At 60.9% G+C, this 55956-nt stretch carries 57 protein-coding genes (2 of these 57 running past the window's edge); 22 read left to right on the top strand and 35 right to left on the bottom strand.

Features of this window, described 5'->3' with window-relative positions; genetic code table 11:
- Positions 1-120 carry the 5' portion of a DUF1328 domain-containing protein gene (locus HX792_RS02720; protein WP_003170804.1) on the bottom strand. It extends 45 nt beyond the left edge of the window, so only the first 120 of its 165 coding nucleotides appear in the window; it begins with the start codon at positions 118-120; its stop codon lies beyond the left edge, outside the window.
- Positions 121-195: 75 nt separating this feature from the next.
- Positions 196-480: a hypothetical protein gene (locus HX792_RS02715; protein WP_176994648.1), complete on the bottom strand. Its 285-nt coding sequence runs from the start codon at positions 478-480 to the stop codon at positions 196-198.
- Between the two features lie 391 nt (positions 481-871).
- Here HX792_RS02715 and algB point away from each other — a divergent pair, with 391 nt between their 5' ends.
- Entirely contained in the window at positions 872-2218 is a 1347-nt protein-coding gene (gene algB / locus HX792_RS02710; RefSeq protein WP_078740007.1) for a sigma-54-dependent response regulator transcription factor AlgB, read from the top strand.
- 10 nt (positions 2219-2228) lie between these two features.
- Positions 2229-4016: a KinB sensor domain-containing domain gene (locus tag HX792_RS02705; RefSeq protein WP_176994647.1), complete on the top strand. Its 1788-nt coding sequence runs from the start codon at positions 2229-2231 to the stop codon at positions 4014-4016.
- Between the two features lie 63 nt (positions 4017-4079).
- On the opposite strand, the gene HX792_RS02700 is transcribed toward HX792_RS02705, so the two are convergent.
- From HX792_RS02700 to HX792_RS02675, 6 genes are all read right to left on the bottom strand, one after another.
- Positions 4080-4856: an N-acetylmuramoyl-L-alanine amidase gene (locus tag HX792_RS02700; RefSeq protein WP_176994646.1), complete on the bottom strand. Its 777-nt coding sequence runs from the start codon at positions 4854-4856 to the stop codon at positions 4080-4082.
- Positions 4857-4944: 88 nt separating this feature from the next.
- On the bottom strand, positions 4945-7023 hold the full coding sequence (locus HX792_RS02695; protein WP_176994645.1) for a diguanylate cyclase: 2079 nt from the start codon (positions 7021-7023) through the stop codon (positions 4945-4947).
- Positions 7020-7901 carry an endonuclease/exonuclease/phosphatase family protein gene (locus HX792_RS02690; protein ID WP_176994677.1) on the bottom strand — a complete coding sequence of 294 codons (882 nt, stop codon included), beginning with the start codon at positions 7899-7901 and terminating at the stop codon, positions 7020-7022. Before HX792_RS02690 ends, HX792_RS02695 begins: the two co-directional genes overlap by 4 nt.
- Positions 7902-7908: 7 nt before the next feature.
- Positions 7909-8544 carry a thiol:disulfide interchange protein DsbA gene (gene dsbA, locus HX792_RS02685; RefSeq protein WP_176994644.1) on the bottom strand — a complete coding sequence of 212 codons (636 nt, stop codon included), beginning with the start codon at positions 8542-8544 and terminating at the stop codon, positions 7909-7911.
- Between the two features lie 168 nt (positions 8545-8712).
- Entirely contained in the window at positions 8713-9318 is a 606-nt protein-coding gene (locus HX792_RS02680; protein WP_176994643.1) for a cytochrome c4, read from the bottom strand.
- Between the two features lie 35 nt (positions 9319-9353).
- Positions 9354-9656: a cytochrome c5 family protein gene (locus tag HX792_RS02675; RefSeq protein WP_176994642.1), complete on the bottom strand. Its 303-nt coding sequence runs from the start codon at positions 9654-9656 to the stop codon at positions 9354-9356.
- 192 nt (positions 9657-9848) lie between these two features.
- On the opposite strand from HX792_RS02675, the gene yihA reads away from it, so the two are divergent.
- A complete protein-coding gene (gene yihA, locus HX792_RS02670; RefSeq protein WP_028618652.1) occupies positions 9849-10490 on the top strand; it encodes a ribosome biogenesis GTP-binding protein YihA/YsxC in 642 nt (213 codons plus the stop codon).
- A 269-nt stretch (positions 10491-10759) separates the two neighbouring features.
- On the opposite strand, the gene polA is transcribed toward yihA, so the two are convergent.
- Complete coding sequence (gene polA / locus HX792_RS02665; protein ID WP_176994641.1) at positions 10760-13543, bottom strand: DNA polymerase I; 2784 nt, start codon at positions 13541-13543, stop codon at positions 10760-10762.
- Positions 13544-13617: 74 nt separating this feature from the next.
- Here polA and HX792_RS02660 point away from each other — a divergent pair, with 74 nt between their 5' ends.
- Both HX792_RS02660 and HX792_RS02655 read left to right on the top strand, forming a co-directional pair.
- On the top strand, positions 13618-13908 hold the full coding sequence (locus tag HX792_RS02660; protein WP_016969541.1) for a DUF2782 domain-containing protein: 291 nt from the start codon (positions 13618-13620) through the stop codon (positions 13906-13908).
- A gap of 56 nt (positions 13909-13964) precedes the next feature.
- The gene (locus HX792_RS02655; RefSeq protein ID WP_176994640.1) at positions 13965-14918 is read left to right on the top strand and encodes a homoserine kinase; all 954 of its coding nucleotides are present in this window, start codon (positions 13965-13967) and stop codon (positions 14916-14918) included.
- Between the two features lie 110 nt (positions 14919-15028).
- Here the strand turns inward: HX792_RS02655 and HX792_RS02650 are convergent, their stop codons facing one another.
- Complete coding sequence (locus HX792_RS02650; protein WP_176994639.1) at positions 15029-15958, bottom strand: metal ABC transporter solute-binding protein, Zn/Mn family; 930 nt, start codon at positions 15956-15958, stop codon at positions 15029-15031.
- Positions 15959-16016: 58 nt separating this feature from the next.
- On the opposite strand from HX792_RS02650, the gene HX792_RS02645 reads away from it, so the two are divergent.
- Genes HX792_RS02645 through HX792_RS02630 form a run of 4 tightly spaced genes read left to right on the top strand, consistent with a single transcriptional unit; the run spans position 16017 to position 18822 of the window.
- Positions 16017-16499, top strand: coding sequence for a Fur family transcriptional regulator (locus tag HX792_RS02645; RefSeq protein WP_371319321.1), 483 nt, complete (start codon positions 16017-16019; stop codon positions 16497-16499).
- On the top strand, positions 16499-17284 hold the full coding sequence (znuC, locus tag HX792_RS02640; RefSeq protein ID WP_176994638.1) for a zinc ABC transporter ATP-binding protein ZnuC: 786 nt from the start codon (positions 16499-16501) through the stop codon (positions 17282-17284). The genes HX792_RS02645 and znuC overlap by 1 nt, the downstream gene beginning before the upstream one ends.
- Complete coding sequence (gene znuB / locus HX792_RS02635) at positions 17277-18065, top strand: zinc ABC transporter permease subunit ZnuB (RefSeq protein ID WP_176994637.1); 789 nt, start codon at positions 17277-17279, stop codon at positions 18063-18065. The genes znuC and znuB overlap by 8 nt, the downstream gene beginning before the upstream one ends.
- Positions 18066-18102: 37 nt before the next feature.
- Entirely contained in the window at positions 18103-18822 is a 720-nt protein-coding gene (locus tag HX792_RS02630) for a PA5502 family lipoprotein (protein WP_176994636.1), read from the top strand.
- Between the two features lie 106 nt (positions 18823-18928).
- Here the strand turns inward: HX792_RS02630 and katE are convergent, their stop codons facing one another.
- Positions 18929-21058 (bottom strand): catalase HPII, encoded by a 2130-nt coding sequence (gene katE / locus HX792_RS02625; protein ID WP_176994635.1) that lies wholly within the window; start codon positions 21056-21058, stop codon positions 18929-18931.
- A 229-nt stretch (positions 21059-21287) separates the two neighbouring features.
- Here katE and HX792_RS02620 point away from each other — a divergent pair, with 229 nt between their 5' ends.
- Genes HX792_RS02620 through HX792_RS02610 form a run of 3 tightly spaced genes read left to right on the top strand, consistent with a single transcriptional unit; the run spans position 21288 to position 23791 of the window.
- A complete protein-coding gene (locus HX792_RS02620) occupies positions 21288-22295 on the top strand; it encodes a methionine ABC transporter ATP-binding protein (protein WP_176994634.1) in 1008 nt (335 codons plus the stop codon).
- The gene (locus HX792_RS02615; protein ID WP_078739990.1) at positions 22295-22969 is read left to right on the top strand and encodes a methionine ABC transporter permease; all 675 of its coding nucleotides are present in this window, start codon (positions 22295-22297) and stop codon (positions 22967-22969) included. Before HX792_RS02620 ends, HX792_RS02615 begins: the two co-directional genes overlap by 1 nt.
- Positions 22970-23020: 51 nt before the next feature.
- On the top strand, positions 23021-23791 hold the full coding sequence (locus HX792_RS02610) for a MetQ/NlpA family ABC transporter substrate-binding protein (protein ID WP_176994633.1): 771 nt from the start codon (positions 23021-23023) through the stop codon (positions 23789-23791).
- 288 nt (positions 23792-24079) lie between these two features.
- On the opposite strand, the gene HX792_RS02605 is transcribed toward HX792_RS02610, so the two are convergent.
- Genes HX792_RS02605 through HX792_RS02585 form a run of 5 tightly spaced genes read right to left on the bottom strand, consistent with a single transcriptional unit; the run spans position 24080 to position 28012 of the window.
- Positions 24080-24715 carry an SCO family protein gene (locus HX792_RS02605; RefSeq protein ID WP_176994632.1) on the bottom strand — a complete coding sequence of 212 codons (636 nt, stop codon included), beginning with the start codon at positions 24713-24715 and terminating at the stop codon, positions 24080-24082.
- Complete coding sequence (gene cyoE, locus HX792_RS02600) at positions 24712-25611, bottom strand: heme o synthase (protein ID WP_176994631.1); 900 nt, start codon at positions 25609-25611, stop codon at positions 24712-24714. The genes HX792_RS02605 and cyoE overlap by 4 nt, the downstream gene beginning before the upstream one ends.
- Positions 25599-26678 (bottom strand): heme A synthase, encoded by a 1080-nt coding sequence (locus HX792_RS02595; protein ID WP_176994630.1) that lies wholly within the window; start codon positions 26676-26678, stop codon positions 25599-25601. Before HX792_RS02595 ends, cyoE begins: the two co-directional genes overlap by 13 nt.
- Positions 26679-26688: 10 nt before the next feature.
- Positions 26689-27282, bottom strand: a complete 594-nt coding sequence (locus HX792_RS02590) for a hypothetical protein (RefSeq protein WP_176994629.1) — start codon at positions 27280-27282, stop codon at positions 26689-26691.
- Entirely contained in the window at positions 27248-28012 is a 765-nt protein-coding gene (locus HX792_RS02585; protein WP_176994628.1) for an SURF1 family protein, read from the bottom strand. Before HX792_RS02585 ends, HX792_RS02590 begins: the two co-directional genes overlap by 35 nt.
- Positions 28013-28056: 44 nt before the next feature.
- On the opposite strand from HX792_RS02585, the gene HX792_RS02580 reads away from it, so the two are divergent.
- Positions 28057-28260 (top strand): twin transmembrane helix small protein, encoded by a 204-nt coding sequence (locus HX792_RS02580; protein WP_176994627.1) that lies wholly within the window; start codon positions 28057-28059, stop codon positions 28258-28260.
- Between the two features lie 6 nt (positions 28261-28266).
- Here HX792_RS02580 and HX792_RS02575 read toward each other — a convergent pair whose 3' ends face one another.
- From HX792_RS02575 to coxB, 4 genes are all read right to left on the bottom strand, one after another.
- Positions 28267-29154 carry a cytochrome c oxidase subunit 3 gene (locus tag HX792_RS02575; protein ID WP_176994626.1) on the bottom strand — a complete coding sequence of 296 codons (888 nt, stop codon included), beginning with the start codon at positions 29152-29154 and terminating at the stop codon, positions 28267-28269.
- 35 nt (positions 29155-29189) lie between these two features.
- Positions 29190-29741, bottom strand: a complete 552-nt coding sequence (locus HX792_RS02570) for a cytochrome c oxidase assembly protein (RefSeq protein WP_176994625.1) — start codon at positions 29739-29741, stop codon at positions 29190-29192.
- A gap of 145 nt (positions 29742-29886) precedes the next feature.
- Positions 29887-31470, bottom strand: a complete 1584-nt coding sequence (ctaD, locus tag HX792_RS02565; RefSeq protein WP_017137901.1) for a cytochrome c oxidase subunit I — start codon at positions 31468-31470, stop codon at positions 29887-29889.
- Positions 31471-31528: 58 nt separating this feature from the next.
- Entirely contained in the window at positions 31529-32656 is a 1128-nt protein-coding gene (gene coxB, locus HX792_RS02560) for a cytochrome c oxidase subunit II (RefSeq protein ID WP_176994624.1), read from the bottom strand.
- Between the two features lie 369 nt (positions 32657-33025).
- On the opposite strand from coxB, the gene HX792_RS02555 reads away from it, so the two are divergent.
- Positions 33026-33673, top strand: a complete 648-nt coding sequence (locus HX792_RS02555) for a hypothetical protein (RefSeq protein ID WP_176994623.1) — start codon at positions 33026-33028, stop codon at positions 33671-33673.
- A gap of 107 nt (positions 33674-33780) precedes the next feature.
- Here HX792_RS02555 and HX792_RS02550 read toward each other — a convergent pair whose 3' ends face one another.
- The 6 genes from HX792_RS02550 to HX792_RS02525 form a co-directional block, all read right to left on the bottom strand.
- Positions 33781-35322 carry a SulP family inorganic anion transporter gene (locus tag HX792_RS02550; protein WP_176994622.1) on the bottom strand — a complete coding sequence of 514 codons (1542 nt, stop codon included), beginning with the start codon at positions 35320-35322 and terminating at the stop codon, positions 33781-33783.
- Positions 35323-35407: 85 nt separating this feature from the next.
- Positions 35408-36139: a carbonic anhydrase gene (locus tag HX792_RS02545; RefSeq protein ID WP_176994621.1), complete on the bottom strand. Its 732-nt coding sequence runs from the start codon at positions 36137-36139 to the stop codon at positions 35408-35410.
- A 233-nt stretch (positions 36140-36372) separates the two neighbouring features.
- A complete protein-coding gene (locus HX792_RS02540) occupies positions 36373-37431 on the bottom strand; it encodes a PA0069 family radical SAM protein (RefSeq protein ID WP_176994620.1) in 1059 nt (352 codons plus the stop codon).
- An 81-nt stretch (positions 37432-37512) separates the two neighbouring features.
- Positions 37513-38811 carry a cytochrome c gene (locus HX792_RS02535; RefSeq protein ID WP_176994619.1) on the bottom strand — a complete coding sequence of 433 codons (1299 nt, stop codon included), beginning with the start codon at positions 38809-38811 and terminating at the stop codon, positions 37513-37515.
- 12 nt (positions 38812-38823) lie between these two features.
- Positions 38824-40608 carry a GMC family oxidoreductase gene (locus HX792_RS02530; protein WP_176994618.1) on the bottom strand — a complete coding sequence of 595 codons (1785 nt, stop codon included), beginning with the start codon at positions 40606-40608 and terminating at the stop codon, positions 38824-38826.
- Positions 40609-40610: 2 nt separating this feature from the next.
- Positions 40611-41363: a gluconate 2-dehydrogenase subunit 3 family protein gene (locus HX792_RS02525; RefSeq protein WP_176994617.1), complete on the bottom strand. Its 753-nt coding sequence runs from the start codon at positions 41361-41363 to the stop codon at positions 40611-40613.
- A 274-nt stretch (positions 41364-41637) separates the two neighbouring features.
- Here HX792_RS02525 and HX792_RS02520 point away from each other — a divergent pair, with 274 nt between their 5' ends.
- Positions 41638-42285, top strand: a complete 648-nt coding sequence (locus HX792_RS02520; RefSeq protein WP_176994616.1) for a dual specificity protein phosphatase family protein — start codon at positions 41638-41640, stop codon at positions 42283-42285.
- Positions 42286-42287: 2 nt separating this feature from the next.
- Here HX792_RS02520 and HX792_RS02515 read toward each other — a convergent pair whose 3' ends face one another.
- The 3 genes from HX792_RS02515 to prlC all read right to left on the bottom strand — a co-directional run bounded on the left by HX792_RS02515 (position 42288) and on the right by prlC (position 46789).
- Positions 42288-44291, bottom strand: coding sequence for a M3 family metallopeptidase (locus HX792_RS02515; protein ID WP_176994615.1), 2004 nt, complete (start codon positions 44289-44291; stop codon positions 42288-42290).
- Positions 44292-44417: 126 nt separating this feature from the next.
- A complete protein-coding gene (locus HX792_RS02510; protein WP_176994614.1) occupies positions 44418-44693 on the bottom strand; it encodes a YheV family putative zinc ribbon protein in 276 nt (91 codons plus the stop codon).
- The gene (gene prlC, locus HX792_RS02505) at positions 44690-46789 is read right to left on the bottom strand and encodes an oligopeptidase A (RefSeq protein ID WP_176994613.1); all 2100 of its coding nucleotides are present in this window, start codon (positions 46787-46789) and stop codon (positions 44690-44692) included. The genes HX792_RS02510 and prlC overlap by 4 nt, the downstream gene beginning before the upstream one ends.
- Before the next feature lie 54 nt (positions 46790-46843).
- Here prlC and HX792_RS02500 point away from each other — a divergent pair, with 54 nt between their 5' ends.
- Together HX792_RS02500 and HX792_RS02495 are read left to right on the top strand one after the other, a co-directional pair.
- Positions 46844-47386, top strand: a complete 543-nt coding sequence (locus HX792_RS02500) for a gamma carbonic anhydrase family protein (RefSeq protein ID WP_065937880.1) — start codon at positions 46844-46846, stop codon at positions 47384-47386.
- Complete coding sequence (locus HX792_RS02495) at positions 47383-48033, top strand: HAD family hydrolase (RefSeq protein ID WP_176994612.1); 651 nt, start codon at positions 47383-47385, stop codon at positions 48031-48033. Before HX792_RS02500 ends, HX792_RS02495 begins: the two co-directional genes overlap by 4 nt.
- 104 nt (positions 48034-48137) lie before the next feature.
- On the opposite strand, the gene HX792_RS02490 is transcribed toward HX792_RS02495, so the two are convergent.
- Positions 48138-49181, bottom strand: coding sequence for an aminopeptidase (locus HX792_RS02490; RefSeq protein WP_176994611.1), 1044 nt, complete (start codon positions 49179-49181; stop codon positions 48138-48140).
- A 142-nt stretch (positions 49182-49323) separates the two neighbouring features.
- Here HX792_RS02490 and HX792_RS02485 point away from each other — a divergent pair, with 142 nt between their 5' ends.
- Entirely contained in the window at positions 49324-49746 is a 423-nt protein-coding gene (locus HX792_RS02485) for a hypothetical protein (RefSeq protein WP_176994610.1), read from the top strand.
- Here HX792_RS02485 and HX792_RS02480 read toward each other — a convergent pair whose 3' ends face one another.
- Together HX792_RS02480 and HX792_RS02475 are read right to left on the bottom strand one after the other, a co-directional pair.
- The gene (locus HX792_RS02480; protein WP_176994609.1) at positions 49747-49986 is read right to left on the bottom strand and encodes a DUF1161 domain-containing protein; all 240 of its coding nucleotides are present in this window, start codon (positions 49984-49986) and stop codon (positions 49747-49749) included.
- A 208-nt stretch (positions 49987-50194) separates the two neighbouring features.
- Positions 50195-50626: an OsmC family protein gene (locus tag HX792_RS02475; protein WP_017253980.1), complete on the bottom strand. Its 432-nt coding sequence runs from the start codon at positions 50624-50626 to the stop codon at positions 50195-50197.
- Positions 50627-50843: 217 nt separating this feature from the next.
- Here HX792_RS02475 and HX792_RS02470 point away from each other — a divergent pair, with 217 nt between their 5' ends.
- Positions 50844-51845 (top strand): LLM class flavin-dependent oxidoreductase, encoded by a 1002-nt coding sequence (locus HX792_RS02470; RefSeq protein ID WP_021491416.1) that lies wholly within the window; start codon positions 50844-50846, stop codon positions 51843-51845.
- A 61-nt stretch (positions 51846-51906) separates the two neighbouring features.
- Here HX792_RS02470 and HX792_RS02465 read toward each other — a convergent pair whose 3' ends face one another.
- Positions 51907-52134 (bottom strand): DUF1161 domain-containing protein, encoded by a 228-nt coding sequence (locus HX792_RS02465; RefSeq protein WP_176994608.1) that lies wholly within the window; start codon positions 52132-52134, stop codon positions 51907-51909.
- Positions 52135-52250: 116 nt separating this feature from the next.
- Positions 52251-52466 (bottom strand): dodecin, encoded by a 216-nt coding sequence (locus HX792_RS02460; RefSeq protein WP_007953919.1) that lies wholly within the window; start codon positions 52464-52466, stop codon positions 52251-52253.
- 156 nt (positions 52467-52622) lie between these two features.
- Here HX792_RS02460 and HX792_RS02455 point away from each other — a divergent pair, with 156 nt between their 5' ends.
- Complete coding sequence (locus HX792_RS02455; RefSeq protein WP_003170746.1) at positions 52623-52949, top strand: YqjD family protein; 327 nt, start codon at positions 52623-52625, stop codon at positions 52947-52949.
- Here HX792_RS02455 and HX792_RS02450 read toward each other — a convergent pair.
- On the bottom strand, positions 52946-53842 hold the full coding sequence (locus HX792_RS02450; RefSeq protein ID WP_176994607.1) for a LysR family transcriptional regulator: 897 nt from the start codon (positions 53840-53842) through the stop codon (positions 52946-52948). The two genes, HX792_RS02455 and HX792_RS02450, sit on opposite strands and share 4 nt — an antisense overlap.
- A gap of 110 nt (positions 53843-53952) precedes the next feature.
- On the opposite strand from HX792_RS02450, the gene trpB reads away from it, so the two are divergent.
- Complete coding sequence (gene trpB / locus HX792_RS02445) at positions 53953-55179, top strand: tryptophan synthase subunit beta (protein ID WP_016978751.1); 1227 nt, start codon at positions 53953-53955, stop codon at positions 55177-55179.
- Positions 55179-55956, top strand: partial view of a tryptophan synthase subunit alpha gene (gene trpA, locus HX792_RS02440; protein WP_176994606.1) — the 5' portion only. 32 nt of this gene lie beyond the right edge of the window; 778 of the gene's 810 nt are visible here — the first part of the coding sequence; its start codon is at positions 55179-55181; its stop codon lies off the right edge, out of view. The genes trpB and trpA overlap by 1 nt, the downstream gene beginning before the upstream one ends.

Raw genomic sequence — 55956 nt, 5'->3', positions numbered from 1 at the left:
CACCAGGAAGACGACAAACAGGATCTTGGCGATACCCGTGGCGGTGCCCGCGATACCACCGAAGCCCAGGACAGCGGCCACAATGGCGATGATCAGAAATGTGATAGCCCAGCTCAACATGGTGATTCTCCTTACGCTTTTATAGGGGTAACAGCGGTGTTGCCGTGCAGCCGCTCAACAGCGACTTTGTCTTGCCTAGAAAACCCAGCGCTCTTGGGTTGGCAGATCGCCAGGGGTGGAATCCTGGTCTGCCACTCTCAGTTGCGGGGCGGCTACATCGGCAGTAACGCTGCCAACGGAACGGAAATGGGTTTGTGTCATCACCGGGCGTTCAAATTGCGGGGCGTGTGGCTGACTCTGCTGCCCGTGCTGCATCTGTTGCCCAATGACCAGGGTGACCATCAGGGCCAGGCTGGCGAACAGGCCTTGCTGCAAGCGCAGCGGCGATACAGACAATTGGCTGAGGCTTTGGCGAGTCATGCTGTGTTTCTCCCGCATTCTGATTATTCGTTCATGACACTGTTGGGAGAGGTATTGCAGAGCGCATGCCAGGTTTTTTACAAAATAAAACTCAATAAAATCAATATCTTACAAATACATGCAAAAGATGGAGGCCAGCATCCTGCACGATGGCCCTGTGCGGGCCGTGCGAAATGCACGATGGTCAGTGGTCGGGTCGAGGGATCGAAAGCGCTCGGCGAGTTGCCGAAGTGGCAAGAAGGCATGAAAACGCCATCAATTGGCGTGTTTGTAGGAGACGGAGCAGATAGCTGCGCGAAGATGCCGTTTATCAATCAGAATAAACCATGCAACTTGCCCGATTATTCCGGGACTAAACACCATCATTCATAGTTTAAGGAGCGCGGGACAGATGGAATCAGCCAAGGAACTTCAAGGCCGCATTCTTTTAGTGGATGACGAATCCGCGATCCTTCGCACCTTCCGTTACTGCCTGGAAGATGAAGGCTACACCGTAGCCACTGCTAACAGCGCCGCCCAGGCGGACGCCCTGATGCAACGCCAGGTGTTCGACCTGTGCTTCCTCGACCTGCGCCTGGGCGAAGACAATGGCCTGGATGTGCTGGCCCAGATGCGCATCCAGGCACCGTGGATGCGCGTGGTGATCGTCACCGCTCACTCGGCGGTCGATACGGCAGTGGACGCCATCCAGGCGGGCGCCGCCGACTACCTGGTAAAACCTTGCAGCCCCGACCAATTGCGCCTGGCCACCGCCAAGCAACTGGAGGTGCGCCAACTGTCCGCACGCCTTGAAGCGCTGGAAGGCGAAGTGCGCCAGCCCAAGGACGGCCTCGACTCCCACAGCCCGGCCATGATGGTGGTGCTGGAGACCGCACGCCAAGTGGCGGGCACTGACGCCAACATCTTGATCCTCGGCGAGTCCGGCACAGGTAAAGGTGAGCTGGCCCGAGCGATTCACGGCTGGAGCAAGCGCTCGAAAAAGTCCTGCGTGACCATCAACTGCCCGTCGCTGACGGCGGAATTGATGGAAAGCGAGCTGTTCGGCCATAGCCGCGGCGCCTTTACCGGGGCCAGCGAGAGCACCTTGGGCCGGGTCAACCAGGCGGACGGCGGCACGCTGTTTCTCGACGAAATCGGCGACTTTCCGCTCACTTTGCAGCCAAAACTGCTGCGTTTCATTCAGGATAAGGAATATGAGCGTGTGGGCGACCCGGTCACCCGTCGCGCCGACGTGCGCATTCTCGCCGCCACCAACCTGAACCTGGAAGACATGGTCCGCGATGGCCGCTTCCGTGAGGATTTGCTCTACCGCCTCAACGTCATCACCTTGCACCTGCCCCCGCTGCGCGAACGCAGTGAAGACATCCTGACCCTCGCCGACCGCTTCCTGGCACGCTTCGTCAAGGAATATGCACGGCCGGCGCGTGGCTTCAGCGATGAAGCACGCGAGGCGCTGCTCAACTATCGCTGGCCGGGCAATATCCGCGAACTGCGTAACGTGGTGGAGCGCGCCAGCATCATCTGCCCACAGGAAAAGGTGGAGATCAGCCACCTCGGCATGGCCGAGCAACCTACCAACAATGCGCCCAGGATTGGCGCCGCGTTGAGCCTGGATGAGTTGGAGAAGGCCCATATCGGCGCCGTGCTCGCCACCAGCGACACCCTGGACCAGGCAGCTCGCACCCTGGGCATCGACGCGTCGACCCTGTACCGCAAACGCAAACAGTACAACCTGTGAGCAACACCCTATGAAGCTTGCGATGAAACTGCGCACTCGGCTGTTCCTGAGTATCTCCGCGCTGATCACCGTCGCCCTGCTGGGATTGATCCTGGGCCTGGTCAGCGTGATGCAGATGGCCAAGACCCAGGAATCGTTGATACGCAGCAACTTCGTGACCCTGGACCTGGGGCTCAAGCTGCGCCAGAGCCTGGGCGACCAGCTGATCATGATGCTGGAAAAGCGCCCCGACCCCGAGGCGCTGCAAGGCTCCAAGCAGCGTTACTTCGAGCTGCTGGACCAAGGCATCGCCCACGAGCAGCGAGATGCCAGTGGCAGCGGCTTCAGCCAGGCCCGCACCGACTACCAGAATTTGCTGGAGGCGTTTGACGAGTCCCAGCAAGCCTCACCGCCCCCCGGCAGCAAGGAAAAACTGACCGAGACCTTCAATGTGCTGCGTAACGGCCTGATCGCCGAACACAAGCGCGCACTGGAAAACATCAGTACCAGCGAGCACAAGTCTCGCGAACGCGCCTTGCTGATTGCCGGATTGCTGGGGCTGGTAGGGCTTGCGGTGCTGATCATCGGGTTTGTGACCGCACACGGCATCGCCCGGCGTTTTGGCGGGCCGATCGAGGCCCTGGCCAAGGCGGCCGACAAAATCGGGCAGGGGGATTTTGAAGTCACGCTGCCCATCTCTTCGGCAGCCGAGATGAACCAGCTGACCCGACGCTTCGGCATCATGGCCGAAGCGCTGCGCCAACATCAGGCAACTAATGTCGATGAACTGCTGGCCGGCCAGCAACGCTTGCAGGCGGTGCTCGACAGCATCGACGATGGCCTGCTGATGATCGACCGCCAAGGCCGCCTGGAGCACCTCAACCCGGTGGCGCAGCGCCAATTAGGCTGGGACGAGGACCGTCTCGGCCAGGGGCTGGGCGAAGCCTTGGTGCGACCGGAACTGGACGAACAACTTCAACTGGTGCTGCGCGGCGGCAACCTGGAACGGGCACCGGAGGATCTGGAAGTGGAGGTCGAGGGCGAACTGCGTCTGCTGACCTACAGCCTCACCCCCGTCAGCCACACCCAAGGGCACATTCTCGGGGCCGTGATGGTGCTGCATGACGTTACCGAACAGCGTGCCTTTGAACGGGTACGCAGCGAGTTCGTGCTACGCGCCTCCCATGAACTGCGCACGCCCGTGACCGGCATGCACATGGCGTTCGGGTTGTTTCGTGAGCGGGCGAAGTTTCCTGCGGAGTCGCGCGAAGCGGACTTGCTGGATACGGTCAATGAAGAAATGCAGCGTCTGATGCAGCTGATCAACGACCTGCTCAACTTCTCGCGCTACCAGAACGGCCTGCAAAAACTCACCCTGGGGCCGTGCGACGTGACCGACCTGCTGGATCACGCTCGCGCCCGCTTCGCCGAACCGGCCAATGCCCAGCGCATCGAGCTGCTGGTGGAGGCCCAATCCGACTTGCCTCGCCTGTATGCGGACCGCGCGCAATTGGAACGGGTGCTGGATAACTTGCTTGGCAACGCCCTGCGCCACACCGCCGAAGGCGGCCAGATTCGCCTGCAGGCGCGCCGCCATGGCGAACGGGTAATCATCAGTGTCGAGGACAACGGCGAGGGCATCGCCTACGGCCAGCAAGGGCGGATCTTCGAACCCTTCGTGCAGGTGGGCCGCAAGAAAGGCGGCGCAGGCCTGGGGTTGGCGCTGTGCAAGGAAATCGTGCAGTTGCACGGTGGCCGCATGGGTGTGTATTCACGGCCAGGGCAGGGTACGCAGTTTTATATGGCGTTGCCGTTGTAGGGGCCAGGCTAGCGGGTGATGGGACCTCAAGATCGCTATCGCCGGCAAGCCGGGCTCCTACAGTCAGTTGCGGTTGAGCGCTCGCAGGATCGCGGCGCTTTCCGCATCGGGGGTGCCGTCAAACAACGAAGGGCGGAAGTGCATCTGAAAGGCCGCGATCACATGACGCGTGGCCACATCCAGTTCCCCCGTCTGCGGCGTCTGGTAGCCCAATCGCGCCAGCTCTTCCTGGAACCACGTGATGCTCGGCAGGTCAGCGGCGTATTGCACCTGGAAACGGGCGACTGCCTGAGCGTCGGGCCAAACCCCCAGGCCTTCAGCCGCCAGGCGCTTCCAGGGAAACAGCGGGCCGGGGTCAAGCTTGCGAAGTGGCGCGATGTCGCTATGGCCGATGATGTTCTTGGGGTCGATGCCGTTGCGCTTGCTGATGTCCTTGAGCAACACCACCAGGGACTTGTACTGCGCCTCGGAGTAGGGGAACCACACGCGGCCGCTCGGGGTATCCTGATACCCGGGATTGACGATCTCGATGCCGATGGAGCTGGAGTTTAGCCAGGTGCGGCCCATCCACTCGCTTTCTCCGGCGTGCCAGGCGCGCTGGCTCTCATCCACCAGCTTGTAGAGGGTGCCCGACGCATCGTCGCCGATCAGGTAATGGCTGCTGACCTGGCCGTGCGTCAGCAGGGCCAGGGAACGCTCAAGATTGGTCGAGGTGTAGTGAACAACGACGAACTGCACACGATTGTCGTGGTTCATCGAGGGGTGGCTGGTATCCAGGCGCGGGCCGCTGGCGCAGCCGGCGAGCAGTAGGAACACAAAGGCAAAGCAAAAGGATTTCATGGCAGAAGACATTACACTGAAGGCGATAATGCAACAGTGTAACGTACCGTTTGTGGCCGGGCGGTCAAATTACAAAATGGAACATCTTTTAGGCCGCCTGCACCTGATTGCGCCCTGCCGCCTTGGCTCGGTACAACGCCTCATCGGCACGCTTGAGCGCCAGGTCGCTGCGCTCACCCGGCTGGAACTGCGCCACGCCCATCGACACCGTGATCGTCACCGGCTCACCCTTGAAGTGGAAAGGGCACGCTTCGATGGCCTGGCGCAACATCTCGCCGGCCGCCAGCGCATCGGCCAGGGACGAGTTGGGCATCAGCAACACGAACTCTTCACCGCCGAAGCGTGCAATGAAATCGGTGGGGCGCAGGCGTTTGCGCAGCACACTGGCAATGATCTTGAGCACTTTGTCGCCCGCCAGGTGGCCGTAGCCATCGTTGATACGCTTGAAGTGGTCCAGGTCGAGCATGGCCAGCGACAGGCTGTTGCCACGCTGGTGCCAGGCGTTGACCTCTTGGTCGAGACGCTCGCTCCAGGCCGCACGGTTGGGCAGGCCGGTCAGCGGGTCGATCAAGGCCTTCTGGCGCTGCACCTCCAGGTGCTCGCGATAGCCCTGGGCCTCCTGCTCCATATTCGCCACGCGCTCAGCCAGGCCTTTCAAGCGCGCCGCCACTTCCTGCTCACGCTGGTCGCGCTGCTGTTGGTGTTCATCCATGGTGCCGAGCAAGCCTTCAAGGTGGCTCTCCAGTACCTGCTTGAGGCTGTCCAGGTCGGCCGCGTCCTGCACGCTGCTTTGCAGGCCATCGACCTGCTCACGAATCTGCGTGTCCAGCTCCCGCGCAGCCGAGCGGCTGTCGGCGTGACCGTCGCTGGCGACCTGCAGATGGCCCTGGAAGGCTTCCAGTCGTTCGTTGAGCTGCTTGAGATAGGCTTCGAACTCATGCTGGCCACTGTCGGTGATTGCCAGCATCAACACTGCCAGGTCATCGAGGATCGGCAGCAGTTCATACCAGTTCAAGCCATGGGCCAGGCGCTCGCGCATCGCTTCGGCCTGGGGCCGGTGACGCTCGGGCAGCGAGAGGTCTTCCAGCAGGCCTAGCAACGTATCTTCGATATGCTTGGCCACCGAGCTGTAGGACGGCTCGGGAGAGTCGGGCAAGGCGTACACACAGTCCGACTGCAACGCGTCCGGGTCAGACTCGACGCTTTCCAGCACGGGCGGAAGCGACAGGCTGCCGATTGAGGTTTCATCCGGCGCATCGTCCTGAATCGGCGGTGGTTCGATAAACGCCGCGAGCGCACTTTCAGAGGCAGGCTCTTCTACCGCAGGTTCAATCACCTCGGGCTCAGGTGCCTCGACAGGCGCGGCCTTGGGGGTCGTTTGCGCGGGGGCCTCGAAGACCAATGCTTCAGTGTCAGCCTCTACCACCTTGGCGGGCGCAGCCACACTGACAGGCGCAGACGGCTCAGGCGGCACGACGACGGCTGCCTGCGGCAAGGGCGCAAAGGCACGCAACGCTTGGGTCAACTCTTCGGATTGTTCAGGTGCTTGAGGTTCAGGCTCCGAGGACTGCCTGGAAGACGCGGGCTTCGGCGCAGAAGCTGGTGCTGGCTCGACCGCAGGGGTTTCGTTCGCAACTTCTTTTGCACCAAACAACCGCTGCAACAAACCAGGCCCCGAGCGTGGGATTTCACCGTCTGGCTCCAGGTTATTCAGTGCTTGCCCTTGCAGGTTGCTCAGCTCACTGAGCAGCAGCGGTATTTCCCGCGCCTGGCCGACACGACCGTCCAATTGTTTGGCGAAGGTTTTCAGCGGCCGGGCCACTTCACGCGGCAGTGGCAGCTTCTGCAACTGTGCAACCAGTGAAGTGAGTGCGGTGCTGATCTGGTCAACCCGGGTTTCGCGTCGCTGCTCAGAGTCGAGCACAGCTTTTTCCAAGCGTGGTAGCAAGGCGGCAAGGGCGGCGTCCATGTCGTCGGTGCGGACAACATCACGCATCTCCTTCATGCACTGATCAACGGCGCGGTCGGTACCTTCAGCGGCGAGGGTGCTGCGTACCAGGCCTCGGCGCAGCAGGTCGAGGCGGGCAGCCCAGCGACGTTCGAGCTTGTCTTGCTGCTCGATACTCTTGAGGTATTTTTCTTTCCAGCGCTGGGCGTCGTCGCTCATGCAAGGGGTCCGCGAGGGCCTGGGCTCAACGCGGGCAATGCATCAGCCGTGAGCGAACCCGGCAGACGAATCTCTACCGCGACCGGCAGGTGATCGGAGATGGGCTGCGCCAGGACCTGTACGCTCTCGAGCGTGAGGGTCGGACTGAGCAGGATATGGTCAAGGCAGCGCTGCGGGCGCCAGCTGGGGAAGGTGGCTTCGACTTGCGGCGCCAGCAACCCGAGGTCTCGCAGCGGGGAATTCTGTAGCAGGTCGCTGGCATGGGTGTTCATGTCCCCCATCAGCACCTGGTGTTTGTAATTGCCGATCAGCTCTCGGATGTAGGCCAGTTGCATCGTGCGGGTGCGCGCCCCGAGCGCCAGATGCATCATCACCACGACCAAGGCTTCCGGGCCCTCGCCAAAGCGCACGAGGATCGCGCCCCGGCCCTTGGGGCCCGGCAGCGGGTGGTCTTCGATAGCCCACGGCTTCAAGCGGCTGAGCACGCCATTGCTGTGCTGTGCCAGGCGCCCGAGGTTGCGATTGAGTTGCTGGTACCAGTAAGGGAATGCGCCGAGCTGGGCCAGGTGTTCCACCTGGTTGATGTAGCCCGAGCGGATGCTGCCGCCATCGGCTTCCTGCAAGGCGACCAGGTCGAAGTCGTTGAGCAGGTTGCCGATCTTTTGCAGGTTGCCGGCCCGGCCGTTGTGGGGCAGCAGGTGCTGCCAGCCACGGGTGAGGTAGTGCCGGTACTTCTCGGTACTGATACCCACCTGGATGTTGAAACTGAGCAGGCGCAAGCGGCTGTCTGCCGGCAGGCCCGTGGATTCCAGGTGGTGCTCGTTGACCTGCGGGTCATGCAGGCCGACGACGCGTTCAGTCCCCCAGCGGCGCATGATGGCCCCCTTACTTGGCTGCGCGCTCTTTGGCGATCAGCTGGTCGGCAACGTTCAGGGTCGCTTCAGGACCACCGGTGGTGCCCAGGTCGAAACGGTATTTGCCGTTGACGATCATGGTCGGTACGCCTTGCACGCCGTACTTCTGCGCCAGTTCCTTGGCCTGCTTGATCTGGCCCTGGATAGCGAAGGAGTTGAAGGTGGCGAGGAACTTGTCCTTGTCGACACCTTGGGTAGCGACGAAGTCAGCCATTTCTTCCGGCTTGGTCAGGCGCTTGCCTTGTTTCTGGATGGCGTCGAATACGGCGTTGTGGACCTTGTGCTCAACACCCATGGCTTCCAGGGTCAGGAACAGTTGGCCGTGGGCATCCCATGGGCCGCCGAACATGGCCGGGATGCGCTTGAAGTTGACGTCGGACGGGAGTTTTTCGACCCAAGGGTTGATGGTCGGCTCAAAGGCGTAGCAATGCGGGCAGCCGTACCAGAACAGCTCCACCACTTCGATCTTGCCAGGCACCGAGACCGGCACCGGGTTGGCCAATTCAACGTAGGTTTTACCGGCTTCAAGCGGCACGTCGGCAGCTTGTGCGGTCATGCCGAAGAGGCTGGCAGTGACGAGAGCGGCGCTGAGGATCAGATTACGCATGCTTTACTCCTGGACAAATAAAGTCGCCTCACGCGACCTTTGTTGTGACAGGTCTACGCGGGCATGAGTTCGTTAGTGTAACGGCACCGGCCACAAAAAAGGGCGGCCTAAGCCACCCTTTTTATGCTTGCATCGACGGATTAATCGAGCGTTAACGTCGTATTTGTATCAGTGCAGACCCTGGATGTACTGGGAAACCGCCTCAATGTCCTTGTTGCTCATTTTATTGGAGATGGTTTGCATGATTTTGGCATCGCCGTCGTTGGTGCGATTGCCTTCACGGAAGTCCGTCAGTTGCTTGGCGATGTACTGCGCATGCTGGCCGCTCAAGTGCGGGAAGCCAGCAGCGGCAAGGCCTGCGCCGTTAGGCGAGTGGCAGCCGATGCACGAAGGCATGCCTTTTTCCAGGTTGCCGCCACGGAACAGTTCTTCACCGTGGGCCACGACTTTTGGATCGGCAGCTCCCACACTGCCTTTCTGGCTGGCAAAATACGCTGCGATATCTGCCAGGTCCTGATCGCTGAGGTTGGTCAGCAAGCCGGTCATTTCCAGTACCGTGCGCTTGCCGTCCTTGATGTCGTGCATCTGCTTGGTCAGGTATCGCTCGCCCTGGCCGGCCAGTTTGGGAAAGTTCGGCGCCGGGCTGTTGCCATCCGGTCCATGGCAAGCACCACATACGGCGGCTTTCGCCTGGCCCGCTGTAGCGTCGCCTGCAGCATGGGCAACACCGGTGATGCCCAGGGTCAACAGCAGACTCACGATCAGTTTGTTCATCAGCTAATCCAACTACGGCTAAGGGGTTTATAGAGTTATCTACCGGGTTTACTCACCATCATTTCAATGATGGCCTGGTAATCCTCAGTACTGCAGTCCATGCACAAACCACGCGGCGGCATTGCCTTGAAACCCTGGGTCACGTGTTGCACCAGCGTGTCCATGCCCTGCGCCAATCGTGGCGCCCACGCTGCCTGGTCACCCCGTTTAGGGGCATTGGGCAACTGGCCGGCATGGCAAGCCACGCAAACTCGGTTGTACACCGCTTCGGGATCCTGTGTAGCCTGAGCTCCGTAAAGCGGAATCAGGACACCGATAGCCAGCAACCACTTGGTCATACGTCGACCATTTCAGGGTTTGAGAGCGTTTTGCGTTCTAATGCGCAATAAAGGTCTATCGCTCCCGTGAACTTCATCCTTCGCTGGGACAAAGCACACACAAAATCTGCGGCATTATATACTGGCGCTACTGAAACGGAAACGACACCGCTTGCCGCACCCTTTCTCGGCACCGCCCACATCGGAAATCTCATGCAACTCAAGAATCCCATCCTCGGCCTGTGCCAACAGTCCACGTTCATGCTCAGCGCCGCCAAAGTTGACCAATGCCCCGATGACGAAGGCTTTGAAGTCGCCTTTGCCGGTCGTTCCAACGCTGGCAAATCCAGCGCGCTGAACACCCTGACCCACGCCAGCCTGGCCCGTACCTCGAAAACCCCGGGCCGCACGCAACTCCTCAATTTCTTCAAGCTAGACGATGATCGGCGTCTGGTCGACCTGCCGGGCTACGGATACGCAAAAGTACCTATCCCGCTGAAGCTGCACTGGCAGCGTCACCTGGAGGCTTACCTGGGTGGCCGCGAGAGTTTGAAGGGCTTGATTCTGATGATGGACATCCGCCATCCGATGACCGACTTCGACCTTTTGATGCTCGACTGGGCCGTTGCCAGCGGCATGCCGATGCACATCCTGCTGACCAAGGCCGACAAGCTCACCTACGGCGCCGCTAAGAACACCTTGCTCAAAGTGCAGTCCGACATTCGTAAAGGTTGGGGTGATGCGATCACCATCCAGCTGTTCTCGGCCCCCAAACGCATGGGCCTGGAAGAGGCTTACACCGTACTGGCCGGCTGGATGGAATTGGCAGACAAAGGCGCTGAACTCGCGGAATAACTTTTCTGCGGGCAAAAAAAACCCCGGACTTCGTATGGGGAGGGGAAGTTCGGGGTTCAAGTTCCGGACCGCTAGGGCGGGGTCCAGATATCTGCCAACACTTAACACAACATAGGAGCATTGAAGGGCTTCACCACCCATTCAGTAACTCTGAGTAGCGCTTCACGGGTTAAGTTCCGGCAGGTTCAAAAAACTATTGGAAATAACTGACGGCGATATCCGATCTAAAGCACTCTGCCACCACGCTAGGTGGTGGCAAATCCCCAGAATCAGTGCGCTTCGTCCCAGTTATCACCGACGCCCACATCCACCACCAAGGGCACGTCCAGCGCTGCTGCTGCACTCATGTGCTCGCGAATTTTCTTGCTCACCTCTTCGACCAGATCCTCACGCACCTCAAGCACCAGCTCATCGTGCACCTGCAGGATCACCTTGGCATCCAGGCCAGACTCGGTCAGCCAGTTATCCACCCGCACCATGGCCTTCTTGATGATGTCAGCCGCCGTGCCCTGCATCGGCGCGTTGATCGCCGTGCGTTCCGCAGCGGCGCGCTCCTGAGGTTTGTTGGAGTTGATATCCGGCAGATACAGGCGACGCCCGAAGAAGGTCTCGACATAACCCTGATCGGCCGCCTGGCCGCGGGTGCGCTCCATGTACTCACGCACACCCGGGTAGCGGGCGAAGTAGACGTCGATGTAGGCCTTGGCCGTCTTGGTGTCGACGCCAATGTCCTTGCCCAGTTTCTGTGCCCCCATGCCATAGATCAGGCCAAAGTTGATCGCCTTGGCGCTGCGACGCTGATTGGAGGTGACCTCGGCCAGTTCAACCTTGAACACTTCTGCCGCCGTCGCCGTGTGCACGTCCAGGTCGTTACGGAAGGCATTCATCAGCCCTTCGTCCTTGGACAAGTGCGCCATGATGCGCAGCTCGATCTGCGAATAGTCCGCCGCCAGCAACTTGTAACCCTTGGGCGCGACGAACGCCTGGCGAATCCGCCGGCCCTCGGCGGTACGCACCGGAATGTTTTGCAGGTTTGGATCACTGGAAGACAAACGCCCGGTCGCCGCCACAGCCTGGTGATAGGACGTATGAATACGCCCGGTACGCGGGTTGATCTGCTCCGGCAGACGGTCGGTATAGGTGCTCTTCAATTTGCTCATGCTGCGGTACTGCATCAGCACTTTGGGCAGCAGGAAGTCGTCCTCGGCGAGCTTGGCCAACACTTCTTCAGCCGTGGAGGCCTGGCCCTTGCCGGTCTTCTTCAAGACGGGCAAACCCAGCTTCTCGTAGAGAATCGCGCCGAGCTGCTTGGGCGAGCCCAGGTTGAACGCCTCACCGGCGATCTCGAACGCCTCGCGCTCCAGCTCGACCATCTTGTTGCCCAGCTCGATGCTCTGGATGCCCAGCAAATCCTTGTCGACCAGCGCCCCCTGCCGCTCGATACGCGCCAGCACAGGCACCAACGGGATTTCGATATCCGTCAGCACACTCGCCAGGCTCGGGATGGCTGACAGTTGCGCAAACAGCTCTTGGTGCAGGCGCAAGGTGACATCGGCGTCTTCCGCCGCATACGGGCCAGCCTGTTCCAGCGCGATCTGGTCGAACGTCAGCTGCTTGGCGCCTTTGCCCGCGATGTCCTGGAAGGCAACGGTGTCGTAATCCAGGTACTTCTTGGCCAGGCTGTCCATGTCATGCCGGGTCGCGGTGGAGTTCAGCACATAGGATTCGAGCATGGTGTCGAACGCAATGCCGCGCACGGTAATGCCCTGCGCAGGGTCGCCGCCGATGGCGCAGTTGGCCAAAATGTTCATGTCAAACTTGGCGTGCTGGCCGACCTTGAGCTTGGCCGGGTCTTCCAGCAGCGGTTTGAGCGCCAGTAATACCGTGTCGCGATCCAACTGCGGCGGCGCACCAATGTAGGAATGGGTCAGCGGAATGTAGGCCGCTTCATGGGGCTGTACGGCGAAGGAAACCCCGACCAACTGCGCCTGTTGCGCGTCGATCCCGGTAGTTTCGGTATCAAAGGCAAACAATTTGGCGTCGTTGAGCTTCTTCAGCCAACGATCGAATGTCGCTTGATCGAGAATCGTGGTGTAGCTCGCCTCGACAGGCGCCGCCGCAACCGCTTCAACAACCGGCTCGGCTGCTGGTGCCGTGCTGAGCTCCACACGCTTGGCATCGCGCTGAACCTCATCGATCCAGCTCTTGAACTCAAGCAGCGAATAGAGCTCCAGCAGTTTTTCGCGATCCGGCTCAATCAGGTGCAAGTCATCCAGGCCCACGTCCAGCGCCACGTCACACTTGATCGTCGCCAACTGGTAGGAAAGAAACGCCATTTCCTTGTGCTCTTCCAGCTTGGCCGGCAACGTCTTGGCGCCCCGGATCGGCAGGGTCGGCACAATATCCAGCTGCTCATACAGTTCTTTGATCCCGCCGTTAACGCCCACCAGCAAGCCGGACGCCGTCTTGGGACCAATACCCGGAACACCCGGGATGTTGTCGGAGGAGTCGCCCATCAGCGCCAGATAGTCGATGATCTGCTCCGGAGCGACGCCAAATTTCTCCTTTACGCCCTCGATGTCCATCGAGCTACCGGTCATGGTGTTGACCAAGGTAATGTGCCCGTCGACCAGCTGCGCCATGTCCTTGTCGCCGGTGGAAATCACCACCGGTCGGTTGGCCGCCGCACTGCTGCGGGCCAGGGTGCCGATCACATCATCGGCCTCGACGCCTTCGACGCACAGCAACGGGAAGCCCAGTGCGATCACGCTCTGGTGCAGGGGCTCGATCTGCACCCGCATGTCATCGGGCATGCTCGGGCGGTTGGCCTTGTACTCGGCGTACATGTCATCGCGAAAGGTCCCACCCTTGGCGTCGAACACCACCGCGAACGGGCTGTCCGGGTACTGCTTGCGCAGGCTTTTGAGCATGTTCAACACGCCCTTGACCGCACCGGTCGGCAGGCCTTTGGAGGTGGTCAGCGGTGGCAGCGCGTGGAAGGCGCGGTACAGATATGAAGAACCGTCCACCAGGACGAGGGGGGCTTGGCTCATGAGCAGGATCAACCTTTTCGGCGGGTCAGGCGCTAGAATAGCCGGACCAATGACGACAAAGGGACAAGGTTATCATGCGTACAGCGAATCGCTTGTTGTTGACCGGCTTGATTGCATTCTTGCCGCTGGCCGCCACGGCAGCCGACAGCGCGCCCTCGGGAGACCCGGATGTCACGATCCGCACCGAAGGCGACAAGGAAATCCGGGAATACCGCCAAAACGGCTTCCTGTATGCGATCAAGGTAACCCCAAAAGGCGCACCTCCGTATTTCCTGGTACGCGCGGACGGAACGGATGCGAACTTCATCCGCTCTGACCAGCCGGATATGCTGATCCCGTCATGGAAGATCTTCGAATGGAAATGATTTCTTAACTTCAATTGGCGCCGCGCACCGCGGCGCCCGTACTGGCAGTTTTAACCATGTCTGTGTTCACCCCCCTGGCTCGGCCCGAGCTGGAAACCTTTCTCGCCCCTTACGGGCTCGGCCGCCTGCTTGATTTCCAGGGAATTGCCGCCGGTAGCGAAAACACCAACTTCTTCATCAGCCTGGAACAGGGCGAGTTCGTCCTTACCCTGGTTGAGCGCGGCCCGGTCGCGGAAATGCCGTTCTTCATCGAACTGCTCGACGTGCTCCACGACGCCGACCTGCCCGTGCCTTACGCGCTGCGCACCACCGATGGCGTGGCCCTGCGCGAACTCAAAGGCAAACCGGCGCTGCTGCAACCGCGCCTGGCCGGCAAGCACATCAAGGACGCCAACGCGCAGCATTGCGCCCAGGTCGGCGACCTGCTCGGCCACCTGCACCTGGCCACGCAAGGCGAGAAAGTGCTGGAGCGCAAGACGGATCGCGGGCTGAACTGGATGCTCAGCGAAGGTGCGCAGCTGATTTCACACCTCAACGATGCACAGCAGCGCCTGTTGCAAGACGCGCTGAACGAAATCGACACTCACAAAGCCGAAATCCTCGCCCTGCCGCGCGCCAACGTCCACGCGGACCTGTTCCGCGACAACGCGATGTTCGAAGGCACGCACCTCACAGGCCTGATCGACTTCTACAACGCCTGCTCAGGCCCGATGCTGTACGACGTGGCGATCGCCCTGAATGACTGGTGCTCGGACGCAAACGGCGTGCTCGATGGGCCGCGCGCCCGCGCATTACTGGGTGCTTACGCGAGCCTGCGACCGTTTACAGCGAAAGAAGCCGAGCTGTGGCCGACCATGTTGCGCGTGGCGTGCGTGCGGTTCTGGCTGTCCCGCCTGATCGCTGCCGAGTCGTTTGCCGGGCAGGATGTGCTGATCCATGACCCGGCCGAGTTCGAGCACCGTTTGGCGCAGCGCCAGCAGGTCACTCTGCAACTCCCCTTCGCCCTCTAAAAAGGGTCACTCGATCAAAAATGTGGGAGCTGGCTTGCCTGCGATAGCGATGTGTCAGTCGACATCGCTATCGCAGGCAAGCCAGCCCCCACAGGATCATGCGGTGACGGTTAGAGCGACTCCAGACAACCCGCCAGATCATTGCCCAGCTTCTCCAGCACCTGCTCATACCCCTGAGCGGTGGCGGGCGTGTACCCACCCAACGCATCCAACTCCGCCAGCTTCACCGGCAGACCCGCCACCAGCGTCTCAGCCAAGCGCGGGCGCAGTGGCGGCTCGCTGAACACACACGTCTTGCCCACTTCCTGCAATCGCGTGCGCATCGCCGCCACGTGCTGGGCGCCCGGCTGCACTTCGGCGGCCACGCTGAACACGCCGGTGTGCTTGAGCCCGTAAGCGTCTTCGAAGTAGTCGAACGCCTCGTGGAACACAAAGTAAGGCTTGTCACCCACGGTTGCCAGGCGAGCCTTCAGACGGGCATCCAGGGCATCCAGACGCTCATCGAACGCCTTCACGTTGCTCTGGTACCGCGCGGCATTAGCCGGATCGGCAGCGCTAAGGTCCGTTGCCATGCGCGCTGCGATCACGCGGGCATTCACCGTCGACAACCACAGATGCGCATCCAGGCTGCCTGGTCGGTGATCGTGATCATGTTCGTCGGCATCATCGGCGTGGGAGTGGCTATCTTCGGCGAAACGACGCAATTTCATGCCCGGCAGATCCTGCACGGCCACGGTCGGCAAGCTGCGCCCCTTGAGCACGCGCGGCAGGAAGCTCTCCATGTCCGGGCCGATCCAGTACAGCAGGTCCACCGACTGCACGCGCCGTACGTCGGATGGGCGCAACGCGTAGTTATGCGGCGAGGCACCCGGTGGCAGCAACACTTCCGGAATGGCCACGCCGTCCTGCACAGCAGCGGCAATCAGCTGCAACGGCTTGATGCTGGTCAGCACCTTGACCTCGGCCTGAGCGGCACCCGCAATGAACAAACTGGTGACAAATACGACAAAAACGGGAAAAAGTCGGGACACGATGACCACTCAATGGCGTAGGAACGGGTAACATAATAACGTCTCTATCAAATGTCTGTCGCCGCTCATGCCTAAAACACCGCTTGCCAGCCGTCCCCACGACCACTCTCACTGCGTGCATACCGCGCTGTCAGAAGCCGACACCCTCTGCACGCAGAAGGGTTTGCGCCTGACCGCTCTGCGTCGTCGCGTGCTGGAACTGGTGTGGCAGAGCCACAAGCCGCTGGGCGCCTACGACATCCTGGGCGTACTCAGCGAGCAGGATGGCCGCCGCGCCGCGCCGCCGACCGTGTACCGTGCGCTGGACTTCCTGCTGGAAAACGGCTTGGTTCACCGCATCGCCTCGCTCAACGCCTTTGTCGGCTGCAGCCACCCGGAACACGCGCACCAGGGCCAGTTCCTGATCTGCCGCGAGTGCCACGCTGCCATCGAGCTTGAACAAAAAAGCATCAGCGACGCCATCATCAAGAGCTCTGCCGAAGTCGGTTTCAAGGTCGAAGGGCAAACGGTCGAAGTGGTCGGCCTGTGCTCGGGCTGCCAGGGGGCTTGATGAGCAATGCGTTAATCCGCCTGGAGCAGGTCGGGGTCACATTCGCCGGGCAAAACGTGCTGGATAACATCGCGCTCAGCGTGGAGCCCGGGCAGATCGTCACCCTGATCGGCCCCAACGGCGCCGGCAAGACTACTTTGGTGCGTGCGGTGCTTGGCCTGCTCAAGCCTGACAGCGGCACAGTGTGGCGCAAACCCAAGCTGCGCGTCGGCTACATGCCCCAGAAGCTGCACGTCGACCCAACCCTGCCACTCTCCGTGCTGCGCTTCCTGCGCCTGGTGCCCGGTGTGGACCGTACCCGCGCACTGGCTGCGCTCAAGGAAGTCGGCGCCGAGCAGGTGATCGACAGCCCGGTGCAAAGCATCTCCGGCGGCGAAATGCAGCGCGTGCTGCTCGCCCGTGCACTGTTGCGCGAACCCGAATTGCTGGTGCTGGATGAGCCCGTGCAGGGCGTCGACGTCGCCGGCCAGGCCGAGCTGTACAGCCTGATCACCCGCCTGCGCGACCGCCATGGCTGCGGCGTGCTGATGGTCTCCCACGACCTGCACCTGGTGATGAGTACCACCGACCAGGTGGTGTGCCTCAACCGCCACGTGTGCTGCTCCGGCCACCCGGAACAGGTCAGCGGCGATCCGGCCTTCGTCGAGCTGTTCGGCAAGAACGCCCAAAGCCTGGCGATTTACCACCACCATCACGACCACGCCCATGACCTGCATGGCGCCGTAGTCGACGATCCCGCAACACCCCACACCCACGTTCATGGAGATAGCTGCAAGCATGGCTGATTTTCTGCTGTACGCCCTGCTGGCAGGCTTGGCTTTGGCGTTGGTGGCGGGCCCGTTGGGCTCGTTCGTGGTCTGGCGGCGCATGGCCTATTTCGGCGACACGTTGTCCCATGCCGCGCTGTTGGGCGTGGCCATGGGTTTCCTGCTGGATGTCAGCCCGACCATCGCCGTAACCGTAGGCTGCCTCTTGCTGGCGGTACTGCTGGTGACCCTGCAACAGCGCCAGCCGTTGGCCTCCGACACCCTGCTCGGCATCCTGGCACCTAGCACGCTGTCCCTGGGCCTGGTGGTGCTGAGCTTCATGCATGAAGTGCGCATCGACCTGATGGCCTACCTGTTTGGCGACCTGCTGGCGATCAGCCCCACCGATCTGGCCTGGATCCTCGGCGGCAGTGCCGTGGTGCTGGTGTTATTGGTCACCTTGTGGCGCCCACTGCTGGCGATCACCGTGCACGAAGAACTGGCCACGGTTGAAGGTTTGCCCGTGCCGACCCTGCGCATGGCCCTGATGCTGTTGATCGCGGTGGTGATCGCTGTCGCGATGAAGATTGTCGGCGTATTGTTGATCACGTCGCTGTTGATCATTCCCGCAGCCGCCGCCCAGCGCCACGCCCGTTCACCGGAGCAGATGGCGATCGGCGCCAGCTTGTTGGGGATGCTTGCAGTGTGCGGGGGCCTGGCGTTGTCCTGGTTCAAGGACACGCCGGCCGGGCCATCGATTGTGGTCACGGCCGCCGCCCTGTTTCTGCTGAGTTTTGTCCTGCCCCGTCGAGGGGTGTAGACTTGCTCGCTTTTTGCGCAAATAGAGAGTCGCAGGAATGAAGCCGTTCACCGCCCGTTATCTGCTCCTTGCCGCATTTTCCCTGCTGCTGGGCGCCTGTCAAAGCACACCGCCCGCGGCCCCCGAGGTCCCGGACGCACGCGCTGCGGCCATCGCGCAGCTGGAACAAAACCTGGCCAGCAGCGAGCTGGCCACCGCCGAAGACGAACTGGCCGCACTGCAGGCCCAGTCGCCTAATGACCCGACGCTGGAGCCCTACCAGCGTCAATTGGCCGAAGCCTACCTGCAGCGCAGCCAAATCGTGCTGCAAAAAGGTGACGTCAACGCCGCCGCGACCGCCCTGAGCCGTGCCCGTGCACTGATGCCCAAGGCACCCGCACTCACCGGTGGCGTCAACAGCGCCATCAGCCACGCCCGCAAAGCCGAGCTGGACAAAGCCGAAGCCGCGCTGAAGGCCGCCGAAGCCAAGCCCGTCGCCAAGGTCATCGACCCGGCCGCTGAAAGCACGACGGTGGCACTGAACCTCACGGATATCGAAGAACTGCGCCATCAACTCGATGCCATCGCCACCGACGTGGTGAACTACCAGTGCGACGTGAGCATCCAGGCACCGCGCACCGAGGACTACCCGTGGTTGGCCACACTGCTGACCAAACGGGTGAAGCGCATTGATTCGGCGTATGACCTGAAGATTCACCGGCAGATCTTGAAGAAGATTCCGGCGCAGATTGTGTTGATTCCGCGCAAGGCGCAATAAAGCAAAAAGCATCGCAGGCAAGCCAGCTCCCACACTTGAATGTATTCACACTTCAAATGTGGGAGCTGGCTTGCCTGCGATGACAATCTAGCAGTCAACCAAACGCTTAAGCCGGAATCGCCTTGGCCTTAGCCTCCCGATCCCAAACCCGGTGCTGCGCAATCGCCGCCACAAACGCCTTCAACGCCTTGGCATCCCCGCCCACGATCAACCCTGCATCCGACTCCAGCTTGAGCAGGTCCACCAACTGCTTCGCCTCACCGGCCACCGCAATCGCCTTCAGATGCTTGTATGCCTCCAGCAGGTAATGCAGCGCCACGCCATCTTCACTCAGGGCCTTCACCGATTTCGCCCCACCTGGCACAAACACCGCGTCGAACGCCACCGACGGCAAGCCTTCCATCGACGCGTCCACCGGCAGGCTCTTGCCATCAGCCGTGGTCACTGGCGCCGACGTCGGCCCCAGCAATTTGGCATGGGCACCTTCGGCCTTGAGCACTTTCTTCAGCGCCTCGATCGCCGCGCCGTCCACGCCGTTGGCCGCCAGGATCGCCACCTTGCGCGTCTTGATGTTGCCGGGCAGTAGATTGGCTTGGCTCAAGGCTGGTGAGCGCGACAACGAGGTTTTGCGCTCCGGCACCGTACCTTTTTTGGGCACCGGCAACCCGAGGTTCTGCGCCACACGCTTGGCAAGCTCGAGGTCAATGTTGGCCAAGATCTCATTCACCTGTCGCGCTCGAATGAACTCACGCTCCACCTTGCCCAGCTCAAAGCTGTAGGCCGCAATGATGTGCTCTTGCTCGTGCTTGCTCATGCTGCGGAAAAACAGGCGCGCCTGGGAGAAGTGATCGCCAAACGATTCGCTGCGCTCGCGCACTTTATGGGCATCGATACGCTCGTAGTAAGACTCAAAACCACCGTCCTGTGCAGCAGGAGGCGTTTCCTTCGGCCAGCCACCGTCGATGGAGTTGGGTTCATAGGCCGCACGCCCTTTGTCTATCGTGGTGCGGTGCATGGCATCGCGCTGGCCATTATGGAACGGCGCCACCGGGCGGTTGATCGGCAACTCATGGAAATTCGGGCCACCGAGCCGGCTGATCTGCGTATCGGTGTAGGAAAACAGGCGACCTTGCAGCAACGGATCGTTAGAAAAGTCGATACCCGGCACGATGTGGCCTGGGCAGAACGCGACCTGCTCGACTTCTGCAAAGAAGTTATCCGGGTTGCGGTTCAGCACCATTTTGCCCAGCGGGGTGATGGGCACCAGTTCTTCAGGGATCAACTTGGTCGGATCGAGAATGTCGAAGTCGAATTTATGCTCGTCCTCCTCGGCAATTACCTGCACACCCAATTCCCACTCAGGGTAATCGCCCATCTCAATCGCTTCCCATAGGTCGCGGCGGTGGTAGTCGGTGTCTTTACCGGCGAGCTTTTGCGCTTCATCCCAAACCAGCGAGCAGGTGCCAGCCGTAGGGCGCCAGTGGAACTTGACGAAGTTGGACTGCCCTTCGGCATTGATGAAGCGGAAGGTATGTACGCCAAAGCCCTGCATGCTGCGCAGGCTTTTAGGAATGGCCCGGTCAGACATGGCCCAAATCACCATGTGCGCCGACTCAGGCTGCAGCGACACGAAATCCCAAAACGTATCGTGGGCCGAGCCGCCTGTAGGAATCTCGTTGTGAGGCTCAGGTTTTACCGCGTGAACAAAGTCAGGAAACTTGATTGCGTCCTGAATGAAAAACACCGGCATGTTGTTGCCGACCAGGTCGAAATTGCCTTCGTCGGTGAAGAACTTCACCGCGAAACCTCGCACGTCGCGCACGGTATCGCCAGAGCCACGTGGGCCTTGCACAGTGGAAAAGCGCAGGAACACCGGGGTTTTATGGCCGGGATCGCGCAAGAACCCTGCCTTGGTCAGTGCCGAATGGTTTTCATAGGTCTGGAAGTAGCCATGGGCACCAGTGCCTCGCGCATGCACGATACGCTCCGGGATACGCTCATGGTCAAAGTGCGTGATCTTTTCACGCATGATGAAATCTTCCAGCAGCGAAGGCCCGCGTGCGCCGGCCTTCAAGCTGTTCTGATTATCGGAAATCTTCACACCTTGGTTGGTGCGCAGGGCCTGGCCGGTCGCGTCGGAGCGGAATGCTTCCAAGGCCTGAAGTTTGGCGTTGGTGTTCTTGCGGTCCAGGGTATCGGTGCCGGCGAGTTCGCTCTTTGGCTTTTTCGTGCTCATCAGTCAAAACTCCTTATTCGGACCCAGGCACGGCACCTGGGTGATCGGGCTGCCTAAGTAGTGACTGATGGGGTTTTGGCCCGTTCCTTTTTTATGACCTTTGATCGCGTTATTGCCAAATCGATGGATGAATGCGAAATAAATGCTAAGAAAGACTATACGGACAGGCTAAAATGCGCGCCCGGCTAACCGCTGATCCCTTTTCCATGCGCCCCACAAGGTTCGCTACGTGATCGAGTTTCATAACGTCCATAAAACCTACCGCGTCGCCGGTAAGGATATCCCCGCGCTGCACCCCACCAGCCTGCGCGTCGAGAACGGCCAGGTGTTTGGCCTTATCGGCCACTCGGGTGCGGGTAAAAGCACCCTGCTGCGCCTGATCAACCGCCTTGAAGAGCCAAGCGGCGGCCAGATCACGGTAGATGGCGAAGAAGTCACCGCCCTGGATGCCAACGGCCTGCGCCGTTTCCGCCAGCAGGTCGGGATGATTTTCCAGCACTTCAATTTGCTGGCGTCCAAGACCGTCGCCGACAACGTCGCGCTGCCGCTGACCCTGGCCGGCGAATTGTCGCGCAAGGAAATCGACCTGCGCGTGGCTGAGCTGCTCGCCCGCGTTGGCCTGTCGGACCACGCCAAGAAGTACCCGGCCCAGCTGTCGGGCGGCCAGAAGCAACGCGTCGGCATTGCCCGCGCCCTGGCGACCAAGCCGAAGATCTTGCTGTGCGACGAAGCCACCAGCGCCCTCGACCCGCAGACCACCGCCTCGGTGCTCAAACTGCTGGCCGAGATCAACCGCGAATTGAAGCTGACCATCGTGCTGATCACCCATGAAATGGACGTGATCCGCCGCGTGTGCGACCAGGTGGCCGTGATGGACGCCGGCGTGATCGTCGAGCAAGGCTCGGTGGCTGAAGTATTCCTGCACCCACAGCACCCGACCACCAAGCGCTTCGTGCAAGAAGCCGAGCAGGTCGACGAAGGCGAACAGCGCGATGTGTTCGCCCACGTGCCGGGGCGCATCGTGCGTCTGACGTTCCAGGGCGAAGCGACCTACGCGCCTTTGCTGGGTACCGTCGCCCGTGAAACAGGTGTGGACTACAGCATCCTCGCCGGTCGTATCGACCACATCAAAGACACCCCCTACGGCCAATTGACCCTCGCCGTCACCGGTGGGGACATGGAAGCCGCCTTCGCCCGCTTTACCGCGGCTGACGTTCACATGGAGGTCCTGCGCTAATGGACGTTTTGTTGAGTTTCTTCGCCAATATCGACTGGTCGGAAATCTGGCTCGCCACCGGCGACACCATGACCATGCTGTTCGGCTCACTGTTCTTCACCGTGGTGCTCGGCCTGCCGCTGGGCGTGCTGCTGTTCCTGACCAGCCCGCGCCAGCTGTTCGAGCAAAAAGGTCTGTACGCCTTTCTGTCGTTGATCGTGAACATTCTGCGCTCGCTGCCGTTCATCATCCTGCTGATCGTGATGATCCCCTTCACCGTGCTGCTCACCGGCACGTCGCTGGGCGTGGCCGGTGCGATCCCGCCGCTGGTGGTCGGCGCGACGCCGTTCTTCGCACGCCTGGTGGAAACTGCCCTGCGTGAAGTGGACCGCGGCATCATCGAGGCCACCCAGTCCATGGGCGCTACCACGCGCCAGATCATCACCAACGCCTTGCTGCCCGAAGCACGCCCCGGCATTTTCGCGGCGATTACGGTGACGGCGATTACACTGGTGTCCTACACGGCAATGGCCGGTGTGGTCGGAGCCGGTGGCTTGGGTGACCTGGCGATCCGCTTTGGTTATCAGCGCTTCCAGACTGATGTGATGGTGGTCACCGTGGTGATGCTGTTGATCCTGGTGCAAATTCTGCAAACCGTCGGCGACAAGCTGGTGGTGCATTTTTCTCGAAAATAACGGCCATTGCCGGCCACAAGCCGGCACATGCCCGAACAAGGAGCTTGTTGGATGAAAAAACTACTGGTTGCTTTCGCCGCCGTTGCCGCGTTTTCCGCCCACGCCGAGACCCTCACGGTCGCTGCGTCGCCTGTGCCCCACGCGGAAATCCTGGAGTTCGTGAAACCTGCACTCGCCAAAGAAGGCGTGGATTTGCAGGTCAAGGTTTTCACCGACTACGTGCAGCCAAACGTACAGGTGGCTGAAAAGCGCCTGGACGCCAACTTCTTCCAGCACCAGCCGTACCTGGATGAATTCAACAAGGCCAAGGGCACTCACCTGGTGAGCGTTGGCGCGGTGCACCTGGAGCCCCTGGGCGCCTACTCCAGCAAGTACAAGAAGCTGGACGACCTGCCAAACGGTGCCAACGTGGTCATCCCGAACGACGCCACCAACGGCGGCCGCGCCCTGTTGCTGCTGGCCAAGAACGGCCTGATCACCCTGAAGGACCCGACCAACATCCTGTCGACCATCAAGGACATCACGGCCAACCCTAAAGGCCTGAAGTTCCGCGAACTGGAAGCCGCCACCCTGCCGCGCGTGCTGACCCAGGTCGACCTGGCGCTGATCAACACCAACTACGCGCTGGAAGCCAAGCTGGACCCGTCCAAGGACGCCCTGGTGATCGAAGGCAGCGACTCGCCTTACGTGAACATCCTGGTGACTCGCGAAGACAACAAGGACTCGGACGCCGTGAAGAAGCTGGTAGCAGCCCTGCACACGCCTGAAGTGAAGCAATTCATCGAAGAGAAGTACAAAGGCGCGATCAAGCCAGCGTTCTGATGTAACCCTATCTCCCAAACACCGGAGATCAAAAAAATGTGGGAGCGGGCTTGCCCGCGATTACGGAGTGTCAGTCACCGAACAGGTTAGCTGGCCCACCGCAATCGCAGGCAAGCCAGCTCCCACAGTTGTTTTGCATTGCTAAGCCGGTGCTCAAACCCGGCACCCCCTGTAGGAGCTGGCTTGCCAGCGATGAGGCCAGCAAGATCACCTCCGGTCTCAAAGGCCCCATCGCCGGCAAGCCGGCTCCTACAGGGGGTTGTGTTGGTAGTGGGATAAGCGCAAGGCTTATTGACGCTTCAACAACACCGGCAACTGCGCCACCAATTTCTGGTTATTCAACGGCGCACGAATAAACCCACGCTGAGTCCCGTCGGGACCGATCAAGGCCAGGTTGCCGCTGTGGTCGACGGTGTAGTTGGGCTTGCTGGTATCGGCCGGAATGAACGGAATACTCACCGCGTTGGAAACCTTCTGCACATCCTCCACGTTCGCGCCAGTCAGGCCTTCAAACTGCGGGTCGAAGTAGCCCAGGTACTGCTTGAGCTGGGCCGGGGTGTCGCGGTTCGGGTCGACGCTGACCAGGATCACCTGCAACTTGTCCACAGCCTCTTTGGGCAGCTCGCTCTTGATCTGGCGCAGCTGGGCGAGGGTGGTGGGGCAGATATCCGGGCAGAAGGTGTAGCCGAAGAACAGCAGGCTCCACTTGCCCTTCAGCTCATTGACCACCACCGGCTGGCCGTCCTGGTTCGTCATGGTGACAGGCGGCAACTGGCGGCTTTGCGGCAGCAGGATGATGCCGGCGTCGATCAGTGCGGTAGGGTCGCCCTGGCCTTTGCCCGAGAGTACTTTGTTGACGGTCAGGCCCATGATCAACGCGACGATGGCCACCAGGATGAAGACGGTTTTTTGAGTTCGAGTCATAGGTTCAACAATAAGTAGTGGTCTACGAGCAGGGCGATGAACAGCAGCAGCAAGTACCAGATAGAGTACTTGAAGGTGTTGATCGCCGCGTGCGGCTGAGCGCCACGGTACAACACCAGGGCCCATTGCAGAAAGCGCCCGCCCAATAGCAGCGCACAGGCCAGGTACAACAGGCCGCTCATGTGGATCACGTACGGCATCAGGCTCACCGCGAGCAAGGCGAAGGTATAGAGCAGGATGTGCACCTTGGTGTAGTGCTCGCCATGGGTGACCGGCAGCATGGGGATGTCGGCCTTGGCATATTCCTCCTTGCGATGGATGGCTAGGGCCCAGAAGTGCGGCGGGGTCCAGGCGAAGATGATCAGCACCAGCAGCAAGGGTTCGGCGCTGACATGCCCGGTCACGGCCACCCAGCCCAACAGCGGCGGCGCGGCCCCGGCAAGGCCGCCGATGACGATGTTCTGCGGTGTCGCACGCTTGAGAAAACCGGTGTAGATCACCGCATACCCCAACAACGACGCCAGCGTCAGCCAGGCGGCCAACGGGTTGGTAAACGCCAGCAGCAGGGCCAGCCCCGCCACCGCCAGAAACAACGCAAACGCTAACGCAGCCAGCGGCGACACACGCCCTTCGGCCAGCGGGCGCTTGTGAGTGCGCGCCATCACCGCATCGATACGCCGATCCACCACATGGTTCACCGCCGCCGCGCCACCGGCACACAGGGCAATCCCCAGGTTGCCGAACACCAGCACCGCCCACGGCACCCCGGCGCGCGTGGCGAGGAACATGCCCACCAGGGAGGTGATGAGCATCAGCACCACCACTTTTGGCTTGGTCAGCTCCAAATAGTCACGCCAGATCGGCTGGCTGTGGCGTGCGCCGATCAAGGTCGCCATGGCATCTCTCCTTTAAGGGTGATGAGGCCCGATACGTGCTTGCGCGGAATGAAGCGCCAGCCAAATCGCGACGGATTGCGCACCCGGACCAGGCTGGTACGGGCGTGGTAATTGACCAGCACCAGGCTCAACAACAGCGCCGCGCCACCCGCGTTGTGCGCCACCGCCACGGGCAATGGCAGATGGAAATACACGTTGCTCAGGCCCAGGCTGATCTGCGCCGCCAGCGCGATCAGCAGCAGGCCCGCCAACCGCGTCATGCCCACTGCGCGCAGCTGCCAGGCCAGGCCCAGCAGCACCAGGGTGACGATGACCGCACCGATGCGGTGGGTCAGATGAATCGCCGTACGCGCATCGCTGTCGAGCTGCCCGCCCAGGTAATTGGGGCCGATGTGCTGGGTGAGGTGAAACCCGTTGGCAAAGTCTGCTGCCGGCCACCACTGACCGTGGCACGTGGGCAGGTCAATGCAGGCCACCGCCGCATAATTGGAACTGACCCAGCCTCCCAACGCGATCTGGCCGATCACCAGCACCAACCCCGCCGTCGCCCAATATTGCAGGCGCTTGGGCACGATCAAGGCGGGCAGCACGCCGGACAAGCGCAGGGTCAGCAGAAATAACAGGCTCAAGGTCGCGAAACCGCCAAGCAGGTGACCGGTCACCACCTGCGGCCACAGCTTGAGCGTCACCGTCCACATGCCGAACGCCGCCTGGGCGAACACCACCGCCAGCAGGAACAGCGGCAACTTCACCGGCTGGCCCGGATCACGCCGATGGCTCCATGAGCGCGCGGCCAACAGCCCGATCAACAACCCCAAGGTGCCGGCAAAGTAGCGATGGGTCATCTCGGCCCAGCCCTTGTCGGCCTCGACCGGTGTATCCGGGAAATGCAGCTCGGCATGGGCCAGTTGGGCTTCGGTCTTGGGCACGCTGATAAAGCCGTAGCAACCCGGCCAGTCCGGGCAACCCAGGCCGGCGTGGGTCAGGCGGGTATAGGCGCCGAGCAGCACAACGAACAGCGCCAGCAAGGTGGCAAACAGCGCGAGGCGAAATCCAGGCTTGGCCATGACGATGCCCTTATCCGATATTCGACAGTTTCAGCAGCAGGCGCAGGTCGTTGAGCAAGTCCTTGCCCTTGACCCTGGCGTCGTAGCGCAGCACCAGGTTGCCGTGGGGGTCGACGATCCACAGTTGCGCGTCGCCGGGTGCAGCGGCGTCCTTGGTGAAGGTCGAGAGGTCCAGCGAATAGCGTTGCAGTTGCGGGTACTCGGCCTTGAGCTTGGCCTCGTATTCGGCGCCGACCGGCTGCGCACTCGCCAGGGCGTGGCTGGCGCGAGAAGCATCGCGGCCCAGGCTGATCTGCAGTTGGCGCGCGAGGTACACCAGTTGCTGGCAATCAGCGGCGCAGGCGGTGGGCGCAGTCACCAACAGTTGCCAGCGGTCTTCGTCGGCCTGCACGCCGATGTCGGCACGGGTCTGGCCGTTGCCGATCATCTCGCCGTGGTAGCTGCGGCTGTCGGGCACCCAGAACTGCAGCTTGTACATGAAGGTGGCCAGCGCCATCGGGCCGATCACCATCATCAGGATCAGGATCAACTGCCAGCGGCCTTTGCGCCGGTCGGGCGTGGCAGGCGCGTCAGACATGTTGAGTGGATTCATGGCCGCTCCCATGGTGCTTCTCCTTTTTGTTATGCCATCCGAGGTAGAGGTAAAGCGCCAGCAGCGCCACTGCCATGGCGAACCACTGCACGGCGTACCCCACGTGTTTTTCCGGGCCCATGGCGACCACCGCCCACGCGGTGTCGTATGTACCGAGGCCGGCTTCTGCGCGCAGCTCGTAGGCAAACCCGCTGCGGCCCAGCTCGGCCCACAGGGCGGCCGGGTGCAGCGCGGTGAGCAGGCGCGGCCACTGTGCGGTGGCCGGGTCGGCATGCAGCTGGAAGGTTTCGCCAGGGGCCACGTAGACCCAGGCATCGAGGTTCACCGGCTGATCGGGGGTGGTGAAGACGGGCGGGACACGCCGGTCTGGCCAAGGCAGCCAGCCACGGTTGAGCAACAGCCATTCGCCGCTGGCCTGGTCGTGAAAGGGTTGCAGCAGTTCCACACCCGCACGGCCGTCGCGCATACGGTTGTCGAGCAACACGCTGTGTTCGGTGTCGAACTGGCCGCGCAGGCGCACGCGGCGAAAGGCCGGGTCTGCCATATCATTGAGCTGCGCACTGCTGACGGGCTCCGCCACGCGACGCTCGGCATAGCTGTCCACCAGCAGCTGCTTTTCATGGCCGCGCGACAGTTGCCAGAAACCCAGGCCCACCATCAAAGGCAGCAGCACCAGCACCACCAGCGTGGGTGCGAGCCCTGGGCGAAAGTCTTTTATGGCGGTGGCTATACTTGTTTTCATTGCCCGCCCATCTCCTCAATGCCCACCGCGCCAGGAACCCAACCATGCTCAAAGCCGCCATTGCCCTGATGCTGATCGCGACCGTCGCGAGCCTGTTCAGCGGCTTGTTCTTCCTGGTCAAGGACGAGGGCAACTCCAACCGCCTCGTCACCGCCCTGACCGTGCGTGTGGTACTGGCCGTGATCACCGTGGCGTTGATCGCCTGGGGCTTTTTCAGCGGGCAGTTGGTATCCCATGCGCCGTGGTAAGACGCGTCACAGCACGTAGACGAAGAAAAACAGGCCGATCCACACCACATCCACAAAGTGCCAATACCAACTGGCCGCCTCGAAGCCGAACTGGTGCTCGGCATTGAAGTGCCCCTTGAGGATGCGCATCAGCATCACGAACAAAATAATCGTGCCGATGGTCACGTGGGCGCCATGAAAGCCTGTGAGCATGAAGAAGGTCGCGCCGTACACGCCGGAGCCCAGGGTCAGGCCCAGTTCCTTATAGGCATGCATGTACTCCTCGGCCTGGAAGCCCAGGAACGCCCAGCCCAGCAGCACGGTGATCGCCAGCCAGATTTTCAACGCCCCGCGATGACCTTTGCGCAAGGCATGGTGCGCCAGGGTGATGGTCACGCTGGAACTGACCAGCAGGATCGTGTTGACCAACGGCAAGCCCCACGGGCTGATGGTGCCTTCGGGCGGCGGGTACAGTTTCGGGTCAGGGTTGTTGAGCAGCGGCCAGGTAAATTCGAAGTTCGGCCACAGCATGTGCGCGATGCCCTTGTGGCCTTCGCCGCCCAGCCACGGGCCGGACATGTGCCGCACATAGAACAGCGCACCGAAGAACGCGATGAAGAACATCACTTCGGAAAAGATGAACCACGTCATGCCCCAGCGGAACGAGCGGTCCATCTGTGGGCTGTACAAACCGGCGCGGCTTTCCTTGATCACCGCGCCAAACCAGCCGAACAGCATGTAGGCCAGCAACAGGCCGCCGACGAAGAAGATCCACGGGCCATGGGACTCCGGGCGCGCCGCCTTCAGGTCGTTGAACCACACGGCCAGGCCGTACACCGTGATCAACATGCCAAACGTAGCAATTATTGGCCATTTGCTTTGCGCTGGTACGTAGTACGTATCATGAGACGACATGTATTCGCTCTCCTGATTGAGGGGGCAAACAGTAGCTAGCCCCCGGTGTGGACAGCCACCGGCGGTTGGCGCGCAGTGATATCGAACAGCGTGTACGCCAGGGTCAAATGCTTCACATCCTTGGGCATGTCACGATCGACAATGAAACGCACCGGCATTTCGATGCGCTGACCTGGCTGCAGCACTTGCTGGGTGAAGCAAAAACACTCGGTCTTGTGGAAATACATCGCCGCCTCGGCCGGGGAAATGCTCGGTACGGCCTGGGCGGTCATGGGTTTATCCGTCGGGTTGTAGGCCACGAACAGCATCTCGGTGACTGCCCCGGGGTTGACCACCACCTCATCGGCCTTGGAATGGAACTCCCAGACCATGTCGATGGCATTGGTGGACAAGAACTGCACCCGCACTTGGCGCGTGGGGTCCACCACCTGTTCGCCCTCGTACTGCCCGGCGGTCTTGCCGTTGATACCGAAGGCCTTGCACATCACGTCGTAGATCGGCACCAGGGCAAAGCCGAAGGCGAACATGGCCACCACCAGGATCAGCAGGCGGGTGACCAGCCGCCTGATCGGCACCGATTCAGCCATCACACACCCCCTCGCTGTTGATTTTCTGTGGGAGCTGGCTTGCCTGCGATAGCGGCCTTGCAGTCGAAAACATTGTCGACTGACACACCGCCATCGCAGGCAAGCCAGCTCCCACAGGAGACCGAGGTGACCCTAGACTGGGTGTTCATTTGACCTCCGGCGGAGTGGTGAAGGTGTGGTACGGCGCGGGCGAAGGAATGCTCCACTCCAGGCCTTCAGCTCCATCCCACGGTTTGGCCGGCGCAGGCGGGCCGCCACGGATGCACTTGATCACGATGAACAGGAAGAAGATCTGCGTGGCGCCGAACATGAACGCGCCGATGGACGAGACCATGTTGAAGTCGGCGAACTGCAGGTTGTAGTCCGGCACCCGGCGCGGCATACCGGCCAACCCCACAAAGTGCATCGGGAAGAACGCCATGTTCATGCCCACGAAGGACAGCCAGAAGTGCAGCTTGCCCAGGGTTTCGTCGTACATGTGGCCGGTCCATTTCGGCAGCCAGTAGTACGCCGAGGCGAAGATGCCGAAGATCGCGCCAGGCACCAGTACGTAATGGAAGTGCGCCACCACAAAGTAGGTGTCGTGGTACTGGAAGTCGGCAGGCGCAATCGCCAGCATCAGCCCGGAAAAGCCGCCGATGGTGAACAAAATCACGAAGGCCACGGCGAACAGCATTGGCGTCTCGAAGGTCAGCGAGCCTTGCCACATGGTGCTGACCCAGTTGAACACCTTCACTCCCGTGGGCACCGCGATCAGCAGGGTGGCGTACATGAAGAACAGCTCGCCCACCAGCGGGATGCCGACCACGAACATATGGTGCGCCCACACGATGAACGACAGGAACGCGATGCTCGCCGTGGCGTAGACCATCGAGGTGTAGCCGAACAGCGGCTTGCGCGAGAAGGTCGGAATGATCGAGCTGACGGCACCGAACGCCGGCAGGATCATGATGTACACCTCGGGGTGGCCGAAGAACCAGAACACGTGCTGGAACAGCACAGGGTCACCGCCACCGGCAGCACTGAAGAAACTGGTGCCGAAGTGGATGTCCATCAGCATCATGGTTACGCAACCCGCCAGCACCGGCATCACCGCGATCAGCAGGAAGGCGGTGATCAGCCAGGTCCACACAAACAGCGGCATTTTCATCAACGTCATGCCGGGCGCGCGCAGGTTGAGAATGGTGGCGACCACGTTGATCGCGCCCATGATCGAACTGATGCCCATCAGGTGGATGGCGAAAATGAAGAACGTCACGCTTTCCGGCGCGTAAGTGGTGGAGAGCGGGGCATAGAAGGTCCAGCCGAAATTCGGCCCGCCACCGGGGGTGAACAAGGTCGACACCAACAGCAGGAACGCGGCCGGCAACAGCCAGAAGCTGAAGTTGTTCATGCGCGGCAGGGCCATGTCCGGCGCGCCGATCATCAGCGGGATCATCCAGTTGGCCAGGCCGACGAACGCCGGCATTACCGCACCGAACACCATGATCAAGCCGTGCATGGTGGTCATCTGGTTGAAAAACGCCGGTTGCACGATCTGCAGGCCCGGCTGGAACAGTTCGGCACGAATCACCATGGCGAACGAGCCGCCGAGCAGGAACATGGTGAAGGCGAACCACAGGTACATCGTGCCGATGTCTTTATGGTTGGTGGTCAGCACCCAGCGCATCAAACCTTTGGCGGGGCCGTGGGCATGGTCGGCATGACCATGGTCGATCACAGTGCTCATGGCCGTTCTCCTGCAAGCGAGTGGGCGGGGCGGTTCAGGGCATACGCAGTGAGGGCTGTCATTTGCTTTCCGCCTGTTTCAGAGCCAGCACGTCTTTGGGCGTGACCATGTCGCCTTTGTTGTTGCCCCACGCGTTGCGTTCGTAGGTGACGACGGCGGCGATGTCCACTTCCGAGAGCTGCTTGCCAAACGCCGCCATGGCGGTGCCGGGCTTGCCGAAATACACGCGGTGCAGGTGGTCTTCCTTGGCGCCGGTAGCAATTGGTGAGCCTTTGAGCGCCGGGAACATCGGCGGCAGGCCCTGGCCTTCGGCCTGGTGACAGGCCACGCAGGTGGTGTGGTAGACCTTGTCGCCACGGGCCACCAGTTCTTCCAGCGTCCACTCTTTGGAGGTCAGTTCCTTGAGCTTGGCGGCTTCTTCCTTACGCTCGCCGAGCCAAGTGTCGTAGTCGGCCTTGGACTTGACCTCGACCACGATGGGCATAAAGCCGTGGTCCTTGCCACACAGCTCGGCGCACTGGCCACGGTAGATGCCGGGCTTCTCGATGCGCGTCCAGGCCTCGTTCACGAAACCAGGGATGGCATCGCGCTTGACCGCAAAGGCCGGCACCCACCAGGAGTGGATCACGTCGGCCGCCGTCACCAGGAAGCGCACTTTGGCGCCCACCGGCAGTACCAGTGGCTGGTCGACTTCGAGCAAGTAGTGCTCGCCCTTGGTGGCCTGGTTGTGGATCTGTTCGGCGGGGGTGGCCAGGTTGCTGAAGAACTCCACGTCCTGGCCCAGGTATTTGTAGTGCCACTTCCACTGATAGCCGGTGACCTGGATATCGATATCCGACTCACTGCTGTCGTAGATGTTGATCAGGGTCTTGGTCGCCGGAATGGCCATGGCCACCAGGATCAGCAGGGGCACCACGGTCCAGAGGATTTCCACGGTCGTGCTCTCGTGGAACTTGGCGGCCACCTGGCCCGTGGACCGACGGTGCAGGATCATCGACCAGAACATCGCGCCAAACACGACAATGCCGATCACCACACAGATCCAGAAAATGGTCATGTGCAGGTCAAACACGGCGTGGCTGACTTCAGTCGCCCCTGGCGCCATATTCGTTGTCCAGGCGGCTTGCGCCTGGCCGAATACTGACCACAACAGTAGGCCCATCCAAACGTGTGGATGTCGCGTCATTGCGGGTTCCCCTTTATGTTTCTTGTTATCCCGCCGGTTTGCACCTGCGGCGAAGGGAGCGGCTTCCATACTGCTTACAACCGCCTTGCCTTGCCTGCTTCATGCAGTTGGGCGTCATCAGCTAATTGCGTACAAATCCGAGTATAGACACGCCCTGCAACCCCGCAATGTGTAGGGGCAAATGAGCAAAAACAGACGGCCGGAGCCAATAAAACCGGGGGCGGAATCGTTTATCCGACGAACGATGGCAATTCGATATAACAGAGGCGCATAACCATGAAATAATTATGACAAATGCGTCTTAGGGGCTCGTATAAACGAGCTACCTTATCTTCTCCCTTTTCCTACGCCTGTTTCACTGGAGCCTTCATGAACACCGCCGCATTGCGCGAGCAGATTTCCCGTGCCCATCAACACGAAGCCAGCACTGGCCAGCTTGCCCAGCAACTGGAAACCCAATTGCCGCACCTGCATTCGGCCATCTCCTTGGCTGACGGTGATCGCAACATTGTCATGACCCGCTTTGTCACTGCCTACATCGACCTCGTCCCTGACTTGCTGGACGCCGCCAATGACGTGGCCCGCGAAGCCGGCATCGAAAGCCAGATCAAGCCGGTGCTGAAAATCGCCGAGCACTTCTTCCTGCAGCCGCCCGCAATCCTGGCCGGCCACGAAGGGCTCGACGGCCTGCTGGACGAGGCCTACCTGGCTCATCGTCTGGTGGAAGAGGTCAACGACCTGTACATCAAGCATTTCGGCCAGCCGTTGATTCCGGCGGACACCACGGTTGCCAACCTGATCGCGCACCAATTGATTGGCGAGCAGTTTGCCAATCAGCTGGATGAAGCGGTGCACCTGGCCGTGGATGAAATGTTGAACGAAGACAGCTTTGCGCTGGAGTCGGTCGAGGCCTACCGCGAAACCCTCGAGAGCCCGGATACGGAAGCGGCGTGGAAGCGCTGGCCGTGCCTGTCGCGCCAGCTAGGCGTTGAGTTGGCGCTGGATCAGCCGGCCTGACACATCCTTTGTAGGAGCCGGCTTGCCGGCGATAAGGGCCTTGAGATTTCGGTGATCTTTCGGGCCTCATCGCTGGCAAGCCAGCTCCTCCAAGGGGTTTGTGGTGGTCAGGCGGGCGCTGAGCCCAGGCCGGCCGTCGTCCGCTCACGGCCTTCCAGGCGTCGCTTCAAGCCGCGCGCCTCGATCACCAACGTCGAACCCTTCGCCGCATTGGCCCGGCCCCATTCCTCCAGCAACTCCAGGCAGGAATGGTCGATGTAACTCAGGTTGCTCAGTGGCACATGCACGGTCGTCCCGGCAGGCACCGACGCCAGCACCTGAGTCAACGCCGGCACTTTCAGAAAGGTCGCTGCACCGACCAAGCGCAACTCCATTTCGCCGTCCTGGGGCAGGTCGATCAAGCTGACTTTCAACCGCGAAGCCTTGAGGGCCAGCGTGACCAACGTCAACCCGAAGCCGATCAGTACACCCGTCAGCAAGTCGGTAAACACGATCGCCAGTGCCGTCGCCGAATAGGTCAGCATCGGCATCCGCCCATAGCGCCCCAGCGCCTTGAACGCCTTGAGGTCGACCAGCTTGATCCCGGTGTAAACCAGCACGCCCGCCAGGCTCGCCACCGGAATGCTCTGCAGCACGCTCGACAGCAACAGCACAAACGCCAGCAGCCAAAGACCGTGGAACATCGCCGACAGACGCGTCGTCGCCCCGGCTTGCACGTTGGCCGAACTGCGCACGATCACACCCGTCATCGGCAAGGCGCCGACCAGGCCGCAGAGCATGTTGCCTACACCTTGAGCGGATAATTCCTTGTCGAAATCAGAACGCTGACCGCTGTGCATACGGTCGACCGCAGCGGCGGACAGCAGAGTTTCAGCACTGGCGATAAACGCGACAGCAAAGGCGGCGATCAGCAGTTGTGGGTCCGCCAGGTTCAGGAGGTCACTGGGGCGCAGCCAGTCAATGGCGTCCGCGAGGTTTTCCGGAACCTCCACGCGCTTGACCTGCAAGGCCAGCACCAGGCTCACCACCGTGGTCAAACCAACACCCAACAAGGCTCCCGGTACGAAACGCAGGCTTTGCGGGCGTAATTTATCCCACAGGTACATCACCAGCATCGTCGACAACCCCAGCAGCCCCGCTTGCCAGCCAAGGCCGCCACCCAGCGTCGGAAGGGCTTCAGCCAGAGCCGCCGGGAACCCGGTCAGGTTATCCAACCCCGAAGGCTTGGGCGTGCCATCGAGCATCACGTGGATTTGCGAGAGCACGATCAGCACACCAATTCCCGCCAGCATCCCGTACACCACGGCGGGTGCCGTTACCCGGAACCAGCAACCCAGGCGCAGGCGCCCGGCGACCAATTGCAGGAAGCCCGCCAGCAACAGGATCGGCCCCAGCATCAGCATGCCGTGCTGACGCACCAGCTCGAACACCAGCACCGCCAACCCGGCGGCCGGGCCGCTGACCTGCAGGGGCGACCCCGCCAGCCAACCCACCACCAGGCCACCGATGATCCCAGTAATCAGGCCTTTGGCCGGCGGCATGCCGGACGCAATCGCAATGCCCATGCACAAGGGCAGGGCGACCAAAAACACAACCACAGAGGCGAGCAGCTCCCGCGGCAGTACAGCTTTCAATTGAGCAGCACGCATGATGACTCTCCCGAGGCATTCGCCGGGCGTGGCAACGCCTGGCTGCTCTATTGGCAGCCATCGCGTTACCCGGCAGGGAAGTGTTTTAGAAGCGCGCTTTAGGCGTCGCGCAAGGGATCGGCCCGTCGCCGCTCAACGAGCGGAAAGCCGACTGGTCGGCATCGTAGGCGCGGATCTCGCTGGTCTCGATGTTGTAGATCCAGCCGTGGATAAACAATTGACCATTGGCCATGCGCGAAGCCACGGAAGGGTGGGTGCGCAAATGTTGCAACTGGGCGATGACGTTTTCTTCAGTCAGCACCTTCATGCTCTCGCCTTCGTTGGCGCAGTCGCAGTTGTCCTCAACCATCGACCTGGCGACCTCGGCATGCCGCAGCCAGGCCCTGACCGTCGGCATCTTCTCCAGGCTGGCAGGGTTGAGTACCGCGCGCATGGCACCGCAGTCGGAGTGCCCACACACGATGATGTGCTGCACGCCCAAGGCGAGCACCGCGTACTCGATGGCAGTGGAAACACCGCCGTTCATCTGACCGTAGGGCGGCACCACGTTGCCGACGTTACGGGTTACAAACAGATCGCCTGGAGAGCTTTGGGTAATCAGCTCAGGGACGATGCGCGAGTCGGCGCACGTGATGAACATCGCCCGCGGGCTCTGAGCCGTGGCGAGTTTCTTGAACAGTTCTTCCTGTTGGGGGAAGACGTCGTGATGGAAATGCAAAAAGCCGTCAACGATATGCTTCAGCGCTGCATCGGCGGTTTCCGCCACCTGAGGGGCTGATGCCGACGCAGCCAACGGCTGTTTATCCTTGTCACTCATGATTCATCCTCTTGATTAAGGCAGGGGGAATATTCAGGCCAGTTCGACGCCGGCTCAGGGCAATAGTTGTGAAATGCCACAAAAGCCGGTTCGCGACCCATCAGTCACTCGTTGAACAAGGTAACCATCGAAACTTAATTCAAACTGAACAAACCGCTCTAGATCGCGGGTTTCAGTGATGTCAATGTGCGACCATTCCTACAATAAGAACGCTCTTATCCCTACTAGTCTACCTATAACAATGCCATCTGCCTGCCCGGCGGACAGAACGCTGTGCAATCCAGATTAAACCCCTCACGACGATTGAGCCCCAGGCGTTTGATCGCCTTGCTGAAGCGCTGGGCCAGCAAATCGGCAAACGGCCCCTCACCGCGCATGCGCACCCCAAAGCGGCTGTCATACACCTCGCCACCGCGCACTTGCCGCACCAGGCTCATCACATGGGCCGCTCGCTGCGGGTAATGTGCCGCCAGCCATTCCTCGAACAGCGGCGCCACCTCAAGGGGCAGGCGCAGCATCATGTAGGCCGCACTTTGTGCACCGGCTGCGTGGGCCTCCGTGAGCAGGCTTTCGAGCTCGCTGTCGTTGATCATGGGGATCATCGGCGAGCACAGCACACCCACCGGGATACCCGCCTCGCGCATCACGCGAATCGCCCGCAAACGCGCCTTGGGCGCCGCCGTGCGGGGCTCCAGGATGCGCTTGAGTTCGTCGTCCAGGCTGGTGAGGCTGATCATCACCGCCACCAGTCGCTGCCTGGCCAACTCAGTGAGCAAGTCGAGGTCACGCAGGATCAGCGAGCCCTTGGTGATGATCGTCACCGGGTGCCGGTAGCGCAGCAGCACTTCAAGGGTTTGCCGAGTGATCCTGTATTCGCGTTCGATGGGCTGATACGGGTCGGTATTGGAGCCCAGGTTGATCGGCGCACACACATAGCCCGGCTTCGACAGCTGCTGCTCCAGCACGTCAGCAGCGTTGCTCTTGGCGATCAACCTGGTCTCGAAATCCAGACCGGGAGACATGTCCCAATACGCATGGCTAGGCCGCGCGTAGCAGTAGATACAGCCATGCTCGCAACCCCGGTAAGGATTGATCGAGCGATCAAACGGCAGGTCCGGCGAGTTGTTGCGGGTGATGATGGTCTTGGCCGTTTCGATGCGCACTTCAGTGCCCTGGGTGGGTGGCACTTCCTGATACCAACCGTCGTCCTCAACCACGCTGACGGTGGGCGCGAAGCGGTTGTGCAGGTTGGTGGCAGTGCCCCGGCCACGGGGCGGCAACGGAGTAGACATGAAAACGCCTCGATACTGTTTTTATATACAGTATCGAGGCGCAAGGGTTCTGACCAGTGCCGTTTGGCGGTCAGGTACGCGTCAGTGTTTTTGCGTCACTTGGCCCAGGTCATCGCCCGAGGTGGTGCGCATGTCGTTCTTGCGCAGGTCCGCCACGTCGCTGGCCTTCACAGGTTCGCCCTTGTTACCCCAACTGCCACGCACGAAACTGACCACATCTGCCACTTCCTGGTCCGACAGGCGCCACGCAAACGCCGGCATGGTGAAGGTGGACGGCGCCGCGTGAGTGGCCGGCAAGGTGCCGCCGTTCAACACGATGTTGATCAAGGACGTGGCATCCGCCGTCTGCAACACGGGGTTACCCGCCAGTGCCGGAAACACGCGCGTGTAGCCGTGGCCGTCGGTGCGGTGGCAAGCCGCACAGTTGTCGATATACACCGAGGCGCCGGGCTTGCTGTCATCGCCTTTCCACAGCGCGTCAGCCACCTGCTTGTCGTACAGGTGCGGCTGATCTTTCGGGTCCACCGCCGGCAGGCTTTTGAGGTAACGAGCGATAGCGGTCAGGTCATTTTCCGACATGTACTGCATGCTGTGGACCACCACGTCGCTCATACCGCCAAACACCGCGCTGCGATCACTGCGGCCGGTCTTGAGGAATTGCACCAGTTGTTCCTCGCTCCAACTGCCGAGGCCGTCCTTGTGGTCACCGCGCAGGCTTTTGGCGATCCAGCCTTCCAGTGGCGCGCTGCCAGACAAGAACGCATTGCCGTCAGTGGCACTCAGGGCTTTCTCCTGCATGGTCAGGGCACGCGGCGTATGGCAGGCACCGCAGTGGCCCAGGCCTTCCACCAGGTAGGCGCCGCGGCTGATCACCGGGTCGGCAGCCGCCTGTGGCTGCGCCTCTGCAACCGCCGGCGCGAACATCCAGCGCCATGCCGCCAACGGCCAGCGCATGCTCAGGGGCCAAGGAATGTCGCTGTCCTTGTTCTCTTGGGCAACCGGTTCCACCCCCTTCATGAAATACGCATACAACGCCTGCATGTCGCTATCGCTGACGCGTGCGTAAGACGGGTAGGGCATCGCCGGGTAAAGGGTACTACCGCTCTTGGCGACGCCATGGCGCACGGCCTTGTCGAAGTCTTCGAAGCTATAGCCGCCCAGGCCGGTTTTGTCCGGGGTGATGTTGGTGGAATAGATCACGCCGATGGGCGTTTCCATCGGCAGGCCACCGGCGAAGGGTTTACCGCCCTTGGCGGTGTGGCAGGCCACGCAGTCACCGGCGCGGGCCAGGTATTCGCCCTGCTTGATCAGGTCGGTTTCAGCCGCGCTCACAGAACAGCTGCTGAACAGCGCCAGGGAGGCGATAACGAGTGCTTTCATGGTCATCGCTCCTTATGCCTGAACCAGTGGGCCGGGGTTCTTCAGATACTGCTCGCGGATCGCCCGCGCCGACCAATAGGCCAGCGCCGCCACCAGGCCGGTCGGGTTGTAGCCCAGGCCCTGTGGGAAAGCAGATGCGCCGGGCACAAATACGTTGTGCACATCCCAGCACTGCAGATAGCGGTTCAACGCGCTGGTTTTCGGGTCGGTGCCCATGATCGCGCCACCGTTGAGGTGGGTGGTCTGGTACGACGCGGTGTTGAAATGTTCCCCGACTTTCTTGCCCAGCAACGCAATGGCCTTGGGGTTCATCGCTTGCGCGACCTTGCCCATTTTCTCGACCATGAAGCGGTTCATCTTGATGTCGTTTTCCTGCCAGTCGAACGTCATCCGCAACAACGGCAGGCCATAGGCATCGCGATACACCGGGTCCAGATCCAGGTAGTTGCCCCGGTAGGATTGATGGGCTCCATGGGCGTCCATCGACACTTGGTGGGTGTAGTAATCGGCGGTAGCGCGCTTCCAGGCACTGCCCCAGGCCGGGGTGCCCGGGGGGTTGGAAGTACCGGCAATCGGACGGCTGCCCGCCTGGTTGACCCACATCGGCGAGCCGCCTACGAAACCATGCGGTCCGTGGTCGAAGTTGTCGGCGTTGAAGTCGTCAATGGCCACGCCATTACCACCCGCACCGATGAAGTTGTTGGTGTGGGTGTCCTTGTCGAAGAACGCCTTGATGGTGGCCATGTTCTGGTAGGCGAAATTCCTGCCTACCACGCCTTCATTGGTGATGGGGTCGTAAGGTTTGCCGATACCCGACAGCAGCATCAACCGCACGTTGTTGAACTGGAAAGACCCGAGGATCACCAGGTCGGCCGGCTGCTCGCATTCCCGGCCCTGGCCGTCGATGTAGGTCACGCCGGTGGCCTTGCCCTTGGTGCTGTCGAGGTTGACCTTGAGCACATGGGAATTGGGCCGCAGCTCGAAGTTCGGCACCTGGCGCAACGCTGGCAGGATGTTCACGTTCGGCGAGGCCTTGGAATACATGTAGCAAACGTAGCCGCTGCAGAACCCGCAAAAATTGCACGGGCCCATCTGCGCGCCGTAGGGATTGGTGTACGGCCCCGACGTATTGGCGGATGGCAGGTTGTAGGGTTTGTAGCCGACCTCGGTAGCGGCTTTCTGAAACAGCTGTGCAGAGACGGTGTTTTTCTGCGACTCCAACGGGAACGGGTTGGAACGATCCGGCGCATATGGGTTACCGCCACGGCCTTCACCCACCAACTGCCCCTTGACCGTCCACGCCTGGCCCGAGGTACCGAAGACTTTCTCCGCGTAGTCGAAAAACGGCTCCAGCTCTTCATAGCTGACGCCGAAGTCCTGGATGGTCATGTCCTTGGGAATGAAGTTTTTGCCGTAGCGCTCTTCGTAATGGCTGCGCATACGCAGCTCAATCGGGTCGACACGAAAGTGCACGCCCGACCAATGCAAACCTGCGCCCCCCACGCCATTGCCCGGCAGGAACGCGCCCAACTGACGGTTGGGCAGGGCGACGTCATTCACGCTATGGCGAATGGTCACCGTCTCTTTGGAAATGTCTTGGAAGAGTTTTTTACGCACGCTGTAGGTCAGTTCGTCGATGACCTGGGGATAGTTGCCGTCCGGGTAAGTGTCCTGCATCGGGCCGCGCTCCAGCGCTACCACGTTGAGGCCCGCTTCCGTCAGCTCCTTGGCCATGATCGCGCCGGTCCAGCCAAAGCCTACGATCACCGCGTCTACTTTCTTCATGATGGTCGCCACGTTTATGCCCTCTCGCCGCGAATGGAAACTGCCGGGAAGGGGTATTGCTCGTTGCGTTCAACCCAGTCCATGAAGTCGGCGCGGGCGCCGGGGAAACCGATCATGGTCCAGCCGACCATGCCTTTGTTGCCGCCGTGGATCGGGTCGCAAAAGAACCCTTCCTTGGTGTTTTGCAGCAACAGGTTAAAGAACATTTTCGGTGGCACCGCCTCGAAATGCGCGCTCACCTCACTGCCGCCCGCCTCCAAGCGACGCAACATATCGTCTCGGGTAGCGCTGTCTTGCGCAGCAAAAGCTTTCCCGTTGAATGCCTTCGACCACGCATCCGTGGCAGCGATACCCAGGCGATAGATTTCCTTGGGCACCAGTTTGGACTGCCAACCCATCTCTGGCGCGGCGTCGGCGTTGAACGGGCCTTGCATGAACCACAGTGCGCCACTGGCGTAAGGCGTGTTCATCTGGCGATCGATGTATTCCGGCGCACCGGCTTCCAGTGCACCCGGGCCCTGGTCATCCGCAGGAATCAGCTGCGCGACGGCAGCGTTGATGAAGGCCCACTCTTCGGCCGTGAAGTAGGTCGGCTCATAGGGCTTTTCGCTGGCGGGTGGTTTGGCGGGAGCGGCCTGGGCCGGCTCCGGTGTCGCCATCAGCATCGAGCCACCGAGGCCGGTGCTGGCAACCGTGACCACCGGGATCAAGGTCAAGGATTTGCGCAAAAAGTCACGCCGGGGGTTGTCTTGATCTTGATCAGACATGGGTGCACCTCATCATGTGGTCACGGGTTTATCAGCCGCTTCTGAGAGCAGCGTGAAGGCTTGCCAAGGCATGGGATCCAAGGGGATAGAACACACTGGCAATCAATAGTTACAAATGATAGCAGGCTAAGCATCGTAGAGAATCGATTCAGCGGCGAAAACAACGGATTAGATCCCCCTGTTCACGATTCTTTGACGCACACCTCACACCCCATTCACCCCGCAAAGACCACTCTGGGCGCCATCAACACACTCTTATCTGGTCATGTCGCGCATGTTCACTCTCCGATTGCTGCCTGCTCTCAGCCTGGCGTTTCTCGCACTGTTTATCGGCACCTGCGCCCAAGCCGACGATGCCACGTCTATTCGCCCGCCCGAATGGGCCCAGCCCGTGGGCAACCAATTCAACCTGCACCAGATGACGCCAACGCTGTATCGCAGTGCCCTGCCAGACAGCAACGCGCTGCCTGTGCTGGAACAAATGAAGATCGGTACAGTGATCAACTTCCTGCCGGAATCTGATGCACCTTGGCTGAAGTCCTCTGATATCAAACAGGTGCAGTTGTCTTATCGCACCAACCATGTCGACGATTCCGACGTGCTCGCGGCGCTCAGGGCGATTCAGGAAGCCGAAGCCAACGGCCCGGTGTTGATGCATTGCAAACACGGCTCTGACCGCACCGGCCTGATGGCCGCGATGTACCGCGTGGTGGTGCAAGGCTGGAGCAAGGAAGATGCGCTGAACGAGATGACCCAAGGCGGCTTCGGCAGCAGCAACGGCTTCAAGGACGGTGTTCGCTACATGATGAAGGCGGACATCGCCAAGCTACGCACGGCACTGCAGAACGGGGAGTGCAGCACCAGCGCCTTTGCCCTGTGTTCAATGAAAAGCTGGATGAACACGGCCAATTCCGACACCTGATTTCAAGGCGCGCTCGCCGAGGGCTCCCCTGAAAACAAGTGAACCGACTCAAGTAACGAACGAGAGTGGCCAGGAGCGAGCACCTGCTCGCGAAACGCTCGACCCGTCGCGGCATTGAAAACACCTTCGCGCTCAAATCTTTTGAAGGCTTTATGCGCCAGCACATCAGACCATTGGTAGGCATAAAACCTACCTTCATATCCCGATACTAAATGGCTGAAACCATTGACATAACGCACAGTGTCCAGCGCCGGCAGGTGACCGACTTCACGATTGGCACTCGCAAATACGTGTTCAATGGTACGTCCATCGCCCTGTGAGCCGTGTACTTCGATATCAAACAATGCCAGCGTCAACGACTCTGCCCGCTCCCAGGAAGACTGGGTATCGGCATACAGGGCTTGTTGCCGAGCCATCGCCATGGGCAAAGACACCCCCGTTTTGAAATGGCTGGAAAGCCATACGAGACAATCCGGCGAATCACACCAGCGCTCAAAGAACTGGCCGAAAAATTCCGCGCTGTCCATACCTGAGTCATCGGTGCCCATTTTGGTGCGGAAACCGACGCCCACCAATACTTGCTGCAAGCAATGACCGAACTCATGAAAAAGGATCTTGAGTTGCCGATGCCCGAGCAGACTCGGCTCATCGGGGGTACCTTCAAACCGAGTGAACAGCACAGCCATCGGTTGCACCCTGCGACTTTCAGCCGTGGTCCAGCGGTTTCTCAACGATATTGCGTAGGGATAATCCCCGTCATTTTGTCGATACGGCACAAAAAAGATCTGCCCCAGCACTTCACCATGCTCTGTTACCTGAAAGAGCCGGACCCCGGGCGCCCAAGTGTCGAAGCCATAAAGCTCGCTGATTTCGATGCCAAACAGCTGCTGCATAAGCGCAAACAACCGATACAAGGTGTTGTCGAGTGGAAAATAGACGCGCAGTTCGTCTTCGCGAACCCCGCTGGTTCGTTGCCGAATGATTTGCGCCAGGAAGGCGAAATCCCAGGGTTGCAGGCTTTCCAATCCAAGCTCATGACCCAGCGTCTCAAGCACCTGTTTGTCATGTGCAAAGACCGCGCGTGATGACGTAATTTGGTCACGAATAAAATCCAGGACTTGATCCCCGTTCTCCAACATTTGAGGCTCGAGTGCCAACTGAACAAAATTGGCGTAACCCAGTAGCGTGGCTTTCTGATGACGGCTGACCCTCAGCATTTGCCACAAGGGGCCATTGTCGAACTGCCCAGCATGCGGGCCCAGATCAGAAGCACGCGTGTTGTAGGCAACGAAAATCTCCTCTCGCAATGTTCGATCCTGCGCATAAGCCATGCATTCCCGGTAAATCTCTTCATTCAGGGTTATAAGCCAACCCTGCAAGTTAGCCGCTCGCGCCTTCTGTGCCATCCGTGCTTTGAGGGCAGGAGTGAGCCCCTGCAATCGCGATTCATCGCTGATGTGTTTGCGCCACGCATTGTTAGCCTGTTCCAGTCGGGTCAGGAACAATTGCTGGAGACCGGCAATTTCATGGTCGAGCGTCACCCGTTTTTTCTGCACAGCCGGTTCCAGCTCAATGCCGGCCAGCCGAAATTTTTTCAGCGTGCGCTTCAGCAAACTCTGGCGGGATGCATCAAACAGCGCCGCAGGTGAACTCGCGGCCAAGGCTTTGTAGCAGTCGTACAGCCCTTGATTACCCGTTAGCTCTTGGGTGAACGCTGAGGCCCGAAAAGTGGCTTGCGCACTGGCCTCCAACCACTTTAGGTCGGTATGGGTGCTGTCGAGGATGTAAATCACCGTTAACACCTCGTCAATGCGGGAGGTAACGGCTTCCATCGCCAACATCAAATCATCCCAGTTTGGGTGGTGTTGCTGGCTGGCAATGATGCGGGCTACTTCGGCGCGACTGCACAGCACAATTGCGTCGATGGCAGGCACAAGGTGCTCGGCACGGATGGCCGAGAAAGGCGGCAGGTGATAGTCCTGTAACAGGGGGTTGGGGTCCGGCATGGTGCTTCCTTGATAACCGCAAACGGGAGCAGCCATCCTGGAACACGCGACAGAATCGAGGGGAGTAGATGCTTAATGCTCTTCGCCCTGAAACCTGTGTTTCAGGGCAAAAAAACATCAAATCAGTCAGTTTTTTTTCAGCTTCGGATTGGGGAAAAACTGCACCGCCTGCACCTTCGGGTCCGCCGGCGCTTTCAACGCCGACGTATTCACCCGCGTGCCCAATTCCTTGGGCACCGACAAGCCCTGGTCATTCAGCGTGTCGGTATAACCGCAGGCCACGCACTCGCGGTGCGGCACGTTGTCCTCGGTCCACATTTTCAACTTGTCCGGTTCGCTGCACGCCGGGCAGACCGCCCCGGCGATAAATTGTTTCTTGGTAATCACAGGCCCTTCACTCATGCTGCCGCGTCCTCACTCAGGCCGCTGTGGCGCAAGAGTGCGTCAATCGACGGCGCGCGTCCGCGGAAATCGACGAACAGCACCATCGGCGCCTGGGAACCGCCACGGGCCAGGATCGCTTCGCGGAAGGCACGGCCGGTGTCGGGGTTGAGCACGCCGTCTTCTTCGAACTTGGAGAAGGCATCGGCCGACAGCACTTCCGCCCACTTATAGCTGTAGTAACCCGCCGCGTAACCACCCGCGAAGATATGCGCAAAGCTGTTGGGGAAGCGGTTGTAGGCCGGCGGACGCATTACCGACACCTCATCACGCACACCCTCCAGCACCTGGGCAACACTGCGGCCGTCGCCGTGAGTGGCGTGCAGCTCGAAGTCGAACAGCGAGAACTCCAACTGGCGCACCATCATCAGGCCAGATTGGAAATTCTTGGCCGCGAGCATTTTTTCCAGCAGGTCTTGTGGCAGTGGTTCGCCACTTTCGTAGTGGCCGGAGATCAGCGCCAGGCCTTCAGGCTCCCAGCACCAGTTCTCCATGAACTGGCTCGGCAACTCCACCGCATCCCAAGCCACGCCGTTGATGCCGGATACGCCGGCGTGTTCAACGCGGGTCAGCAAGTGATGCAGGCCGTGACCGAACTCATGGAACAGCGTGGTCACTTCATCGTGGGTCAGCAGGGCAGGCTTGCCGCTGTCGGCCGGGGTGAAGTTGCACACCAGGTTGGCCACCGGGCTTTGCAGTACGCCGTCGATCGTGCGGCGACGGTCACGCGCGCCGTCCATCCACGCGCCGCCACGCTTGTTGGCGCGGGCGTACAGGTCGAAGAAGAAGCGGCCCACGTGCTGGCCGTTTTCCTTGATTTCAAACAGGCGGACGTCCGGGTGCCAGGTGTCGAAGCCTTTTTGCTCGGCGATCTCGATGCTGTACAGGCGTTGCACAATGGCAAACAGGCCGCCCAGTACTTTGTCGATGGGGAAGTAGGCACGCAGGGCTTCCTGGGACACGCTGTAGCGCTGCTCGCGCAGTTTTTCGCCGTAGAAACCGCTGTCCCAGCTTTGCAGGTCGGCGCAGCCTTGTTCTGCGGCGTAAGCCTTGAGCTGTTGCAGGTCTTGAGCGGCAAACGGCTTGCTGCGCTTGGCCAGGTCGCGCAGGAAGCTCAGCACCTGGTCGCTGGACTCGGCCATCTTGGTGGCCAGGCTCAGCTCGGAGAAGGACGCGTAGCCCAGCAACTGAGCCAGTTCCTGGCGCAGGTCGAGGATCTGCTCCATCACCGGGCCGTTATCGTTCTGACCGGCATTCGGGCCTTGGTCCGACGCACGGGTGCAGTAGGCTGCGTAAACTTCCTCACGCAGTGCGCGGTCCTGGGCGTAGGTCATCACCGCGTAATAGCTCGGGAACTCCAGGGTGATCAGCCAGCCGTCGAGGCCCTTGGCCTGGGCAGCGGCGGCCATCTGCGCCTTGGCCGAGTCGGTCAGGCCGGCGAGGATGGCTTCATCGGTAACGTGTTTGGTCCAGGCCTGGGTGGCATCCAGCAACTGGTTGGAGAACTTGCTGCCCAGCTCAGACAGTTTGCTCTGCACTTCGGCGTAGCGTTTTTGCTGCTCGGGCGGCAAATCGATACCCGACAGGCGGAAGTCACGCAGGGAGTGTTCCAGGATGGTTTTCTGCGCCACGTCGAAACCGGCGGCTTCCGGGCTGTTGGCCAGAGCTTCGAAGGCCTGGAACAGCGCGCGGTTCTGGCCCATCTCGGTGGAGTAGGCGCTCAACGCCGGCAGGCAGCTTTCGTACGCTTCACGCAGTTCGGCGCTGTTGCACACGGCGTTGAGGTGGCTGACCGGGCTCCAGGCAGCGCCCAGGCGATCATTCAACTCGTCCATGGCCAGCACCAGGCCAGCCCACGTAGGGTTTTTGCCCTGGCTTTGCAGGATGCCTTCGATGGCGACGCGGTTGTCGGCGAGGATCTGTTCGATGGCCGGCTGGACGTGCTCGGCACGGATCGCCGAGAACGGCGGCAGGTCGTAGGACTGCAGAAGTGGGTTGTTCGCGCTCACGGTGGGTACCTTGGCTGAAGAAACATGTAAGAACAAAGATGGGGCCATCTTAATTACAATCAATGCCCACCGCAGCTATCAGCAGAAGAGAGAGAAGCTATCGTGACCCTTCGCACCTATCAGAACCACACGCCAACCCTGGGCACCGGGGCTTTTGTCGATATTTCGGCGGTGGTGATCGGCGATGTCGAAATCGGCACCGACAGCTCGGTCTGGCCACTCACGGTGATCCGTGGCGACATGCACCGCATCCGCATCGGTGCCCGCACCAGCGTGCAGGACGGCTGCGTGCTGCACATCACCCATGCCGGCCCGTTCAACCCCGACGGCTTCCCGCTGCTGATCGGCGACGACGTGACCATCGCCCACAAGGTCATGCTGCATGGCTGCACCGTCGGCAATCGCATTTTGATCGGCATGGGCAGCATCGTGATGGACGGCGCCGTGGTCGAGGATGACGTGATCATCGGCGCCGGCAGCCTGGTGCCACCGGGCAAGAAACTCGACAGCGGCTTTTTGTACGTGGGCAGCCCGGTTAAACAAATCCGCCCGCTGACTGACAAGGAGCGTGCCTTTTTCACCTACAGCGCGGCGAACTACGTGAAGCTCAAAGACCTGCACCTGGCCGAAGGATTCGATCAATGACCCTGAATTACCCCACCGTGCTGTTCGACCTGGATGGCACCCTCACCGACCCGCGCGAAGGGATCACCCGTTCGATCCAGTACGCCCTCGGCAAGCTGGGCATCGACGAGCCGGACCTGACGAAGCTGGAACACTTCATCGGGCCGCCGCTGCTGCAAGCCTTCATGCAGTTCTACGGCTTCGATGAGGCCAAGGCGTGGGAGGCGGTGAATTTTTATCGCGAGCGCTTCAAGGTCACCGGCCTGTATGAGAACCGCGTGTTCGAGGGCGTGATGCCGTTACTGGAAGACCTGAGCAGCCAAGGCCGCCAGCTCTACGTGGCCACCTCCAAGCCCTGGGTGTTCGCCCGCGAAATCGCCCGGCACTTTGATTTCGCCAAGTATTTCAAGGTGATCTACGGCAGCGAGCTGGATGGCACGCGTACCAACAAGGTTGAGCTGATCGCGCATTTGGTCAGCGAGGAAGGCCTCGACCCGGCCACCACCTTGATGATTGGTGACCGCAAGCACGACTTGATCGGCGCGCGCAGCAATGGCCTGGATTCGGCGGCGGTGGGGTATGGGTTTGGCAGCTTTGAGGAGTTGAATGCCGAGGCGCCGACTTGGCATTTTGAGACGTTGGCGCAGATGCATCAGGCGTTTTTGTAGCGGCCTTGAGATTGCCATCGCAGGCAAGCCAGCTCCCACAGTTGACCCCATTTCAAATGTGGAACCCGGTCAAATGTGGGAGCTGGCTTGCCTGCGATGAGGCCCTAAGGCCCTCCACCCTCCAACTGTTTCAACGCCGCCTTACGCTGCGCCACCGGCAACCCACCCATCTGCTCCACCGCCGCAAAAAACCGCACCCAATCCCCATCCACCTGCCGAAACAACGCCGCAAACGCCGGCACCCACTGGTCATACAACCCGAACGGCAACAGCCGCGCATTGTTCATCGGCTGGTTAATCCACACGTCATAGCGTTTATCCCCGGCCCACTGGTTGTCGCGCATCTGCCGGTAATCACGGCGCAAGCGCTCGAACTCTGCGGCCTTGGCCTGGCGCATCAAATCGGCGGCCAACGGCTGGGCATACAGCGTTTCCAGGCGCTTGCGGGTGTCGAGCACCAGCCGGATAAACTGGTCGCGCTGCTTCAATGCCGCGTCGCTGAGCGGCGCCAAGCCGCGTGCCGCACGCCATTGGCGGGTGCCTTCCTGCTCGACGAAGTTGGCGTAGGACTCGTTGAACTCGGTGTCGTCCTTCACATAAAAACGCTGGTGCGCCAACTCATGGAAGATCAGCGTGGCCAGGCGCTCATCGCCCCAGTTCATCATCGAACTCATGATCGGGTCGTTGAACCAACCCAAGGTCGAATAAGCCTCCACCCCGCCAATCGACACGTCCATGCCCCGTTGCTGCAACAGCGCCGCCTCGCCACGCGCCGCGCCCTGGTTGTAATAACCGCGATAGGCCACGCAACCGGCAATGGGGAAGCAATGGGTTTCAGGTGAAAGGGAAAACTCCTGCGTGGCGAAGACATTCCAGACCACGTAAGGCCGGCCAATGTCGGCGTACAACCTGTAACTCTGGTTGTCGGGCAAATGCAGGTGTTCGCTGGCAAAGGCGCGCGCTTTCTGCGATTGCACCAGGTGCTCACGCAACGCCTGGGGGCGGGAAGGGTCGGCGATCACGTCGGCAACCGGCTCACGCGCACGCAGCAACTGCCATTGGCCGCTGGCCAACTGGCTGTAATAACTGACGCTGGAACAGCCGCTGAGCAGCACCGCCAGCAACCCTGGAAGAAAACGCCTGACCATGCCCTGAGCACTCCTGGGTTATTGGCTCGCCAGACTATCCTGCCTGCACGGAATTTTTCCATGGCGTGGCGTGTTTATACTCACAGGGAGTCTGCTGCCATCCGCGCCAGACTCAATTCTTTCCAACCGTTGAGTGCCTGCCATGCGCCAGCTCTTGCTTCCCCTCGCCGCCGTGCTTCTCACAGCGTGCGCGACAACCCCGATCCCGCCGGCGGACCCGCACCAGGCCTGGGTCGACTTCATCACCCCGACACCCGGTGCCAAGCTGGTAATGGCCCAGCGCCTGGACGGCAAGAACCTCAACGATGGGCGTTTCTTCCAGGTGCCACCGGGCAGCCATGAGCTGATGGTGCGCTTCGATTTCGAGGTGAACACCGGCACGGGGATCGGCGGGCTGGACCAGACGCGCGACCGCACCTGCTTCATGACCCTGCAATACGACAACTTCCGGGCGGGGCAGCACTATCAACTGGAAGGACGCTCGCTGGCATTCACGCCCAACATCCGGCTGTATGACGCTGCTGGCAAGTTGCTGGCCGAAGAACGCAGTGTGAACTGCCTCTGATCAGTCGTTGTTTTTCTGGTAGATGATTGCCTTAGTGCCGTTCTCACAGCTGCCGACGACCATGGCCACGTCGTGCTTGTCAGCTTCTTCCTTGCTGACAACCTCCAAGGTGTAGGACGGCACGGCATTGGCCTGGATCTTGACCTCGATCTCTTTCCTGAGCTCTTCACAATCTTTTGGAGCGGCCACGGCCGAGGTGGCCAGAACACCGCAGATGATCGCCAAGGCAAAACGTTTCATGTGTGAAGCTCCCTGAATGCACTGCGCACGGGTGTGCGCCTAGGCTGCATAGCCTATAGGACCACATCGATGAAACACGAGTTCTGATTTGACGCAGATGTTTTAAACCCCACTGTAGGAGCCGGCTTGCCGGCGATGACGGCCTCAAGAACGATGCAAATCTGAGGGCCTCATCGCCGGCAAGCCGGCTCCTACAGGTGCGGCGGGGTTAGCTTACGAGGGTGGCGTCCAGGCTGATTTTTGCATTCAGCACCTTGGAGACCGGACAACCTTCCTTGGCCTTTTTGCTCAGCTCATCGAACTGCGCCTGGCTCGCGCCGGGGATCTTGGCCTTCAGGATCAGGTGCACAGCGGTAATAGCAAAGCCGCCGTCCACCTGGTCCAGGGTGACTTCCGCCTGGGTGTCGATGCTGTCAGCCTTGAGGCCGGCATCGCCCAGAATCATGGAAAAGGCCATGGAGAAGCAGCCGGCATGGGCCGCGCCGATCAACTCCTCAGGGTTCGTACCCTTGCCACCCTCGAAACGCGCCTTGAAGCCGTAGGGCGCTTCGCGCAATACGCCGGTTTCCGTAGAGATGGAGCCCAGGCCAGTCTTCAGGTCACCTTCCCAATGCGCGGATGCTTTTTTCACGATACTCATAGCGGTCTCCTCGAACGGTGGTTTTGCGTCAGTAAGGGTTCTGAGGATAGACGCCCCGGCAAAGTTCATCTTGTCGGAGAAACCTAGCATTGCAGTAGGAATTTTCCCGGCGAGCTATTGAATCTCGGGTATATGCCCACATCTCATTAACCATGCACATGAAGCGGCAGGTTTTGGTTCGTCTATAAGCCTGCGCACCTAATGGAGAAGCAGGCTTATGAAATCGCTGTCCGACGTGAAGTTCTCGACCCTCGACCTCGTGCCCGTGCGCGCCAACGGCAGCCCGGCGCAGTCGTTGCGCAATTCCCTGGACCTGGCTCAGCACGTGGAAAAGTTCGGCTACAACCGTTTCTGGGTGGCTGAGCATCACAACATGGACGGCATCGCCAGCTCGGCCACTTCGGTGTTGCTGGGCTACCTGGCGGGCGGTACGTCGACCATCCGCGTCGGCTCCGGTGGCGTGATGCTGCCCAACCACGCGCCGCTGGTGATCGCCGAGCAGTTCGGCACCCTTGAAAGCCTCTACCCCGGCCGTATCGACCTGGGCCTGGGCCGCGCCCCCGGCTCCGACCAGATGACCGCCCGCGCCCTGCGCCGTGAGCGTTCCGGCAGTGCCGACGATTTCCCCGAAGATGTCGCCGAACTGATGGCCTACCTGGGCCCACGCACGCCAGACCAGCGGGTGATTGCGGTTCCCGGCACCGGGACCAACGTGCCGGTGTGGCTGCTGGGCTCCAGCCTGTTCAGCGCACAGCTGGCAGGTGAACGCGGCTTGCCCTACGCCTTCGCCTCCCATTTCGCACCACGCTTGATGCACGAGGCGATCCGCGTCTACCGCAACCACTTCAAGCCTTCAGCCGTGCTGGACAAGCCCTACGTGATGCTCGGCATTCCGCTGGTGGCCGCCGACACCGACGAACAGGCCGATTACCTGGCGACTTCCGTGTATCAGCGCATTCTCGCCCTGATGCGCGGGCAGAGCCTGGTGCAGCGCCCACCGGTGAAAACCATGGACGGCCTGTGGCTGCCCCATGAAAAAGACGCGGTGGGCAGCTTCCTGGGCCTGGCGATGGTGGGTAGCCCGGCGAAGATCCGCGCCAAGCTGGAGGTGCTGATCGAGCAGACCGGCGCCGATGAGCTGATCTTTACCTGCGACCTGTACGAGCACGCCGACCGGATTCATTCCTACGAGCTGCTGGCGCAACTGATGAAGGGCTAAAACCTTCAGGCGAAAAAAAACCGACGCACTCGCGTCGGTTTTTTATGTCTGCAACACGGGATTAACCGCGCTTGTAAGCAATTTCCTTGGTACCGGCTTCGCAGCTACCGATTACTTTGTAACCTTCGGCTGCAGCGCCCTTGTCCACCACTTCCAGCGAATAATGCTTGGCGCCCTTGGCGTCGATTTTCGCAGCAATTTCGCTTTTCAGCTCTTCACATGGCTTGCCAGCCGCCAGGGCTGTGCCTGCAATGCTCAACAAACCTACCGCTAACAGGAACTTCTTCATCCGTTACTTTCCTTGCGCTGATCGAAAAGAGCGTGCCGGCGCGCGTCGCGTCGGCACCCTAAGGTTGTAGCGCAGGTTATGGCAATCGGCCAGTCGGCAAAGTTCAACCGATGCCATCAACTACTGGCAATTCGGAACCCCACCTTGAGCGTGACCTGGAAGTGCGCGGCCTTGCCGTCCTTGATATGGCCACGGGTCTCAGTCACCTCAAACCACTCCAGGTGCTTGATGCTCTTGTTGGCCTCGGCCAGGGCATTGTTGATCGCGTCTTCGATGCTGGAGGTGGACGAGCCCACCAGTTCGACTTTCTTGTAGGTGTGATGATCACTCATGGCAGTTCTCCTAAGGGTCGTTAAGCAAGCGTAGCAGTCAATGTTCGTACTGCTTCTGGCGACCGTTCCTACGCGAAAGTTCAGATTTACTGCACTTTCTGAAACCGCCGCAGTCGGTATCTACACCTGCCACTCAATCACTTCAGGAGAGTCCACATGGCCAACACTTCTTTACGCAAAGCGTCGCTGGAAAGCATGGAAGCCGAGATTTCGAGCCTGCTCAAATCGCTGGAAAGCCTCAAGGACGATGCATCCGACGAGTCGCGCAAAACCTTGAAGGCCCTGAAAAGCAATGCCGAGAATGCCCTCAAGCATTCCCGCCACCTGATCAGCGATGCCTACGAAGAAAGCAAAGTCAAAATCCGCGAAACCGGTGTCGCCACCCGGGACTACGCACAAGAGCACCCATGGACCACAGCCGGCGTCGCCGTCGGTGCATTGGGTCTGCTCGCCGCTTACCTGCTGTGCAAACGCGGCGATTAAACCGGTTCGCGCAGTAGCTCAGCCTTGAGCCACTGCGCCAGCTGCCCGGCGCGCCCATCTGCGGCACGCTTGGGTAGCCACAACGCCAGGTGCGCCGGGGTTTCACTGAAGCTCCATGGCGCCACCAGGCGGCCTGCCCGCAGGTCCTCTGCTACCAGGGGTTGCGGCGCAATCGCCACACCCAAGCCCGCCACCGCAGCCTCCAGCAAATAATACAAATGCTCAAAGCCCTGGCCGTGTTTCAACGCGTCGGGTTCGATGCCGTGCTGCGCTGCCCAACTGGGCCAGGCCTGCGGGCGCGAGGTGGTGTGCAAGAGTTTTTCGCCACATAACGCCTGGGCGGGCGCATGACTCAGTCGTTCGAAACCGGCAAAACGCGGGCTCATCACCGGGCCGATACGCTCGCTCGCCAACTCGTACACCTGCATATCAGCTGGCCATGGCGGCTCGGCGAATACCAATAGGGCGTCGAGGCCCGGCCGCCTGGGATCAAGGTCGCCGTCACCCGCCGACAGGTGCAGGCGCAGGTCCGGCAAGTCCGCATTCAAGCGGCCCAGGCGCGGAATCAACCAGCGCGCCAGCAAGCTGCCTGAACAACCGAGAACGAAGGGTGCGTCGGCGCTGGCCTGGGTCAGTTCCGCACACACGTCTCTGAGCCGTTCAAACGCATCGGTCGTCGCATCACGTAGCCGCACGCCCGCATCTGTGAGTTTAAGGCCGCGACCGTCCTTGACGAACAAGCTGACGCCCAGCTGTTCTTCCAGCACTTTCAACTGCCGGCTGACAGCGCCGTGGGTCACGTGTAACTGGTCAGCGGCCTGGCTGACGCTGTTCAGGCGTGCAGTGGCCTCAAACGCACGCAAGGCATTGAGGGGCGGGAGGTCTCGGCTCATCTGTGAGTTTTCCTGACAGGTTGCGGCGATCTTATCGGTTTTCAGCGTAGAACGTCAGGGGTAGAGTGGCCCTCATTGCTTCCCACACCCATTCTTTCCTGGAGCGTCCCATGACTCAGTCCCAGACCGATCTACGCAACGGCCCAGACGCCAACGGCCTGTTTGGCGCGTTCGGCGGCCGCTACGTCGCTGAAACCCTGATGCCGTTGATCCTCGACCTGGCCCGCGAATACGAAGCGGCCAAGGAAGATCCTGCATTCAAGGAAGAACTGGCCTACTTCCAGCGCGACTACGTGGGCCGTCCAAGCCCGCTGTATTTCGCTGAACGCCTGACGGAGTTCTGCGGCGGCGCCAAGATCTACCTCAAGCGCGAAGAGCTGAACCACACCGGCGCGCACAAGATCAACAACTGCATCGGCCAGATCCTGCTGGCGCGACGCATGGGCAAGAAACGCATCATCGCCGAGACCGGCGCCGGCATGCACGGCGTGGCCACTGCCACCGTGGCTGCGCGCTTCGGCCTGCAGTGCGTGATCTACATGGGCACCACCGACATCGAGCGCCAACAGGCCAACGTGTTCCGTATGAAGCTGCTGGGCGCCGAAGTGATCCCGGTGGTGGCCGGCACCGGCACCCTCAAAGACGCGATGAACGAAGCCCTGCGTGACTGGGTGACCAACGTCGACAGCACCTTCTACCTGATCGGCACCGTGGCCGGCCCACACCCTTACCCGGCGATGGTCCGCGACTTCCAGGCCGTGATCGGCAAGGAAACCCGCGACCAGCTGCAAGCCCAGGAAGGCCGCCTGCCGGACAGCCTGGTGGCGTGCATCGGCGGCGGTTCCAACGCCATGGGCCTGTTCCACCCGTTCCTGGATGACACCAGCGTCGAAATCATTGGCGTTGAAGCGGCCGGCCACGGCATCGAAACCGGCAAGCACGCCGCCAGCCTCAACGGCGGTGTACCGGGCGTGTTGCACGGCAACCGCACCTTCCTGTTGCAGGACGACGATGGCCAGATCATCGACGCCCACTCGATCTCTGCCGGCCTGGATTACCCCGGCATCGGCCCGGAACACGCCTGGTTGCATGACATCGGCCGCGTCCAGTACACCTCGGTGACCGACGACGAAGCCCTCGACGCCTTCCACAAATGCTGCCGCCTGGAAGGGATTATTCCTGCACTGGAAAGCGCCCACGCCCTGGCCGAAGTGTTCAAACGCGCACCGACCTTGCCGAAAGATCACCTGATGGTGGTCAACCTGTCCGGCCGTGGCGACAAAGACATGCAGACCGTCATGCACCACATGGAAACCTCCCAGCAGGAGAAACACTGATGAGCCGCCTGCACACCCGCTTCGCACAGCTTAAAGAACAGAACCGCGCCGCCCTGGTGACCTTCGTCACCGCTGGCGACCCGGGATATGACACCTCGCTGGCGATCCTCAAAGGCCTGCCGGCCGCCGGTGCCGACGTGATCGAGCTGGGCATGCCCTTCACCGACCCGATGGCCGACGGCCCGGCGATCCAGCTGGCCAACATCCGCGCGCTGAACGCCAAGCAGAACCTGGTGAAAACCCTGCAGATGGTGCGTGAGTTCCGCAAGGACAATAACGACACGCCCCTGGTGCTGATGGGCTACTTCAACCCGATCCACAAGTACGGCGTGCCGCAGTTCATCGCCGACGCCAAAGAGGCCGGCGTTGACGGTCTGATCGTGGTCGACATGCCCCCTGAGCATAACGGCGAGCTGTGCGACCCGGCCCAGGCCGCAGGCATCGACTTTATCCGCCTGACCACGCCGACCACCGACGACGTGCGCCTGCCCACCGTGCTCAACGGCAGCTCCGGCTTTGTGTACTACGTGTCGGTGGCCGGCGTGACCGGCGCCGGTGCCGCCACCCTGGAGCACGTTGAAGAAGCCGTGACTCGCCTGCGTCGGCATACCGACCTGCCGATCAGCATCGGTTTCGGTATTCGCACGCCGGAGCAAGCGGCGGCCATCGCGCGGCTGGCGGACGGTGTCGTGGTGGGTTCGGCATTGATCGACCACATCGCCACTGCGAAAAATGATCAGCAAGCGATTGATGGCGTATTGAGCTTGTGCGCGGCTC

The organism is Pseudomonas sp. B6002, assembly GCF_013385985.1.
GTDB lineage: Bacteria > Pseudomonadota > Gammaproteobacteria > Pseudomonadales > Pseudomonadaceae > Aquipseudomonas.
The sequence above is the reverse complement of the archived record's forward strand: the minus strand, read 5'-3'. Positions and strand labels throughout refer to the sequence as shown.

Coding starts and splice junctions, on each gene's coding strand:
- HX792_RS02645 (WP_371319321.1), top strand. CDS start 16,017: ATGCCTAAAACACCGCTTGCCAGCCGTCCCCACGACCACTCTCACTGC.
- dsbA (WP_176994644.1), bottom strand. CDS start 8,544: ATGCGTAATCTGATCCTCAGCGCCGCTCTCGTCACTGCCAGCCTCTTC.
- trpB (WP_016978751.1), top strand. CDS start 53,953: ATGACTCAGTCCCAGACCGATCTACGCAACGGCCCAGACGCCAACGGC.
- prlC (WP_176994613.1), bottom strand. CDS start 46,789: ATGGCCCCATCTTTGTTCTTACATGTTTCTTCAGCCAAGGTACCCACC.
- HX792_RS02675 (WP_176994642.1), bottom strand. CDS start 9,656: ATGACCAAGTGGTTGCTGGCTATCGGTGTCCTGATTCCGCTTTACGGA.
- HX792_RS02680 (WP_176994643.1), bottom strand. CDS start 9,318: ATGAACAAACTGATCGTGAGTCTGCTGTTGACCCTGGGCATCACCGGT.
- HX792_RS02470 (WP_021491416.1), top strand. CDS start 50,844: ATGAAATCGCTGTCCGACGTGAAGTTCTCGACCCTCGACCTCGTGCCC.
- HX792_RS02535 (WP_176994619.1), bottom strand. CDS start 38,811: ATGAAAGCACTCGTTATCGCCTCCCTGGCGCTGTTCAGCAGCTGTTCT.
- HX792_RS02540 (WP_176994620.1), bottom strand. CDS start 37,431: ATGTCTACTCCGTTGCCGCCCCGTGGCCGGGGCACTGCCACCAACCTG.
- HX792_RS02705 (WP_176994647.1), top strand. CDS start 2,229: ATGAAGCTTGCGATGAAACTGCGCACTCGGCTGTTCCTGAGTATCTCC.
- HX792_RS02460 (WP_007953919.1), bottom strand. CDS start 52,466: ATGAGTGATCATCACACCTACAAGAAAGTCGAACTGGTGGGCTCGTCC.
- HX792_RS02510 (WP_176994614.1), bottom strand. CDS start 44,693: ATGAGTGAAGGGCCTGTGATTACCAAGAAACAATTTATCGCCGGGGCG.
- HX792_RS02465 (WP_176994608.1), bottom strand. CDS start 52,134: ATGAAGAAGTTCCTGTTAGCGGTAGGTTTGTTGAGCATTGCAGGCACA.
- HX792_RS02485 (WP_176994610.1), top strand. CDS start 49,324: ATGCGCCAGCTCTTGCTTCCCCTCGCCGCCGTGCTTCTCACAGCGTGC.
- cyoE (WP_176994631.1), bottom strand. CDS start 25,611: ATGGCGACCTTGATCGGCGCACGCCACAGCCAGCCGATCTGGCGTGAC.
- HX792_RS02515 (WP_176994615.1), bottom strand. CDS start 44,291: ATGCCGGACCCCAACCCCCTGTTACAGGACTATCACCTGCCGCCTTTC.
- HX792_RS02450 (WP_176994607.1), bottom strand. CDS start 53,842: ATGAGCCGAGACCTCCCGCCCCTCAATGCCTTGCGTGCGTTTGAGGCC.
- HX792_RS02630 (WP_176994636.1), top strand. CDS start 18,103: ATGAAGCCGTTCACCGCCCGTTATCTGCTCCTTGCCGCATTTTCCCTG.
- znuC (WP_176994638.1), top strand. CDS start 16,499: ATGAGCAATGCGTTAATCCGCCTGGAGCAGGTCGGGGTCACATTCGCC.
- HX792_RS02605 (WP_176994632.1), bottom strand. CDS start 24,715: ATGACTCGAACTCAAAAAACCGTCTTCATCCTGGTGGCCATCGTCGCG.
- ctaD (WP_017137901.1), bottom strand. CDS start 31,470: ATGAGCACTGTGATCGACCATGGTCATGCCGACCATGCCCACGGCCCC.
- HX792_RS02655 (WP_176994640.1), top strand. CDS start 13,965: ATGTCTGTGTTCACCCCCCTGGCTCGGCCCGAGCTGGAAACCTTTCTC.
- HX792_RS02475 (WP_017253980.1), bottom strand. CDS start 50,626: ATGAGTATCGTGAAAAAAGCATCCGCGCATTGGGAAGGTGACCTGAAG.
- coxB (WP_176994624.1), bottom strand. CDS start 32,656: ATGACGCGACATCCACACGTTTGGATGGGCCTACTGTTGTGGTCAGTA.
- HX792_RS02545 (WP_176994621.1), bottom strand. CDS start 36,139: ATGAGTGACAAGGATAAACAGCCGTTGGCTGCGTCGGCATCAGCCCCT.
- HX792_RS02580 (WP_176994627.1), top strand. CDS start 28,057: ATGCTCAAAGCCGCCATTGCCCTGATGCTGATCGCGACCGTCGCGAGC.
- HX792_RS02590 (WP_176994629.1), bottom strand. CDS start 27,282: ATGGGAGCGGCCATGAATCCACTCAACATGTCTGACGCGCCTGCCACG.
- HX792_RS02480 (WP_176994609.1), bottom strand. CDS start 49,986: ATGAAACGTTTTGCCTTGGCGATCATCTGCGGTGTTCTGGCCACCTCG.
- polA (WP_176994641.1), bottom strand. CDS start 13,543: ATGAGCCAAGCCCCCCTCGTCCTGGTGGACGGTTCTTCATATCTGTAC.
- HX792_RS02585 (WP_176994628.1), bottom strand. CDS start 28,012: ATGAAAACAAGTATAGCCACCGCCATAAAAGACTTTCGCCCAGGGCTC.
- katE (WP_176994635.1), bottom strand. CDS start 21,058: ATGAGCACGAAAAAGCCAAAGAGCGAACTCGCCGGCACCGATACCCTG.
- HX792_RS02490 (WP_176994611.1), bottom strand. CDS start 49,181: ATGGTCAGGCGTTTTCTTCCAGGGTTGCTGGCGGTGCTGCTCAGCGGC.
- HX792_RS02550 (WP_176994622.1), bottom strand. CDS start 35,322: ATGCGTGCTGCTCAATTGAAAGCTGTACTGCCGCGGGAGCTGCTCGCC.
- HX792_RS02525 (WP_176994617.1), bottom strand. CDS start 41,363: ATGTCTGATCAAGATCAAGACAACCCCCGGCGTGACTTTTTGCGCAAA.
- HX792_RS02695 (WP_176994645.1), bottom strand. CDS start 7,023: ATGAGCGACGACGCCCAGCGCTGGAAAGAAAAATACCTCAAGAGTATC.
- HX792_RS02495 (WP_176994612.1), top strand. CDS start 47,383: ATGACCCTGAATTACCCCACCGTGCTGTTCGACCTGGATGGCACCCTC.
- HX792_RS02615 (WP_078739990.1), top strand. CDS start 22,295: ATGGACGTTTTGTTGAGTTTCTTCGCCAATATCGACTGGTCGGAAATC.
- algB (WP_078740007.1), top strand. CDS start 872: ATGGAATCAGCCAAGGAACTTCAAGGCCGCATTCTTTTAGTGGATGAC.
- HX792_RS02715 (WP_176994648.1), bottom strand. CDS start 480: ATGACTCGCCAAAGCCTCAGCCAATTGTCTGTATCGCCGCTGCGCTTG.
- HX792_RS02700 (WP_176994646.1), bottom strand. CDS start 4,856: ATGAAATCCTTTTGCTTTGCCTTTGTGTTCCTACTGCTCGCCGGCTGC.
- HX792_RS02660 (WP_016969541.1), top strand. CDS start 13,618: ATGCGTACAGCGAATCGCTTGTTGTTGACCGGCTTGATTGCATTCTTG.
- HX792_RS02595 (WP_176994630.1), bottom strand. CDS start 26,678: ATGGCCAAGCCTGGATTTCGCCTCGCGCTGTTTGCCACCTTGCTGGCG.
- HX792_RS02570 (WP_176994625.1), bottom strand. CDS start 29,741: ATGGCTGAATCGGTGCCGATCAGGCGGCTGGTCACCCGCCTGCTGATC.
- znuB (WP_176994637.1), top strand. CDS start 17,277: ATGGCTGATTTTCTGCTGTACGCCCTGCTGGCAGGCTTGGCTTTGGCG.
- HX792_RS02555 (WP_176994623.1), top strand. CDS start 33,026: ATGAACACCGCCGCATTGCGCGAGCAGATTTCCCGTGCCCATCAACAC.
- HX792_RS02520 (WP_176994616.1), top strand. CDS start 41,638: ATGTTCACTCTCCGATTGCTGCCTGCTCTCAGCCTGGCGTTTCTCGCA.
- yihA (WP_028618652.1), top strand. CDS start 9,849: ATGCAACTCAAGAATCCCATCCTCGGCCTGTGCCAACAGTCCACGTTC.
- HX792_RS02610 (WP_176994633.1), top strand. CDS start 23,021: ATGAAAAAACTACTGGTTGCTTTCGCCGCCGTTGCCGCGTTTTCCGCC.
- HX792_RS02455 (WP_003170746.1), top strand. CDS start 52,623: ATGGCCAACACTTCTTTACGCAAAGCGTCGCTGGAAAGCATGGAAGCC.
- HX792_RS02575 (WP_176994626.1), bottom strand. CDS start 29,154: ATGTCGTCTCATGATACGTACTACGTACCAGCGCAAAGCAAATGGCCA.